The sequence below is a fragment of the Neobacillus niacini genome, assembly GCF_030817695.1.
Lineage (GTDB): Bacteria > Bacillota > Bacilli > Bacillales > Cytobacillaceae > Neobacillus > Neobacillus niacini_F.
This window is the reverse complement of sequence record NZ_JAUSZQ010000003.1, coordinates 531,544-589,214: the sequence shown is the minus strand read 5'-3', so window position 1 is coordinate 589,214 and position 57,671 is coordinate 531,544. Positions and strand designations below refer to the sequence as shown.

Here is a 57,671-nt window from a genome sequence, read left to right as displayed (position 1 = left end):
GCTTTTTCTTTTTAATAGCCTTAAACCTTTTTTAATGAAGATTTTGGTTGGCGGTCTCTCACCCCATGCGATAAAGCGGTAGAAAAATCCTCCGATAAAAACAATCGTTCCTACCATATATCCATACAAATTTAAATCAACATGGGTGAACATTCTCGTTGCAATAAAAGATAGAATAACGATAGCAGATACTGTTAAAAATACTGATTTAGCAAATTTGGACGCAAACGCATGATCGATCGAGCGGCCTGTTTTTTTATTAGTTGACGTATTAGTCTGCATTCTGAGCTCCTCCTAAAAAAAATAACACTAACGAGTTTTCTTACTCTTATTGTAAGAAATTCGTTAGTGTTATCTATATAGGGGAACTCCCCCATCTGTCGGGGAAAAAACCCTTAGAATTTTAATTTTAGACAAAGTCTTGTCACATATTAGTTCTGGATGTACTTTTTACGCCAAGAATAAAGAAGTAAGAAAATAAAAATACTGACCTGCAATGAGAAAACGAGTGCATCCCAGAATAGCAAGCTTGTTGGCGGTTGTTGAAATCCAGGTAGCAGCTTTTTAGCTGCATAGATGACTTCTGGAATATAATACATAAAATATAGGACAACCGTTAATATAACCCCAAGAAAATAGAAGAGAGAATAAATAAAAACAATCTTACTTTCACCCGAAAAGACAACTTCTTCCGATGATTTTGATTTAAAAAGTAAAAACTTCTGTCTAAAGGTTTGCTTAGCATTTTCCATTAGGTTGTAACAGCCAGATACATTTTCAAAAACAAAATATAGATCCGTTTTCATGTAGATACAACATTGAAACAACATCCTTAATACGACATCAAAAACAGCAAGGTGCATTAACCCAATTAAAACCCAGTGACCGTTAGGAAACAACAATTGTAAAATAAGAGAAACAAAGAGGAGGATCGAATCAAAACTAAGTCCACCTAGAAAAAGTATATTCCGTTCTTTAGATGTTAGTTTCCATACAGAAGACATATCCGTTGTTAGGACAATAAAAAACATCCGGTGAGAAACCTCCAATTTCGTGGGGAGGTTTTGTGCTCTTAGAGCCAAAATGTGGCCAAGCTCATGGAATAGGACAAAAAGGAATGCAAAAGATAACCATAAAAATACATTACCTACCATTATGTCAAAAACAAATATGTCCTCACGATGTGGAAATAAAGAAGGATTCATAATAAAAATGACAATATTTAAAATAAATATTGCACCATATAATGGGAGTGTAAACTTATTAAAAAAAAATTTCCCTACTTTTGGCGAAATCCATAAAAATCCCATTTTATCTTTTTGATTTTGCTGTTTTTCAACTTTCATATCGTCAATACTGTCTATTAAATCTAGCTCTAGAAGCTGTTCTGCAAAATCAAGTAAATTTACTTCTTCCTCTTTGAACTTCTCCTTAAGTACCCTTTCAATCTCTTCTAGCCTTTCACTCTGATTAATCAAGTTAATGGCATCTATACATACCTCTGGCATTTCATAAAACTCACTCGATAGCTTATCTTCAACTATATAATGTTTCTTATCCTTGCGAATTTTGATAGGAACTAATTTAATTCGCGAGTGAAGTGTTATGTTCATTTATACACCGATCCTACTAGGATTTATTATAAAAGAAGGATGCATAGCTTTCGCTTGCACCCTTCACTTTAATTTAAATTCCCCAGAAATGACACCACCAGCAAGTTGTTTTGACCTTCTTTAGCTTGCGGATTAGCATTATTCCACCCCCCTAGGTACTTGTTGTTTTTTTTTCCAAGGATATTCTTTATGAATGGTAACCCATGTTGGGTATATTCTTTTGAAAGCTTCTACTAACGTAGGGTCAAACTGAGAACCTTTCCCTTCAAGAATACGTCGGTATGCTTCGTCAACAGGCATAGCTTTACGATAAGATCTTGATGAAGTCATAGCGTCAAAAGCATCTGCAACAGAGGAAACTCTAGCAAGTAAAGGTATTTCTTCTCCCTTTAATTGATCGGGATATCCTTTTCCATCCCAGCGTTCATGATGATATCTAATAACGTCAATATTATCACTTATACCTTCCACATTCTTAACAGCTTCCGCACCAACAACAGGGTGAGATTTAATAATGTCAAATTCTTCATTTGTTAGTTTTCCTGGTTTCATAAGGATCTGATCCGGAATATTCACTTTTCCTATATCATGAAGCAAACATGCATAATAAAAAGATTTTTGTTCTTCCTTTGTAAATTTCCCTATTTCAGTCGCTAATTCTAATGCATATTTCGCCACACGTTCACTGTGTCCTCTTGTATATGGATCCTTCAGTTCAATTGTTGCAATTACTCCTTTTACAATTCCTTCTAATTGATTATCATAGGAATTGCTAAGGGACCGAACATACCCTTGAAAACGAGCTAACAAAAAGAAGGACATTACTGATAAGATAGCAATTAGAATTATTGGCATGATAACAAGGGATGTAGTTAAAATAGCACCTGTTAGGATATATTTGATAGTTACTCCTAAACTAACTAACCAAAAGTATTTTGTGTTTAAGAATAGAGGCAATGTTAAAATTAAAAATACCTCCACTACATTCCCACTTTTAAAGAGTGCTTCATTATGAAAAAAGGACAAAATATCAGCAAGAAATGATGCGCATAAGTAGCTAATGATAAATACATATTTAATAAGATCTTGCTTATGAACCTTACTTAAGTATAGAGCTACTGGAATAAGAACAATCAATACTACATATGTGAGATACCAAAAATGGCTTGGAAATCCCCTTTCTTTATCCACAATAATAGCAGGTGCAATGTAATAGTAAAAAACATCATAGCCTATTAATAAAATATAGGATATTAATAAGTACCATTTAAGAGTTTGTTTTTCTTCATACGGTATCATAAAATCCTCCCGGTTCCTAACACAAGTGCATAAAAAAGTCATCTATATAGGGATGATTATACTAGCCCTTTTTCCCCTAAAAAAAAACATATTTTTACAAATTACATTCGACTTTCTATATTCCTCTACATTATATCCTATTGATATAAACGTTGTAACATAATATTTTAATGACTTTTGTATAATTATAGAACTATTTTAGTCCATTTGGATGAGATAAAGGAAATGTTAAACTAACTAATGTGCCTTTTTCAAGAATGCTTTCAATAGCAATTTCTCCATGGTGATCTTGAATAATTTGGTTTGAGACCATTAAACCAAGACCTGTTCCTTCAGTTTTAGTAGTATAGAAAGGTTCTCCTATATTAGGAATGCTTTTCTCATCTATTCCGCAACCCTCATCTTGGATTGAAATATTCATCTTTTTACCCTTTAATACCTTCACATCTATTGTTATTCTTCCACCATTTGGCATTGATTCAATCGCATTTTTAATTAAGTTAATAAATACTTGCTTCAACTGAAAAGAATCACAATCTAATGGAGGTAATGGTCCTGCGATTTTTGTCTCTACCGTTACGCCTTGTCTTTCCGCTTGTTGTTGAGTGATCGATAACGTATAAGCAATGATTTCTTCAATGTTAGCTTTATTGAATTTAATTTCCTTTGGCTTTCCAAGATACATCAAATCGTTAACAATAGAATTAATTCGATCAATTTCTTGTATCATGATTGGATAAAAATCATTCGTATTTGGATATCTTTCCTGTTGCAGCTGCGTAAACCCTTTTAGTGAAGAAAGAGGGTTGCGTATTTCATGACCAATACCTGCTGCCATTTGGCCAATTACGGCAAGCTTTTCTTTCCGTCTAAGTTCTTCATGCACTTCAATAAGAGAACCGATATACGAATAAAACCGTATTAAAATAATGAAAGCTATAACACAAATAATAATATAAATAATCATAGGAAAAATTATTCGTGTATCCTGTAACACTATTAAGAATATGATGTATTTCAATACCATTCCTAAAGACACAGTCCAGAAATACCTTTTATTAATGAAAATGGGGGAGAAAAGAATAAATAACACTTCAACAATATGACCTGCAGAAAATGGTTTGTTCGTTCCCAAATAAATAATTATATTATGAAATAAATCTAAAAACAAAAAGCTATATATATAGAAATATTTAATAATATAGGGATTCCCTTTTTTAATAAAAAAAACAGATATAGGAATCAAACCAAAAATAATCAAATAAACCCATAGGCCCAACCCCTCATTCGGTTTATTGGCTATAACACTGCCGCCAGAAGGATTAGGAAATAAATAGAAATAGATAAATTCATATATGATATAAAATGTATAAAATAAGCCCAAAAACAAAATTATCGCTTTTTTCTCTTCTAATATTAATCTAGGGCTCGTGGTACTTACTTTCATTTCTGTTACTCCTTTAGGTATACGTGTAGAATAAAATTCAAATTATCTCTACCATTTTACCATCTTTCCAAGAAAAATCCTTTTATTTTTTTTGGAAATTCGATGAAATTCGACAAAATTCTTCCCAAATATATAAAAAGGACTTGAATTAATCCAAGTCCTTTTTACACATTTAGCAGTATTGAGTTAGCTTACTTTCTTGATGATTTCTTCCTTTTCATTTAACCTCGAATGTCTACGTCCATATCCAAAATACACCAACAAACCAATTACAAGCCATACACCAAAGCTTTTCCATGTAGTGGCTGGAAGCTGGAGTGCTAAATATCCACAGAATAAGAATGCTAAAATTGGAATCAATGGAACAAAAGGTACACGGAAGCCTGTAGTAGGTGCCTGCTTATTTCTACGTAGATATAAAATCCCAATAGAAACTGTCATAAAAGCAAATAGTGTTCCGATGTTCACTAGTTCCGCAAGTTTATTTAACGGTAAGACACCTGCAAAAAATGCTACTAACACACAGGTAATCCACTGATTGACAATCGGTGTTTGTTTCTTTTTATCTACCTTTGAAAACACCTTTGGCAATAAACCATCACGAGAGATTGCATAAAACAGCCTGGATTGTCCATAAACCATTACAAGTAACACGGTTGTAATTCCTGTGATTGCTCCTAATGAAATAAAGCCAGCCACCCAATCCTGGTTAATGTAATTAAGTGCAAATGCCACTGGATTTTTTACTCCAAGTTCTGTATAAGGAACTATTCCTGTTAAGATTGCAGATACAGTAATATACAAAATCGTACAAACGATTAACGAAGCAATAATTCCAATTGGCATGTTCTTTTGTGGATTTTTCACTTCTTCTGCCGCTGTTGCAACTGCATCAAAGCCAATATAGGCAAAGAAAACTGTTGCGGCGCCTGTTACAACTCCTGAGAAACCAAAAGGCATAAACGGAGTCCAATTCGCTGGTTCTACATACCAAACACCAACTGCAATAAATAATAATACTACAGCAATTTTAATAACAACCATGATCGTGTTAAGACGAGCAGACTTTTTAACTCCTTGTGTCAAAAGCATTGTGATAAAAAAGATTATCGCAATAGCTGAAACGTCAACATAGGTTCCATTTGCCGGATCATAAGCACTCGAAATAGCTTTTGGAAGATGAATTCCAAACCCTGAAAGAAGCCCTTGAAAATAACCAGACCAACCGCTAGCAACTGCAGATGATGCAAGCCCATATTCAAGGATTAAAACCCAGCCTAACATCCAAGCAATTAGTTCCCCAAAGGTAGCGTAACTGTAGGTATAGGCACTGCCGGATACCGGTACGGCTGAAGCAAATTCCGCATAGCACAGGGCTGCAAATACGCAGGCAAGTCCTGACAATATGAATGAAATGATTAGCGCTGGCCCTGCATGCTCGGCCGCTGCAACTCCAGTTAGAACAAATATTCCTGTTCCAATAATCGCACCGATCCCCAACATGGTTAAATCAAATGCACCTAATTCTTTCTTCAGGGTTATATCTTTTTGTCCAACTTCCTTAATTAAAGTTGAAATTGATTTTTTCCTAAATAAACTCATGTTTATTACCTCCACTACCAAAAATCAAAATGTTCTGAAAATGTTGTTCTATAAAATGTATATCGGTATAATATAATTAATTTATTAACAAAGCAATATATTTTGAAAAATTAATCATTTTCCTAATAATGCCAATGATTAATTACACCTATAGTTATTTTTAACTTTTTACGTAACTATATTAATAAAACATTTAGGTATATTGAGTTTAGTCCCTTCCTACAACAAAAAAAGCTAACCCCCTTTAAAGTTGGCTAGCTTCGCTTAACTTATATCAAATATTGACTCCTTCAATCATTAACAAATTTCTTGTAATTTTTTATCGATTTTTACCAGAAAATGTTCCATAAAAAACGTAACATCTTCGATCCTCGTCAATCTCCCTTGAATCAAGTTCAAACTCCATAAACTTTCCGTTCTTTTGAAGGTAGATGAAGTCGGAATGCAGCGTTGCCAATATCTCCTCATGTTCCCAAACATCTTTTCCTTCAAGTAATGTAGATGTTGTACCCTTCAATTCCCTGATTTCAAAACCAATGTGGGAATAGATTTTATCGGAGGAATCATTGGTATAGCTTTCTCTTGTTATATACAAAACTGCCGTTCCATCCGGGTCCATTGCGGTAGCCTTAACTGCATATGTCTCTCCTTCTTTTACGAAGAATTCGCAGGTCATTCTTGCCACCGCTTCAACAGGAGAAATATTTTGATAATTCCACAAGGCAGGATATTGTTTAATCTCATCATCAAGTCGATACTCCAACCTCATTTTCCATCCCTCATTTCCTTTTCTTTTTATCTTACCATTGTTTTCCTGAAATTTACTTTTATAATGTAATTATAACTAAAAAAGGAGTTGGGAAGGTGAAGAAAACCCAATGGTTAATCACTGGCGTTCTTACTTCTCTTGTTGCTGGTACCACCCTTGCCGGTTGTTCACAGGCACAGGACTTACCCCCAGTACCAGAAGACACGGACTGTTCTGATTGGGAATGGGATGATGACGAAGGAGTTTGGCAATGTGATGATACTCGGTCAAGTTACTATGGCCATTTCTTTTATGGGGGGTTGTTTTACAGTAGTAGATCAGCACTATTAAATTCGTCTGCTTACAAGTCATATAAGTCTTCCTCTAGCTTTAAGGGAGGATTTGGGAGCGGTTCTAAAGGTGGATTTGGAGGTTAATCACACATGTCCACGTACACAAAGGCACGCATGCAATTTTACTCAAAATTCCCTGAATTTTGGTCGAACTTATATGGAGGCGAATACAGTCTTTATCATGTTTATAGCATTTCAGAACAGACACATTCACTTTTGAAGGAAGCCACGGAGCGGATGGGCAGGGTATTTTTTAAAACAGCAGTTCTCCTGCGCAGTCTTAAAGACGAACAGCTTCTTGAACTTGGTTACCCTGCCGCAAGTCTTCCATTTCTTCGGATGAAAAGTCTTTTTCCTGAAACCGTCATTTCTCGATTTGATTTTGTTTTAACAAGCAATGGGGTTAAGATGCTTGAGTTTAATGCTGACACCCCTACCTTTATCGTAGAATGCTTCCAAATCAACGGGGAAGTGTGCTCGGAATTCGGCTGCCGTAATCCAAATGAAAACCAAGAACGACTTCTTGCTTCAGGTATTACTAAGGCTGTCCTTGAATCTGCAAAGGGCCATGAGTCGCCTAATGTGGTGTTCACAGCCCACCGTGACCATATGGAGGATTGGAATACCACGCTGTATTTAAGTCAATTATGTAAAGTTCCTAATCAAATCCTTCCCATTTCAGACCTACGGATTACAGACGATGCACTTTTAGATTCTAATGGTGTACCAATTGATGTTTTATACCGCCAGACCTATCCTCTAGAACATTTAGTTGAGGATCGAGATCCAACTACAGGAGATCTTGTAGGAGTTGAATTATTACAGCTTGTTAAGGACCGAAAACTATCGATTGTTAATCCTGTTTCAGCATTTCTACTTCAGCCCAAATCCATTCAATGTCTGATATGGGGATTGGCAGAAAATGATGGAATTTATACGAAGGAAGAACGAGATTGGATAAAAAAATATATGCTTCCTACCTATCTTGAAGCGGAAACTTTTGCAGGTACTGCTGCCTATGTCCAAAAACCATCATTTGGCAGGGAAGGCGATACTATTACCATTTGGGATTCATCCAGCAAAGCAGACTCTCAAAATCCCTTCCAGACGTACCGTAACGAACTGCCTGTCTATCAATCATATGTACCTCTTCCTGTTGTTATACTCGAAACAGAAAAAGGGATCGAAGAACTATCTATGGTGTTTGGTTCTTTCCTAATCGCCGGAAAACCAAGCAGTATTGGAATACGTGCGGGCGGAAAAATCACAGGTAATGAATCTTATTACTTACCTGTGGGAATAAAAAAGGAGGAATTTAATTGTTAAATTTCTTAATCTATTTGGCTGTTTCATTAGCTTTATTACTCGTTGGACTCTTTTTAATGGAAATAACCACAAAGGTGAAGGAATTCGCCTTAATGGCGAAAGGAAATAAAGCAGCAAGCTATGTTCTTGGCGGAAGGCTTCTAGGGCTGGCCATTGTTTTATATTCTGCACTTGCTAACTCCATCTCGCTAGTAGATATGGTCATTTGGGGTGCAGTTGGAATCGCAGCACAGATTATTGTCTTTTATCTTACAGAATGGCTCACACCTCGTCGTTTTAACGTATCCCAGAGCATTGAAGAAAATAACACTGCCGTTGGTCTTTTTTTACTATTATTGTCCGTATCGATTGGAATAGTTATTGCAGGTTGTTTGACATATTGAAAAAACGCATCTTCTTAGATGCGTTTTTTCACAGCTTTAAGTATGTATTCTTATCACATATGACAAATAATCTAGCTTCTTTTGGTATAGGTTCATTCCATTTCTTGAGTATGTTCAAATCATTCCTGTCGGCTATTAGCTGTGCCCCTTTTTCCTTAAGTAGTTCATATGCCGCACCATAGGTTTTCCATTCTGTACTTACGCGGACTTCCCAAAGATCACTGCCGCCGTCTCCATCCTGCCTGCTTAGTAATTGAGTAAAAAGATGGCTGGCTCCTTTCATTTGCGCGGATTTCGCCATCAAATTAGAAACGGACCCATTCGATAAAATGAACTCATCAATCTTAACATGCTTAAAATTATCGACATGCTTTTCGTTTACGATTTCTGCAATCGTATAAATACTTTTTTCCGTTCCATCATCATAACGTTCAATAGATGAAGCGACTAAAAGTGTCTTTCCGTCCACTAAGTCAGGATTGGCAATACCTTCTGCTGCAAACAGTAAAACAGCTTGCGAATTTTCAATTCTAGCCTTCCTTAATGTCTCTACATCTGTTGGACTTCCTTGAATATAATGAAACCGTTCATGCTCATAAGGGGTCTTTTCAAATTCATCAATCAATACAATCTCGGTTCTTTCATCACATAATAATAATTCCTTAATTGTACTTTTACTTTTAGCAGTCCAGCCGATAATGACAAAATGATTTTCAGCTTTATAAAACAATTTCCCTTCCTCCTTTCGCTTTTTATACTGCGAGATACCATCTACAATTACTCCAATGACGGTACCAAACAGCCCAATACCTAATGTATAGACGACAATCATCGCCCAAGTTCTTCCTGCTTCAGTGATTGGGTACACATCTCCATAGCCTACCGTAGTCATCGTAGTAAGAATCCACCATACTGCATGTAAGCTGTTTTCAAACGTCTTTGGTTCAAGCAATCTAATTATTTCTGCATTTACAATAATAAAAAGCAAGGTAAACAGAATGACTGTTCGGTATCGATAGCGCGAGGCTGTAAGGAACAGTTTTCGAAAAAAGAGCATTTTTACCCCTCATTTCCTTTTCTATTACTATAATTTCTACTTACGTTCCCCTATTTCCTTTTTTTGAAAAAAAAGCGCCTAGATAAATTATTATATTGACATTTATATAGCCTGGGTGTAATATTATTAATTGTGCTTTATATTTTATGTAACTTGTAATAGATAGATAACGCAATGTAAGAATTTTTTTCTGGCATTCTGCTTATGTTTTAAAAGTAAAACTTATTCACACTGGATCGGCTTCGGAGCCGTTAGGATGTAAGAGAGGTAGGGCTTACGTCGTTTAGGTATAAAACCATCAGGTGGAAGAGTAACCGCGGCAAATTGGTCTTTTAATACCATTTATTATATATAAATACTTACCTTGCGATTGCAGATAATTGGAAACAACCAATCACAAGTTACAATAGTGATCCCTTTTGGATCAAAGCAAAAGAAGGCAGAGGATATTCCTCTGCCTTCGCCCAAATTACTAAAGCATTTTTTGAATCTCAAATCCTAACACCCTTAATTTTTCGTACCAATTGATTGATAACTTCCGAAAAAACAAGACCAAATGCGATCGAGCCTGAAAGTAACGTTACTTTTGCACCTAACGCAATGGCTTGAAAATAATCGTCCTCGACAAAATTCCTCATCGTATCATATGCCAAACCACCAGGAACTAAAGGTATGATTCCGGCAACGCTAAAAATAATAACAGGTGTTTTATAGAACTTAGCTAACTCCTGACTGACTATCCCTACAAAAAGAGTAGCTCCAAGTGTGGCTAAAACAGAATCTCCCGAGTACTTTTCAGCTATATAATAGATTATCCATCCACCCATTCCGACAAGTCCGCATTTTACTAACGTCTCCTTTGGTGCATTAAAAATAACTCCAAAAGCCGCCGTCGCAATAAAACTTGTAATTAATTGTCCAATGATATCCACATTAAGCCTCCATTTACAAAAAGGATAACACTACTGCAATTCCTGATCCGATAGCAAAAGCTGTTAACAATGCTTCGGCACCTTTAGATAACCCCGAAACTAAATGTCCCGCCATTAAATCTCTTACTGCATTCGTGACTAAAAGTCCTGGAACTAACGTCATGACGGACCCGATAATGATTTTATCTAACTGCTGACCTGCTCCTATTTTTACAAGGAAAAAGGATAGTAAGCCAATAATAAATGAAGCCAAAAATTCCGAGAAAAACTTTACTGGTATGAAGCGGTGAAAGTATAAAAACCCGAAATAACCTACTCCCCCCGATAACATGGCAGGGATAAAATCAATCCATTCACCCATAAACATAATCATAAAACAGCCGCTGGCAATGGAGGCTGCTGCAACCTGAACCATAAATGGGAAGGTTACATCCAAAGCATCAAGCTCTTTTAGAAGGGTTAAAGCTGATTCTAGATTTAATTCGCCGCTAGTAATCCTTCTTGAAATACTATTTACCATTGCTACCTTTTTCAAGTCAGTAGACCTTGTTGATATTCGAATCAACTTCGTTTTTGTTGGCTCGGCTCCTTCTGCTGAAAAAATAATCCCGGTTGGAGTTACATAACTGTGCGAATTTTCAATTCCAAAAGCAGCGGCGATTCTCATCATCGTATCCTCAACCCGATAGGTTTCTCCACCACTTTGGAGCATAATTTTTCCCGCAAGCAAACAGACTTCCATTATTTCATAAGTACGTGTTTTTTCGTTTTCCATCTAAACATCACCGCAATTACACTTTCTTTTTATGATTTCCTAAGTTTAATCAAAAACGTTCGGTTTATCAATAAAATAGACGCTATTCCCGCCAAACCTTGTAAAACATGCTGCATAGAAAAAAGCAGGAGCTCCTGCTTTATTATTTGCTTATATTGTTTTGGAGATTTAAAAAATCCAAATCCTGATAATAACTATTTTTAACTAAAATATTGGGGCCTAGACAAGACACCGCAGGACAATGACAACTCAATTCCTTTGAGATTGCCGAGGATTGCCAGTTTTCATACGCATCGGTCAACTTGGTATTAACTACATTCCCTAATGGCGGGGTATCACCAAAATCCGTAACGATAATATCTCCATTAAAAATGTTAACATTTAATCGGGAACGGCCATCAGGATCATTTCTTACCGTTACATTTCTACTTTGGAAAAGTCTAGTTAACAGTTCTAAATCCTCAGGTTTATGACTGCATGCATAAAACGGAAGGGTCCCAAAGAGCATCCATACATTTTCATCACGAACATCTAATAAATGATGAATAGCTTCCCTTATTTCATTCAGGGTTAATGTTTCTAGATTACTAGCAAAATCACTTGGATACATAGGGTGAATCTCATGCCGCTGACAGAGCATCTCATCGACAATTTGGCGATGTATTTTCTCCAGATGAGGCAATGTTCGTTTGTTAAGCATTGTTTCAGCAGATACCATAACACCAGCTTTCACTAATTCCCGGCTATTTTCTATCATTCTAGTAAAATACTTTTCACGTTGCCTGTAATCAGGCTTGTTTGCCATCCTAGCAAATCCACCCTCAACAAAATCATCTACCGTTCCCCAATTATGCGAGATATGTAAAACATCTAAATAAGGAATAATTAATTCATAGCGTGCTAAATCGAGTGTTAAATTCGAATTGATTTGCGTCCGAACACCGTTTTCATGAGCGTATTTTAAGATTGGCAAGACGTAATTTTTTATAGAAGACAGGGAAAGCATCGGCTCCCCGCCTGTGATACTAAGCGACCGGAGGGTTGGAATTTCGTCTAACCTACGTAAAAGCAAATCCAGCGGGAGTGCTGCGGGGTCTTTTGTTTGGAGGGTGTACCCTACTGCGCAATGCTCACAGCGCATATTACATAAGGTTGTTGTCGTGAATTCAATATTGGTTAGCTGAGGCTTTCCATATTCCTTAATATCATTATATGCTTCCCACGGATCATATGCAGGGGTTATTTTTTTAAAATCGATCATAGTAAACTCCTTAAAATAAGTATTAGAAAAACCACTTCATTATAGCTGAAATATTGTTTTTATGGTTAATATTAAGCTTTAATAAAAAACTTATGTTTTTATTTAATCTATTATTCTATACATGCATATTTTATAGCCCATCGATTGAAACTAAAAAGATGGAATGGTTAAACAGTGGATGGTGATGCACAAAATGGAGATGCCTCTCTTAAGTGAGGTTGAAAATCTGGCGTTAAAGAAAGTAAAAATCTTTCGTCAAAGTCTGTTACGGTATATTTTACGATCGATGCTTGCAAGTATGTTTATCGGTTTTGGTGTAATTGTTGCTTTTAAGACTGGTAACTACTTTTATTTAGAACATTCCCCTTTTGCCTACCCTTTGGCCGCTCTTACCTTTGGGTCAGCAATTATTTTAATTGCCTACGGTGGTGGAGATTTGTTTACTGGTAATACTTTTTATTACACCTATGCGGCACTAAGAGGGAAAATGGCATGGTTAGAGGTTACCCAGCTCTGGGTTAGCAGTTACATAGGAAATATTTTAGGTGCAGCAGTTTTCGCGCTTTTAATTTTTACAACAGGTCTTTTTGAAGAATCATCGGTTAATGGCTTTTTATTGAGTGTTGTGGAGAAGAAAATGCAAGTTCCAACAATGGAACTGTTCTTCCGAGCTATTCTATGTAATTGGCTCGTCTGTCTAGCCTTTTTTATCCCAATGGGTCTAAAAGGCGACGGACCAAAAATGTTTTCAATGATGCTTTTTGTGTTCTGCTTTTTTATTTCCGGCTACGAGCACAGCATTGCCAATATGTGTACATTTGCCATTGCGTTAGTCTTAAATCATCCAGGCACTATCTCTTGGGGCGGTGTTGTCCACAACTTAGTCCCTGTAACCGTTGGTAACTTGATTGGCGGAGGCATATTAATGGCATGGATGTATCATTTTGTGAATAAACCTTTTTTGGATGAGTATAAGGAATAAATAATAGCCGTATGATCTGCATACGGCTATTTCTTTATCGACAAATTCCCGGGAAATATCAACAAATTACCTGTGCAGACGACAATTTATATAACTATTTCCTTTTACTTAAAAAATATAGATAACCCTTAATCATAAAGTAACTTACTTCTTCAGGTAATTGCTCTTTAATTGGTTTTAAGCGATCTCTGCCAACGTCTTCAATTGCTTTTTGCAGAAGTGGAATATATTCCTCAGGAATAAGACGGGTGAAATCTACTTCCAACCCTTGTTGGGCACATTGAATTAAATGGTTCTCAACCGTGCTTTGCGCCAACTCACGTTTTTCTACTATTTCCTCGATGGATAAGTTTTGTTGGTGTAACTGAAAAGTCTCTAAGTGAGAATCGCCAACAGCTTTTTTAGCGGCCTTTTTGGGAGCCGAAGTTTGTGACTGTTCGGGCTGGCGCTCTGGATGTGCTTCACAAAACAAACGGATCGTTTGAATAAATTCAAGGCCATACTTCTTTAACTTATGTTCCCCGACTCCACTTACCGTTAAAAATTCTTCGTTAGTTTTCGGCAATTTGGCACACATGTCCTTAAGCGCAGCATCAGAAAAAATCACAAAAGGCGGTACATTTTCCGTTTCCGCGATTGCCCTTCTTACCTCTCGTAAGGCTTCAAATAATGGGTCATCCTTTGAGATTTCTTTGACTTTAACCGTTTCTCTACGATGAACAGTATCCTTACCCAGCAAAACGTCTTTCCCTTTAGGAGAAACATATAAGGTTGGGAATTGTCCTTGTTCAATGGCGATTAGTTCTTGTGAGATTAAGAACTCAATAAAATCACTGACTTCTTTCGTACTTTTTTCCTTCATGATTCCATATGTGGTTAGCCTATCAAAGCCCATTTCGGTAACTTTTTTATTTTTTGAACCGGTTAGTACTTGGGCTGTAAGTGTTTTACCAAATCGCTGCCCCATCCGGATTAGACAAGACATTACCATTTGCGCTTCCTTCGTTACGTCAACGCTAGAGCGAGAATCAAGGCAATTACCGCATCGTCCACATGACTCTGTTTCTAGTTCACCAAAATATTTTAAGATAAACTCTTGTAAACAGTTTTCTGTATGGCAATAATCAACCATCTGCTGCAGCTTTTCCAATTCCGCATGAATGCGTGACCGGTCGCTGGATTGATCAATTAAGAAGCGCTGAACCTGGACATCCTGGGAGGAATAAAGCAGGATACATTCACTTTCTAGTCCATCTCGTCCTGCACGACCTGCCTCTTGATAATAGCTCTCCATATTTTTGGGAAGTTGAAAATGGAGGACATATCGAATGTTAGACTTATCAATTCCCATCCCAAAAGCGGATGTTGCAACCATAACGGAGGCTTCATCTTTCAAGAATCGGTCCTGTTCACGGATGCGCTCGGCGTCCCCCATTCCTGCATGATAACGGGCGACGTTGATATTTTCTTTTTTGAGTCTTTCATAAAGCTGGTCAACGTTCTTCCGGGTCGCGGCATAGATAATGCCTGCTTCTTTTTCGTTCTTTTTTAAATAATCTTTTATAAAGTGAAGCCTGTCCTGACCTTTAATCACAGCAAATGTAAGATTCTCCCGCTCGAAACCGGTAATGATTGAATTCTCTTCATCGATATCAAGTGTTTCGCAGATATCCTCTCGAACCCGTGGTGTTGCCGTTGCTGTTAGCGCTAATACATTTGGTTTTTGTGGTAGAGTATCAACCATATGCTGGATATGGCGATAGCTTGGACGAAAATCATGTCCCCATTGTGAAATACAATGGGCCTCATCGACTGCAACCAATGGAATGTCCATTTGTTTTAAATCCTCGATAAATTCACGGGATTCTAATCTCTCGGGGGCTATGTAAAGGAGCTTGTACATTCCTTGTTTTGCTTCCCAAATTCGTTGATTTGCTTCGCTGTAACTTAGTGAGCTATTAATAAAAGCTGCTGGAATTCCTACCTGTACGAGGGCATCGACTTGATCCTTCATAAGTGAGATTAACGGGGATATTACAATCGTGGTACCTGGTAAAACAAGTGCAGGAATTTGATAACATATTGATTTTCCTCCGCCAGTTGGCATAACACAAATTGTATTTTCTCCAGCTAAAACGGATTGGATGGCACGCTCCTGCCCATTTCGAAAGGATGAATAACCAAAATGAGATTCTAATAATCTATGAGCTTTTTCAAACAACAAATACGTCTCCCCCTTCTACCATATAATCTTCTATCATTATACCTTAGATTTTAATTAAGTGGATTCGTTGGAAGTAAAAGTTCTACGGTTAGGTCGACAGTAAATATTGGTTTCTGGGAGTATTTTCGGCCATCCGCAAGTATTTTCGGCCATCCGCAACTAAATCCCTGCCACCCGCAACTAATTCCTGCTATCCGCAACTAATTCCTGCTATCCGCAACTAAACCCAACCCATCCGCAACTAAACGTTAAAAAAGGCCGCCAAGACCAATCCGGCGGCGACCTTTTCTTTCATCATCCCTGTGTAAACAACTCTTCTAACTGCTTCCGCAATACGAATTTTTGGATTTTGCCACTTGCATTACGCGGCAACGCCTCACAGAATACATATTTACGAGGGCGTTTGTAATTAGCGAGACTATCACTGTTTTTACAGTAGTTTTCTAAGTCCTGTTCAGTCAAATTAGGGTCTTTTTTCACCACAAAAGCGGTAACACTTTCTCCCCAGCGGTCATCTGGCTGCCCGACAATCGCAACATCCAATACACCCTCATGAGCATGTAAAACATCCTCGACCTCACGTGGATAAATATTTTCACCGCCGCTGATGATCATGTCATCCACACGATCATTCACATAGAGAAAGCCATCTCTGTCTAGATAACCAATATCACCTGAATGATACCAGCCTTTGTACATTGATTTTTCTGTAGCTTCGTCACGATTAAAGTAGCCAATCATCATACAAGGACCTTTCACAATAATCTCCCCTGTTTCCCCAACTGGAACTACATCATCAGGATCTGATGGACCATCCTCTCTAGTTCGGACGACGCGAATATCATGATTATATGCCGCTTGCCCAGCTGACCCTGCCTTTCTAAGCTGATCCTTTTCGGATAAGAAGGTGATAGCGGGGCCCATTTCTGTCATCCCATAAGCTTGAACTAACCCGATACCGAATCGGTCGTGGAGAGCATGAACGAGGGACGGCGCCATGGGAGCCGCACCATATAAACCAAGCTTGAGACTCTCCGTATTATACTGGCTTAAATCTTCTTGAAGCAGCATGTTCCACATGGTTGGCGCCGCAAAAAACTTCGTGATTTTCTCTTGCTGAATCAATTGTAAGATCACTTTCGGATTGAATTGATGAAGAATGACATTTCGTGCTCCAGCCTGAATTCTTGGCAAAAAGGCACAATGAAGCTCAGCACAATGGAACATTGGAGCGGTAACAAGTCCTACATCCTCAGAATCTAGCTTTTGGGCCGCAATACATAGCATACTTTGGTCTACCATATTTCGATGACTATGCATGACTCCTTTCGGTCTTCCCGTTGTCCCGCTTGTATAAATAAATGCATAAATATCATTTTCATTAACATCTGCCTGAATCTCTTTAGTTGATGAGCCCGCAAGTTTATCATGATAACCTGCTGCATAAGGTGGCGTTTCTTCATCAATAAACCAAAAAGCAGTTGAATCAAAACGATTTTCTATAGCAGAAATGACAGATTCCAACGCTTTTTCAAAAAGAACAACCTTAGGAGCTGCATCTGATAGAATAAAAGCCACTTCCTCAGGCGTTAAGCGGAAGTTTATTGGATTGAAGATGGCACCTATTTTAGCACAGGCAAAGAACGCTGTTCCTAATTCTTCCGTATTAAACATGAAAGTAGAAACACGGTCGCCTTTTTTGACACCTTCCTTCACCAACGCATTTGCAAGGCGATTTACCTGGTCATTCCACTCTTTGTACGTATAGCGGACGTTTTTTCTAACATCATAAATAGCATCCTTGTTTGGATATCTTTTTACCGTTAATTCGAAAATTTTTCCGATAGTGGTAGTCATCAAATCTCCTCCATTTACAATCCTAGATTTTTAGCTATAATTGTTTTCATAATTTCATTTGTACCTGCGTAAATACTTGAAACTTGAATATCGCGGAATCTTCTCGCAATCTCGTATTCTTCCATATATCCATAGCCGCCATGAAGCTGCAGGCATTCTCCTGCAATTTTCTTTGCAGTATCCGTAAGCCTCCATTTCGCCATCGAAACCTTCGTTACCACATTTTGACCATCCATATGTTCAGCTATTAATTGATCTAAAAAAGCTCTCCCCATCTCGACCTCGGTAGCCATTTCAGCAATCTTAAACTGTGTATTTTGAAATTGGCTGACAGGCTTTCCGAAGGCTTCACGACTTTTCACATAGTCAATCGTACCTTGAAGCATGACCTCTGCTGCTATTTGTGCCGCAATCGCAACCACCAGGCGTTCCTGCTGAAGTTTATCCATCATATACAAGAAACCTTTGCCTTCTTCGCCAAGGAGATTCTCCTTAGGCACTCTGCAGTCCTCAAAGATTAACTCAGCTGTATCCTGACTATGAAGACCGACTTTGTTCAATTTTCTTCCTCTTGAAAAACCGTGAGTATCACGTTCAACGAGGAGCAGACTCACCCCTTTATGTTTTGGCGCCGCATTGGGATTAGTTTTACAAGCCACTAGAATTAGATCAGATTGAATTCCATTGGTAATAAAAGTTTTTTGCCCATTTAATATATAGTGATCTCCATCCAGCTTTGCTGTGGTTTTAATATTAGCAAGGTCAGAACCAGTGCCAGGCTCAGTCATAGCAATAGCAGTAATTAATTCACCTGTTACACATCGAGGGAGCCAGCGCTGTTTTTGCTCCTTTGAGCCGAAAGAATTGATATAAGGGACAACAATGTCATTATGCAGACCCATTCCTACTAGACCGGAACCTACTCTCTCTAATTCTTCATTAATAACAACAGAGAACCCCCAATCAACACCACTGCCGCCATATTCCTCATCTAAATCCGGACATAGAAAACCTTGTTCTCCCATCTTTCTCCACAAGGAGCGGGGAATCATTCTCTCCTCCTCCCATTTCTCATAATGAGGTACAGCCTCTTTCTCCAAGAACTTTTTTAATGACTTGCGAAATATTTCATGGTCATCCGTCAAATATGGATGTTTTTTCATTTTCAACTCCTCACTTTCTTTCGGTTGCCCTGTGTCCCGGAGATATATAAGATTTCTAAATCATCTTCTTCAGAAAATTCAAATCTAGGTTCCATTCCTATCAATATATAAAGCGCTTTCATAAAAATAGTAGCCTAATGTTCGAGAGTTCGCGGTTCCAACATCACTCTATCTTCTGTGTCTTCCACCTTCAGAAAAATCACCCCAACTAATTGTAACAAAAATAGGGAAAATTTAGAATATTTTTACGAAAATTATTTACTTCTTTCATTTATAAAAAGATCAGTCCCTCTCATTTCTAGAGGAACTGACCTTTTGTTTATGATATAATTCTTTCCTTCGGAGTGACTCTCTTTTTCCTAACTTCCAATACAGTTAAAACGATGGCAATAATTAAAAATAGACTGCTTATTCGAAAGAGATTAGCCGTATCAGTGAATTGTGCTATTGTCCCAAAGATAATACCACTTAAACCGATTCCTAAATCAATCGATGAAAAGAACATTCCATTGGCCACACCTCTTCGATTTTCGGGCGTCATGGATAAGGTCCAAGATTGTAAGGTTGGTAATGCACAGCCAAAACCGAGGCCAAACAATCCACCTGCTAAGGCAAGCATGAAATTGGTTTGTGCATAGGAAAGGACCCACAACCCAACAAAGGTAGCCGCAATACAGAAATACACCATGGCGATTGGGCCCTTGTCATCAAACCACTTTCCTGCAAAAGGTCTAGCCGCCGTTGCAACAATTGCATTAAGAATATAGAATAAAAAGATTTGGTCGATGCCTCTTTCTTCCCCATAGATAACGATAAAGGTTGAAACTGACCCATAACCAAGACAAATAATGATGGTAATAAAAGACGGGTACCAGCTCGATTTCTCCACCAGTGAACCCAAGTAGGAGAATTTAAGATTTTCCTTTTTTGTTTTTAAAACAGCTTCAGGAGTTTTGTAATGTACAAGTGCAAGCAGGACAACAGAAATAAACCCTAGAATACCTGAAATAATAATAAGATTGGTAAAGGAGGTAACGTTATATAAAAAGATTCCTAGACTAGGAGCAATAATGAATCCAATCGTGGTTGAAAGCCCAAAATAGCCCATTCCTTCACCCAGCCGTGAAAATGGAATTACATCTACTGCAGCGGTTCCATTCACCGTTGTTGACCAGCCCCACGCAAGACCATGAATAAAACGGATTAACAAGAATATCACGACAATTCTTGAAATTGGATATAAGACGGTAATGACTAATAAAATGACTGCCCCTATTAATACAAGCGCCCTCCTTTGTTTGTATTCGAGCATGTATCCAATAAAGGGTCTTATGAGTACAGCACCAATCGAAAACAACGCGGTAACGAGGCCAATTTCCACGCCTGAAGCACCGATGGATTTTATGTAAGGCGGCAACGTTGGAATAAGCATTTGGAAGGACATAAAAACAAAAAGATTCCCAACCATTAACATAATAAAGGATTTAGTCCACAAACGTTCTTTCAAAAAAAACACCTCCATTATCAATCCTCAGTATAGAAGATTGAGGAAAAATTCGGTTTATTTCGTATCACTAAATAATAGCACAGTATCTGCAAAATAAAAATAGAACTCATCTATTTTCTCTAGTATAATCGTTATCCTTTTTCAGTAAATTCAGGTATCATGAAAATAGGTAATTGAGAACATTTGGAGGAAAATTATGCAAAAGAGGAAAATCGTTATTACGAATACTTTAAATCAAAATTTAATCGATCAAATAGGAGAAATAATCCCTGATTGGACGATCATTGTTGGGAAAGATAGGGATATTTGGCAGGAGCATTTACATGACGCTGAAATTATTGCAGGCTGGAAAAAGGGGATAGAAAAAGAGTGTCTTGCTCCCAAATCAAAGTTGAAATGGCTCCAAACCTGGAGTGCAGGTGTTGATAGTTTGCCGCTTGAAATCCTAGAATCTAGGAATATTATTGTTACTAGTGCCAATGGCGTGCATACTTATCCTATATCCGAAAGTATCTTTGCATTAATGCTAGGCTTAACAAGAAATATCCATACATATGTAAAAAATCAACAAGAAAAGAAATGGCACCATTCAGGCATTAAGCTGGAAATGCATGAAAAAACGATTGGAATTATAGGTGTTGGAGCAATAGGCAAAGAAACTGCAAAGATTGCTAAAGCCTTTGGTATGAGAGTCCTCGGCGTGCGCCATTCTGGAAGGCAACAGGAATATGTCGATGAAATGTACACCACCGATCAATTAGACATGGTGCTGCCAAACTGTGATTATGTAGTCGTCACACTTCCACTAACCAAAGACACCAAACACTTATTTGATTCTAAAAAATTTGACCTTATGAAACCTTCCGCGTTCTTTATCAATATCGGGCGTGGTGAAATCGCAGTTGAAGATGACTTGGTTACCGCTTTACAGAAAGGACTCATTGCTGGTGCAGGTTTAGATGTATTTGAACAAGAACCATTAAGTGATGATAGTCCATTATGGGAAATGGAAAATGTGATAATTACCCCGCACATTGCAGGTTCAACTGAACATTATAATCAAAGGGTAATTGAAAATATTCTGCTGCCTAACCTAAATAACTATATTTCTGGCACTCTCCCTTCGGTTAATCATGTTGATTTTTCTAAAGGCTATTAGTAGAGGAGCACTATTATGCAACACGCCACAGTAGTGAAAACGAGGAGAAAGAAGAGAAGAGGTTAAAAACTATATAAGAGTTTTGTTTTAATAGAAATATCTTGATATAATTCACCAAAAAAACAAGAAAACAAAAGGGGTAATTGGATGGATTTCACAAGTATAAGTTTATTAGCCATCATTCTAGCCGTTGCAGCTAATATGGTGATTGGAGCACTCTGGTATTCTCCTATTCTTTTCTCTAACATTTGGGTGAAAGCTCTAGGTAAGAAAATGGAGGATATTGACCCAAAACGGGCCTATGTGGGATACGGATTAACCACACTCGGAGGATTTTTCACTGCAGTTGTTCTTTCCCTTTTTATTCAGTTATTAGATACTGTGACCATTTTAGATGGAGCTTTATTCGGGTTTCTGATTGGTTTAATTGCTGCATTTAGAGAATTATCCCCTACTTTCTTTGAAAGTCGTAACTACACTTTATTCTTTATTAGTGCAGGCTATCATGTGGTGGCATTGACGATTATGGGAATCATTATTGCTGCCTTCATTTAATAGGAAAGGGTGCCTCATCTGTCGAGGCACCCTTCATTTATTAATAAATCGTGTGTACACCCTTGCCTGCTATTGTGGCCCATTCAAATTGACGTAGTCTCACTTCAAATAGTGTCAATGGGTCGCGGAACATTTCTGGGTTCGTATTCATTTTTTTCAAGATATCTTGATTGATTGCTATTTGAGACAGTGATTCTTCAATTGCCTCACTAAGTGTCTTCAATGGCTGTCTAAAGAACAATGTTATGTCTCTTTCCAATGATTTCTCAAACAGCTCAAACTGTTGGAAAAAGCGTTCAATCACAATCTCAGTTGGTTCAGAATAGCTATCATTTTTCACAAAGGCTTTGTATTTGTTATACAGCATTGCTTTATTTTGAGATAATGCCCCAAAAAGCTTCCCAGCACTTTTTAATAAGAATTGTGAAGCTGTGTTGCGAAGTAAGACATTTACCTTTTCTAATTGGAATCGGCTCGTCATTCGATCCGTATCCCTATGCCAATCATCAAGTACTTTAAAGTCACATTCAGTTTTAATTCGTTCTTCGCCATATAAGCTATTTAAGCCTTCAGCCATTTCATCTAAAAATTCCTGTCCTTGCTCAAATTCCTCTTTACTTCTGCTAATCCATTCCTGGAGTGATGTATAATATTTCGGCATTACCTCTTGCTCAAGGTAATTTTGCAATCTATTATTCATCACCTCATTTAGCTCGATATGAATCGTACTAAGGTTGCTGTCTTCTTTGATTAACTCCGAGCATTCCTGAAGTATTTTTGGTACTGTGTTAGAAATTTCATTTTGGATGCTTTCCTTTATGGCACGGTAAGATCTTGTGATGGCCTTTATTTTTTGAGCCTCAGCATCCTTTAATTGATTAAGGGCTCCATTTAGCTTCATTACTACTTCTTCATTCCACCGCACCGACTCAATTAATTGATTCTCAACGTCAATTCTTTTTTGCAACAGTCTGGAAATAGTCGTCCTAATGAAGAATAAAAGCTTAGCCAAGCGTTTGTCTGCTATGTTTCTAGTATCTTTGATTGATTCGATAAAGCCCTTTAATTCGACTAATTGCTGTCCTCTTTCGTATTGGGAGGAGTAGGCAAATACCTGTGACTCAGGTAAAAAAGACTGAATCTTAGACTTTGTTTCATCGAAAATCCTTATTGCTTCCTGCTCATTAACAATCGTATCCATCTTATTTAAAAGAAAATGGATAGGAATATCAGGTGCAAGCTCAATAATTTGTGATAGAACACCCTTCTCCATCTCCGTAAACGGTGCATTTGCATCTAAGACAAACAATAATGTATCTGCCATTTGAACATACTGCAGTACTTCATAACGATCTTGGTAGCTGCGGTTTAATCCTGGCGTTTCAATTAATGCGAGCTTCTGCTCATACAAAAATGGAAATGGCTGCTGGAATTCGATAATCGACTCGAGCGCATTCCGGCGTCGATCCATACGCTCTTGGAAATGGGTAAAATCCGCGAGTTGAACATTTTCCTGGTCAGTTATTTCATAGATATTTAGGTCTTCACAGTCTTTAAACATTACGAGTGATGACGTTGGGCTATCCTGAATTTCTTCACCCAGGATGGAATTTACGAAAGCTGACTTTCCACTTCCGCTTAAGCCTGTAATGAATAGGTGATGGGTGTCAAAATCATTCAATTGCTGAACCATCCATTTTAAGTGGTTATTTTCACCCATATCATTTGCTTTTGCCCAGTAAATGATTGCCTCGAAGAGACTTAAACACTCCTCTAATTCGTCGATATTACTTACCGTTTCACTGATAAGATTTTCGGCATCACTGACAATAGACATACTAATACTTGTTGGAAACAGCTCATTCCATGACAATACCGCTGCTGATACTAGGACTGTATGCTTTGGTACAGTTAACCTCAGCCAATTTGTTAAAAGGTCTGGTACTAGATTTTCCAGAGCTTTAATAGAATAGTCTCCATTGATTAAACTAAAATAGGTTTGATAATGAAACTCTGAAAGGGATTCAAAATGATCATTTCGGCTAATTTCAAGATTGAATAGTAGATGATTTACCTCTCTTAGCCATGTAAAATATGACTCTTCATCTTTGTAACTTTTCCAAAGAGAAGTTGTAAGCTCTTCAAACTTACTTTTGTCTAAACTATACAATTCAAAGATTGCTTGTATGAAGTAATTTGGATTCAAGCTTTTTGTAAGGTTTTTCTTTACATAGGTATTTACAGTCTCAAACCAATCGATTGAACCTGTCCTTTTGGCTTCATTTACTGCCAGCTCAATCGCATGATCCCAATCCTGCTGATCCTCAAAATAGGAACGAGCGATTTCAGTGACATTTGGATAATCAGGGTTTAAATCAATCGTTCTTTTGATTATCTCAACTGCTTCGTCACGCTTCCCCCGATCAATGTAGAGTGAAAAAAGCTGCAGCGCAACTTCTGTCTTCAATGTAAGATTATTGGTTTCAATCGATAGATATAGATCCTCTGCGTTTGAAAGCAGACCTGATTCATAATACGCATCGGCAATATTTTTTCTAGCCCATAATTCGAGTTCCCCAGTAATATTTTCCCATTTGAAAATCGCTGCTTCAAAGTCCCGGTTATGAAAATAAATTTCACCTTGTGCAAAGCGAATAGATGTTAAATTTGGCAGGTCTTTCTGGAGTTCTTCCTGATATGCGTCACCTAATACACGAATTGGCTGCACGTTCTCATGTTCATTTATATACATTTGATAATACGATTTATTAATTAACTGACCCTCTATTGTCATAACTGTCCCCCCAATTACCACCACTTCTTTTGTATTCATATGGAAAAGAGGCAGAATTATTCCTTTATATAATACGAACTGCGTACTCATTTTTAGTCCCAATTATATCAATTCTATCAAACGATTTTTTAATTCAGATTTCAGATATATTTCAATTTGGATACAATCCATTTAAATTAGTTGATACTTTTATAGAATTTTACAGTATGCCCAGTGTTTGATTTTGGGAGGTGTAAAAAAAAACGGGAGGCACCAGCCTTCCGATTTTATAAAACCTTACTCAAGAAGGCTTTTGTTCTCTCTTCTTTTGGATGATCAAATAATTCATTTGGAATGTTCTCCTCGACAATTAATCCACCATCCATAAATATTACGCGGTCCCCTACTTCCTTTGCAAAACCCATTTCATGGGTGACAACTACCATCGTCATGCCTTCTTTAGCGAGCTGCTTCATAACCTCTAAAACCTCTCCAACCATTTCCGGATCAAGGGCTGAGGTTGGCTCATCAAATAGCATAATCTTCGGTTCCATGGCAAGTGCTCTAGCAATCGCGACACGCTGCTTTTGCCCGCCTGATAAGGAGTCAGGATACGCATCTGCTTTATCCTCTAATCCTACTTTTCTTAAAAGCTCTAAACCTTTTTTTCTTGCCTGCTCAGCTGAAATATTTCTCACCTTCATTGGTGCGAGCATGATATTTTCAATTACTTTTTTGTGCGGGAATAAATTAAATTGTTGAAAAACCATCCCCACTTCCATCCGGACTTTATTAATATCAGTCTTTTTGTCAGTGATATCTAATCCTTCTATATAAACATGTCCGTGAGTAATCGTTTCTAAGAGATTAATACAACGAAGGAACGTAGATTTACCAGAACCAGATGGGCCAATCACTACCACCACCTCTTGTGGCTTAACACTTACAGTAATATCCTTAAGGACCACGTTCGTTCCAAATGATTTTTTTAAATTTTTCACTTCAATCATTCTGTTGCAAGTCTCCTTTCAAGACGACTTAAGATGAAGCTTAATGAAAGCGTTAATAGAAGGTAAATAAGTGCTGCCGTAATATATGGCTCCCATACACGGAAATATTGTCCTTGCATGGCTCGTCCCCAATACATGAGTTCTGGGGCTGCGACTAATGATGCAAGTGAGGACTCTTTAATTAAGACGATAAATTCATTACCTAAAGGAGGAATCATTCGCTTAAATGCTTGTGGAAGAATTACATAACGCATAGCTTGTACATGATTCATTCCAAGAGAACGGGCCGCTTCCATCTGCCCTTTGTCAATCGATTGAATTCCTGCACGAAAAATTTCCGCTATGTATGCCGCAGAGTTTAATGACAGAGTTAGAATCGCGGCAGCAATACCATTCGTACCGCCGGTAAACATAGGTACTACCGCAAAATGAATTAACATAATTTGTACAAGCATTGGTGTACCACGGAACAAAGTGATATACAAGCCAAAAGGAAATGATAGGTATTTATTTCTCATCATTTTTCCTAACCCGATAAACAAACCAAGTATTGTCCCTATTAAAATACCAGCTAACGATAGTCCAATTGTCAGCAGCGTCCCTTTAAGAAAAAAGGGTGCGTATTCCGCTAAAATATTCCATTGAATATCCATAAATAATCCCCCTATAAATACGTTGACCCTCTGTTAAATTATGTAAGACTATAAATGAAACTAAAAATTGCGTAACTTCTAGTTTTCAAGAGTTACGCAATTTCGTAATTATAATTATTGTTGGTCTTTTAGTAACTGTACATCTGGATCTACCTTAAACCATTCATTGTAAATTTTTGCATATGTTCCATTATCAAATACTTCGTTTAGGGCTTTATCAAAATCCGCTTTTAACTTACTTCCCTTTGGAAACATTATTCCGTAAAACTCTTGAGCGAATGCATCCTTATCTTCAATGATGACAAACTTATCATTAGGATTATTTTTTGCATATTCTTCAATTACTGTATTATCCGCAACAACCGCATCTGCTCCTCCAGCCTTAAGCTCAAGAATGGCTAAGTTATTGTTTTCAAACTTTTTAATTTGATCGCTGTTTTTACCAAGAAGACCTTCAACCGCTTCCTGCCCAGTTGTTGCATTTTGAACAGCCACTGTTTTGTCCTTCAAATCTTCAGCACTTTTGATGTCACTGCCTTCTGGAACCATAATCTTATTGGTAGATAAGAAATATGGTACAGAAAAATCATATGTTTTCTTTCTATCATCATTAATGGTAATGGAGGAAATACCAATATCAGCAATTTTCTTCTCTAATTCTACGAATATTGGATCCCAGCCTGTGTGCGCAATATCTATTTCATATCCTGCTTCTTTCGCTACCGCTTTAATTAAATCAATATCAAAGCCTACAATTTCACCCTTATCCTGGTATTCAAATGGTGCATATGCTGCGTCTGTTACTACGCGGAGAGTCTTCTTTCCATCACCTGAATCATCCCCATTACCACTTGTCTCACTTGAACCACAAGCAGTAAGAATTAACATAAAAGCTACGACCAGGAATGTTGAAAATAATTTAATATTCTTCCTCATTAGTATCCCCCTAATATTTTTATAAATAATCTTTGTAACATTTATAATTTTTAGAATATAGCCAATATAACTTTTTTTAGGTATTTATTCAATATATTATTAATAAAACTCTGCTATTTTAAAAGGCTAAAAAAGTAATATGAAAATAGCATTTTAAATAGATATTTGTCCCTCTTGGCTTAATTATTTATGTTGGTTTTTATACTTTGTTAGGCATTTGCCCACACTCTCCGCTTACACCTACATAATCTATAGGGTATTCAATCAAAAAGGAGAGTTGCCCAATGTATCCTTATGGCTATTATCAAGTACCGCAAGTGCAGTACGATTACAATTCATATGACCAGTTAGATCCATATGCCCAACAAGACCAATATGACCCGTATGATCCAGACAGACAACCACAACAACTGGAGCGCAGAGTCACTCGACTAGAAAGAGAAAATGAGCGTCAGCAAAGAGAAATCAATCAACTTCAACGAAGACTTCAACGAGTTAATCAACGCCTGCGTCAAGTGGAAAGACGTTTCAACTTCCCATTCACACCATTCGACGGCGATTATTAAAAAGTATGTATGAACCAGGCAGCTAACGCCTGGTTCTTTTTGAATTTGTGAGATTTCCTCATACAAACACAAAAATCTTGTCAGTATTTCTGACACAAATCCTGACAAATTCAAATTATTTCGTTAACTTTTAGAATACATACTGTTTAGATAAGGGGAGATTGCGATGTATAGGACGATTGATATTGAATTAGCTGAAAAGATTCTTCAGCTAGATAAACAAAGGGATGAATTGTATGAAGAGCTTATGCTAAAACTAGGCTCACGTGCACATGAGCTGATTAGAGCACTTCAAAATCGATAATCAGGGAGTGAAGGAGCATGACAAATCGATTGCGTAAAGGAGTCGAAACACTTAAACTATTTTACATTAATAGATTAATTGAATCTGGTCTTTATAACGCTTCTGACGATGATCTACATTCCCTCACTTTAAGTGAATTACAAAATATTTTCAAAAAACATTCCCCAAAAATAATAAACTAAACAATTGAATTACCAATTACTGAAATCCAATCAAGTAAGGAAAGTTAACATAAATTATGGTATAGAACTTAATCACAGTAGAGCGTGGTGAGATAAAAATGGCGAATGATTCTTCTTATAAAGATAAAAAGGTGATTACGATTGGGATTGTAAGAGACCTAACCGGTCTTTCAGAGCGGCAAATACGCTATTACGAGGAACGAAAATTAATTTTTCCAGAAAGATCCCCTGGCGGGAGCAGAAAATATTCCTTTGCAGACGTTGAGTTATTAGTGGAAATTGCCAACAAAATTGAAGATGGTGTTCAAACTCATGAAATTAGAAAAGAAATGCTTCGAGCTCAGAAAAAGCAAAATCAGACTGATGTTACACGAAAGATGATACAAGGACAATTAAATGCACAATTTGGTTTACGGAAAGGTCCATCTTCTAAATAGAGAGGATGGTTTTCTTTTTGCTAAGAATTGAAAAACTAACCTACTTCCCCCTTATTTTCAAAAACCACGTAAGAAAACCTCACACATTTGTAGAATAGATATTAAATCCATGTAAAAATACAAATACATCAAATGTTAAGAAAATTAACATGAACTTAAGGGGGAGAAATAATGGATACTTTATTCTTAATGAACAGTTTATGGGTAATGGTTAGCGCAGTTCTAGTCATCTTAATGATCGGAGGATTCATCCTGCTGGAAACTGGATCAACTCGCATGAAAAATGCAGGCCATATTGCAGGAAAAACAATACTTACTTTTGGAATCTCTTCTATCGTATTTTGGGCAGTAGGTTATGGTTTAATCTTTGGTGAAGGAAATCCACTTATCGGACTTTCAGACTTCTTCTACTCGGGATACGACATTGAAGGTCTGGCACTTTCCGGTTCCGTATTCTTTTTATTCCAATTAGCTTTTGCTGGAATTTCATTAACCATTGCATTCGGCGGCTTTGCCGAACGAGCAAAACTAGGAGCCTACCTTGTATTCGCAGTACTTTTCTCCGTAATCGTATATCCGCCAATCGCTCACTGGATTTGGGGAGGCGGCTGGTTAGCAGAACATGGTAAACAGGATTTCGCAGGCTCAACTGTTGTTCACTTAACAGGAGCGATGGCCGCATTTGCAGCTACTTTAATCCTAAAGCCTCGTATTGGAAAATATAATAAAGATGGTTCAGCAAATAATCTCGCAGGACACAACCAAGTATTTACTGCACTAAGTGTATTACTCTTATGGGTTGGATGGTTTGGATTTAATGCCGGCAGTACTGTTTCCGTTGACGGTGCATTCTTTGGATTCGTAGCACTTAATACAAACTTAGCAGCTGGTGCCGGAGTCATTGCAGCAATGATTATTTCTTGGATTGTAATGGGCAAAGCAGATGTTCCAATGATGTTAAATGGCGCCTTAGCAGGATTAGTGGCAATTACAGCTTCTTGTGCCTTTGTTGACACATGGGCTGCAGTCCTAATCGGTTTCATTGCAGGATTCCTGGTATTTTATAGCATTCGATTCTTTGAAAGCAAAGGGATTGACGATCCAATCGCCGCCCTATCTGTTCACGGCACTGCAGGTATTTGGGGAACATTATCAACAGGGTTCTTCGCAACACCAGAATTAGCAACAGTTGGAGAGCCAGGGTTGTTTTACGGAGGCGGCTTACACCAACTCGGCGTTCAGGCATTAGGAGTTGTCAGCAGCGGTGCTTTTGCTTTTATCGTCTCTTTTATTCTATTAACCATTATGAAAGCCGTTATGAACGGTCTGCGCGTTACAGAAGAAGAAGAAATTATCGGTCTTGACATGAGTGAGCATGGAAGCTACGGTTACCCTGAAATGGTAAAGACAGAAAAAGCCATAATTAGTTCAAAGCTAAACGCTTAATAAACAGCCTCCATCCCCATTTTAAGGGGATGGAATCTGTTTTTCTTTAAAAAGGAGGTAACTTAATGGATGACCAGCTACTTAGAGATTAGAAGATTTCGTGATGACCAAATCATTTGGGTTTCTCGCAATCATTTACAGTTAAATCAGCTTCATGATGAAATCATCCAGCGCGTCATTTCTGTTTCAATTAAACAAACAGAAACAAAATACGGCTCCCTTCCCTGCCCCTTCACCTTTTTCATGATGGGAAGTGCTGGACGGTTTGAACAATCCGTATGGAGCGATCAGGATCACGGCATTATTTATCAACAGCAAGGAGATTCAATAAACGATTATTTTTTGGCATTAGGAAAAGAAATCTCACAAGGTCTCAAGCTCGCTGGATATGATTATTGCGATGGCGATGTTATGGCAAGTAATCCTTTATGGTGTAAATCATTTTCTGAATGGAGGAAGCAATTAGTAAATTGGTCCAACAATTCCAACTGGGAATGTATTCGCCATTTATTGATTTTTATTGATGGACGTTCCCTTTACGGTGACGCAAGCCTTCTAGAAAACTTAAAAATAGAAGTCTATCAGACTATCCATAAAGAGAACCTTTTTAAAAAAGTGCTTAATAATACGCTATATCTACAAAAAGGAATTGGTGTACTAGGTCAAATACTTGTGGAAACACACGGGCCGCATACAGGTTCCTTAAATATAAAAGAAAAAGCCCTCTTTCCATATGTAAATGCTGTTCGTTTATTGTCTATTAAAGGGAATATCCTTGAAACCTCTACTATTTTAAGGCTGGAGAAGCTGTCACAAGTTGAACTTCCTTCTATTAAGAGAGAATTATATAAACAACAGTTCTTAAAATTACTCAACTTTCGTCTAACACTATCAAAACGAGACAATTACGAAAATAGCCACTATCTGCCTATCTCCACTCTTTCAAAAACGCAAAAGGAAGAAGTTAAAGAAATACTGAAAAATGGGGCTGCACTGTACCGTTATGTAAGAAAATTAATAGAAAAGGAGGATTACTAATGGGAATGAATGATATGATTCATTTTTTTAGGACTATGTCTGGCAGACTTGGTTCCAATATTTATGCGGGTGTTCAAGGTCAAACCAATATGCAAAATATCTCTTTCATTCGTCAGCTGCAAAAAGAAATGAAAGAAAACAACTGCCTAGACACACCACTAAAGGAATTACAGGTTGTTGTATTTGATTTAGAAACTACTGGTTTCCATCCTGAAAAAGGAGATCGAGTCATCTCAATCGGCGCCATCAAAATGAACGGCCACCAACTATTGAAAACGGAAACTTTTTATTCCCTGGTACATTCTCCACAAACGATTTCAGAAGAAATATCCACCTTGACCAACATTACCAATGAGGAATTGCAAAGTGCACCTATAGCCTCCGAAGTGTTATTGAAATTTTATAAATTTGTTAAGAATCATACACTTGTGGCCCACCACGCCAAGCATGAACAGTCTTTTATGCAAAAACTAACATGGGATTTATTAAAAACTAGATTTGAACATAGAATTATTGATACCTCCTTCCTGCTGCGATTATCCAACCCCCTGATTAAATCTATTCCACTAGAAGAGGCTTGCGAGCAATGCGGAATTGAAGTAATCAATCGGCACCATGCCCTAGAGGATGCGAAACTGACAGCACATCTTTGGAGCCATTATTTAATACTAGCCGAGTCCATGGGTTACAAAAATCTTCGTGAAATATACGAATATCTCGCAAGAATTAGATAGTAGTAAAAGCGAAAAACAACTATAGTGAAAAACTAATGTCCGTTCTTTTAACATGAATGGACCTCTAAAAACCAATCTGTTTTTCAGTTGACTATAGTATAATCCCCGTGTGAAATGACTCTTTTTCTCTCTTCTTTTTTGACCTCAAAAAAAATTTTTTTACTATTTTAATTTCTCGCCAACCTTAATCTAACAATGATGTAAACGCTAACAACATTTTTGATTTATTTGAATTGTCAGATTTTTGTGTTGACCAAGATTTAGATTGGGTGTAAGATTACTGAAAATATATTTTGTATTAAATATTCTAATAACTGAGTATGCCTACGAATTCCCTCACAAATAGGAGATAAGGCATAGGAATTTTTTTACAACAGGTTTTAATTTTCTAAAGCGTTGTATGACTAAAAGGAGTGGTTAGGTTGGGAAGTCAATGGATTTTCCTTGGCGGAGAGTTCGTCAAGAAAGAGGATGCTGTAGTTTCAGTTTTTGACCATGGATTTTTATATGGAGATGGAGTTTTTGAAGGCATTCGTGTTTATAGCGGAAACGTCTTTAGACTCGACGCCCACCTAAAAAGACTGTTCGAATCAGCACAATCCATTATGCTGAAAATTCCTTATACACAGGAAGAAATGACACAATTAATTGTGGATACAATTAGAAAAAATCAATTAGACAGCGCCTATATTCGTGTTGTTGTTTCACGAGGTAAAGGAAATCTCGGACTGGACCCTTCCTCCTGCCCAACGCCAAGCGTAATTATTATCGCTGAGCAATTAGCTTTATACCCAAAGGAATTTTATGAGCAAGGAATTAAAATTGCATCTGTTCCGAGCAGACGAAATCGCCCAGACGTACTAAGTCCACAAGTTAAATCACTTAACTATTTAAATAATATTCTAGTTAAATTAGAAGCCAATCAGGCTGGTGTACAAGAGGCTTTAATGCTCAATGATCAAGGATATGTAACAGAAGGTTCCGCTGACAATATCTTCATTGTAAAAAATGGAGTTATTTACACCCCTCCTGTTTACTTGGGGGCATTAGAAGGAATTACCCGAAACGCGATTATTGATGTGGCAAGAGCAAAAGGTTATGAGGTAAGAGAATCCCCATTCACCCGGCACGATGTTTATGTGGCTGATGAGGTGTTCCTAACTGGTACTGCTGTAGAAGTCATTGCTGTTATATCAGTCGATGGCCGCGAAATAAGCGGCGGTAAACCAGGAAACGTTACAAACGACCTCTTAGAAGAATTTAGAAAAATCGTAACAACAGACGGAGTGGCTTGTTACCCTGAATCAGCAAACCACGCTATTGTCAGTTAGGAGAATAAAAATGCGAAGCGATATGATTAAAAAGGGAATTGATCGTGCTCCCCACCGCAGCCTATTATACGCAACTGGGGTAACTGTGAAGGACCTAGATAAACCGTTTATCGGTGTCTGTAACTCATTTATTGAAATTATTCCTGGACACAAACATCTTAATCATTTCGGTGAGATTGTTAAAGAAGCGATACGTGAAGCTGGCGGAATACCTTTTGAATTTAATACTATCGGCGTTGATGATGGAATTGCAATGGGTCATATTGGAATGCGTTACTCGCTTCCAAGCCGTGAAATTATCGCTGATAGTGCAGAAACTGTCATTAATGCTCATTGGTTCGATGGCGTCTTCTATATTCCGAACTGTGACAAAATCACACCTGGAATGTTAATGGCAGCAGTCCGAACCAACGTTCCTTCTGTTTTTGTCTCAGGCGGTCCAATGGAAGCTGGTGTTTCCTCTACCGGGAAAAATCTTTCTCTCACTTCTGTTTTCGAGGGAGTTGGAGCCTACCATAGTGGAAAAATGACTCAGCAGGAGCTGCTTGATATTGAAACTGCAGCATGCCCTACTTGCGGATCTTGTTCCGGGATGTTTACTGCAAACTCGATGAACTGTCTGATGGAAGTGTTAGGAATGACGGTTCCGGGTAACGGAACCATTGTAGCAACTTCTGAAAAAAGACATGAGCTAATTCGACAAGCAGCGAAACACTTAGTTGAATTAGTGAAAAAGGATATTAAACCACGAGATATTATCACTAGGGAAGCAATAGACAATGCATTTGCTTTAGATATGGCTATGGGAGGTTCGACGAACACCGTTCTACATACCTTAGCTATTGCTCATGAAGCAGGTATTGACTATGATTTAAGTGAAATTAATAAGATTGCTGAAAGAGTCCCATATTTAGCCAAAATCATGCCTGCATCTGATTACTCTATGGATGATGTACATCGCGCAGGAGGAGTTAGTGCCATTCTAAATGAGTTATGTAAAATTGAAGGTGCACTTCATCAAGATTGCTTAAGTATTACGGGTAAAACTCTTGCTGAAAATGTGAAGGATGCAACAATAACGAATGAAAATGTCATTCGGACCAAGGATAATCCATATAGCCCTGTTGGCGGCCTATCCATCTTATATGGAAACATTGCTCCAGATGGCGGTGTTATCAAAGTTGGTGCCGTGGATCCATCTATTAAAACCTTCCTTGGTGAAGCCATTGTTTTCGAGTCCCAAGATGAGGCACAGGAAAACATTAATAATGGAACTGTTAAGGCTGGTCATGTTGTCGTCATTCGTTATGAAGGACCTAAAGGCGGACCAGGAATGCCTGAAATGCTTGCTCCAACATCCGCAATTGCTGGACGTGGTTTAGGCAAAGAAGTTGCACTCATTACTGATGGTCGTTTCTCAGGCGCCAGCCGAGGAATCTCAATTGGGCATATTTCACCAGAAGCTGCTGAAGGTGGTCCTATCGGACTCGTTGAAAATGGAGACAAGATACGAATTGATCTTCAGGCACGAACCATTGAATTACTTGTTGATGACGAGGTACTGGCAGAAAGACGCCGTCTATGGCAAAAGCCAGAGCCAAAAATCAAAACCGGCTACCTTGCCAAATACGCAAAGTTAGTTACATCTGCCAACACTGGCGGAGTTATGAAAATATAAAATGAAGATTTAGAAACTGTAACTTTAACCTACACAGGGTTTAGGCTCCCTTTTAATAGCCGAGGTTAAAGACATTTCAGTTGATTTGAAAAATTTATAGACAAAATCGATGACGGGAATAAAGGAATAAGAAAATGTATTTTCAGAGAGCTGGGGTTGCTGGAAGCCCAGTAATACACCTTATTCCGACATCATCCCTGAGTATTGAGCTGAACAGTCTTAACTTATTAGGCTCAATCGGGTGTCCATCTTTGGCACCTGTTACAAAAAGAAGCGGTTAAGAATCTTTTTATCGCTTCAAGAGGCAGTATTCGTAAGGATGCTGTAAAACCGGGTGGTACCGAGAAATGGAAGGTCCTTTCTCCCCGATATATTCTGCTTTTGTTTTTTTCTGCAGTTTATTCGGAGAGATTAGGGCCTTCTTTTACTTTTATTAGATATCTAGGTTTTTGGTTTATATCACCAATTTCAATTATTCTGTCAATTTTCTTTATATTTCAGGTATAATCTTAGATATATTTTCAAAAGATTAAAACATTAACAAGGAGGGATTACAAGGTGAAAGTAGAAGCAAAGCCGGACTTCCAAACGAGTACGGCACCTAAAACGGGTGCAGACCTGCTCATTGACTTATTAATTAAGGAAGGTGTTGATACGCTTTTTGGGTATCCGGGTGGTGCCGTACTGCCAATATATGACGCGATTTATCGTGCGAGAGGCACCATTAAACACGTCCTCTTCCGTCACGAGCAAGGAAGCATTCATGCTGCTGAAGGTTATGCACGTATAACGGGAAAACCTGGGGTTGTAATAGCGACTTCTGGTCCTGGTGCTACCAATCTGGTGACTGGAATTACTGACGCAATGATGGATTCTTTACCTCTAGTCATTTTCACTGGACAGGTAGCAAGAGGTGTAATCGGAACCGACGCATTTCAAGAAGCCGATGTCATGGCCATAACCACACCGATCACAAAACATAATTATCAGGTACAAGACATTGCCGACTTACCGCGGATTGTAAAAGAAGCCTTTCATATTGCTTCAACTGGCCGTCCAGGTCCGGTATTAATCGATATTCCAAAAGATATATCGGCAGGAGAATTATTCGAAACACCTGTGGAAGGAGTGATCCACCTCCCTGGATACCAGCCAACAACAAAGCCAAATCCGCTGCAAATCAAAAAACTTGCTGACGCGATTGCAAAGTCAAAAAAACCTGTTATTCTCGCAGGTGCTGGTATTCTACATGGTAAAGCTTCTGCAGAGTTAACAGCTTTTGCTGAAAAGCACAAGATTCCAGTTGTAACCACCCTTCTTGGTCTTGGTACTTTCCCAGCAAACAATCTTCTCTCTTTAGGGATGGGTGGTATGCACGGAACATATGCAGCGAACATGGCACTGTATGAATCAGACTTACTCATCAATATAGGTGCCCGCTTTGATGACCGTCTTACAGGGAACCTTAAGCATTTTGCTCCAACTGCGAAAGTGGCACATATTGATATTGATCCAGCGGAAATTGGAAAAAATGTTCCAACAAACATTCCAATTGTTTCTGATTCGAAGGAAGCTTTGGTTGAGTTAATTAATGAAACAACAAAGTCTCCTGAAAATGAAGAATGGTTAGAAACACTAACCAAGTATAAAGAAGAATTCCCATTATGGTATAAGCATGATCCAAACGGAATGTCTCCTCAATGGCTGATTGAAGCTATTCATAAAGTAACAAATGGAGACGCTGTTGTTACGACAGACGTTGGTCAACACCAAATGTGGGCCGCTCAGTATTACAACTTTGAAAAACCACATCGCTGGGTAACATCCGGTGGACTTGGAACGATGGGCTTCGGCTTCCCTGCTGCAATTGGGGCGCAAATGGCTTCACCAGGAAGTACAGTAGTAGCAATAGTTGGTGACGCTGGATTCCAGATGACGCTGCAAGAGTTATCCGTAATCTATGAACAGAATCTTCCTGTCAAGATCATCATTGTTAATAACGGTGCCCTAGGAATGGTTAGACAATGGCAGGAATTATTACATGGAAACCGAATTTCAGAGTCCATTCTTCAGACTCAGCCAGATTTTGTAAAGCTTGCTGAAAGCTACCATATCAGAGGGCTAAAGATTGAAAGCCAAGAAGAATTGATCACCAAGCTTCCTGAAATATTTGCTTATGATGGTCCTGTTTTAATGGACTGCCGAGTATTGCAGCAGGAAAAGGTCTTCCCAATGATTGCTCCTGGCAAAGGATTACATGAAATGATTGGGGTGAAACCATCATGAAAAGGATAATATCCTTAACTGTTCAAGACCGAAGTGGTGTTTTAAATCGAGTCACTGGTTTATTGCAAAGGCGACAATTTAATATTTCAAGCATTTCAGTCGGTCCAACTGAAACCGAAGGCATTTCAAAAATGACCTTGGTAGTGGAAGTCGAAGATGAGCAGCGCCTTGAACAAGTTACAAAACAACTAAACAAGCAAATTGATGTTTTAAAAGTCTCAGATATTACAGATAAGGCGATTGTCGCACGTGAACTGGCTTTAATTAAAGTAGCAGGCAGCTCTCAGCTCCGCAGTGAAATTAACGGAATTATAGACCCATTCCGTGCCTTGATCATTGACGTTAGTAAAGACAGCTTAACGATACAGATCACAGGCCGGCCAGACAAAATTGATGCTTTAATTGACTTACTTCGCCCATATGGAATTAAAGAGATTGCTAGAACAGGACTAACCGCATTCTTACGCGGACATCAACCACAGGTTAACGAGTTAACTACCTACTCTCAAATAAAATAAACATTTTCGAAGGGATGATTATAATGGCAAAAGTATTATATAACGGAGATATTCAAGAGGCAGTTTTACAAGGAAAGAAGATCGCAGTAATCGGATATGGCTCACAAGGTCATGCTCATGCATTAAACCTAAAGGAAAGCGGTTTTGATGTTGTTGTTGGTCTAAGAGAAGGAAAGTCTTGGGATAAGGCAGTTGAAGATGGTGTTGAAGTAACTTCAGTTGCAGAAGCAACTCGTCAAGCAGAAGTTGTAATGGTTTTACTTCCAGATGAAATGCAGCCAAAAGTATACGAAGAAAGCATTAAACCAAACCTTGAAGCTGGTAACTCTCTAGTATTCGCACATGGTTTCAACGTTCATTTTACACAAATCGTTCCTCCTGCTGACGTAGACGTATTCCTTGTTGCTCCTAAAGGTCCAGGACACTTAGTTCGTCGTACTTATACAGAAGGTGCCGGCGTTCCAGCATTATATGCAGTTTATCAAGACTACACAGGTAAAGCGCGTGACTTAGCTTTAGCTTATGCAAAAGGAATCGGTTCTGCTCGTGCGGGTGTATTGGAAACTTCTTTCCAAGAAGAAACAGAAACAGATTTATTCGGAGAACAGGCGGTTCTTTGCGGCGGTACTACTGCCCTAATCAAAGCTGGTTTCGAAACTCTAGTAGAAGCTGGTTATCAGCCTGAAGTTGCTTACTTTGAGTGTTTACACGAATTAAAATTAATCGTTGACCTTCTATATGAAGGAGGATTAGAAAACATGCGTTATTCTATCTCTGATACAGCACAATGGGGAGATTTCGTTTCTGGACCACGTGTTGTTAATGAAGATACAAAAGCACGCATGAAAGATGTATTAACAGATATCCAAACTGGTGCATTTGCAAAGGGCTGGATCTTGGAGAACCAAGCAAACCGTCCACAATTTAACGCAATTAACCGCAGTGAAAACAATCACCCAATTGAGGTTGTCGGCCGTGAGCTTCGTGAATTAATGCCATTTATTAAAAAGCCTGTAAACCAAAAGAAAGAAGCTGTGGTAAATGGTTCACGTTAACATCTTTGATACGACACTGCGCGATGGTGAACAGTCCCCTGGTGTAAACTTAAACCAACTCGAAAAACTTGAGATTGCCAGACAATTAGAAAGGTTTGGCGTTGATATTATGGAGGCCGGTTTTCCGGCTTCCTCCCAAGGGGATTTCGAGGCAGTAAGAGCAATTGCCCGGAGTATTAAAAACAGTTCCGTCACAGGCCTGGCAAGAGCAACCAAATCGGACATTGACATTGCGTGGGACGCATTAAAGGATGCTGCAGAACCAAGGTTGCATGTTTTCCTTGCTACCTCCCCTATTCACATGAAATATAAATTATTTAAAACACCTGAGGAAGTCATTCAAACCTCTGTCGATATGGTGGCTTATGCAAAACAACGCTTCCCTCATATCGAATGGTCTGCTGAAGACGCTTCTCGTTCAGACCTTGATTTTCTTGTCAAAATCATTACAAAGGTTATCGATGCAGGGGCAACAGTCATTAATCTCCCTGACACGGTAGGTTATGCAACGCCAGCCGAATATGGTTATATGTTCCGTTATATTCGAGAAAACGTTCCAAATATTCATAAGGCTTCACTATCCTGCCACTGTCATGATGATTTAGGAATGGCTGTAGCTAATACACTAGCAGCGATTGAGAACGGTGTTACCCAGGTCGAGGGAACAATTAATGGTATTGGGGAACGCGCCGGAAATGCCTCACTAGAGGAAATCGCTGTAGCACTAAATATTAGAAAAGATAAATACCCTTTTACTACGAATCTTGTCTTAAAAGAAATTAAGCGCACAAGTGACCTTGTCAGCCGTTTTACAGGAATGATCGTTCCCGGAAATAAGGCTGTAGTAGGAAAAAATGCTTTTGCTCATGAGTCTGGTATTCATCAGGATGGTGTATTAAAAAATACCTTAACCTATGAAATTATTACACCAGAAATGGTCGGTATCCAATCAAATGATTTAGTTCTTGGTAAGCATTCCGGACGTCATGCCTTTAAAGATAAAATTGAAAATATGGGCTTTACATTATCAGCTGAAAAGCTTCAAGAAGCATTTACAGCTTTTAAACAGCTCACCGACCGTAAAAAAGAAGTGACCGATGAAGATTTATTTACGATTTTAACAGACATCCAAACAGCGGTTGCAGATGTTAAAAAATATGAGCTTGTGGCTTTCCAAGTTCATTATGGTTCAGCAAACCTCCCTACTGCAACAGTTGCACTGAACACGCCAGAAGGTGTTCGAGTAGAAACTGCCCGTACGGGTTCAGGAAGTGTTGAAGCCTTAATGAACACATTAGAAGCTCTAATTAAAGAAGAAATTCATCTAACTGATTATAAATTAAATTCTGTTGGTCAAGGGCGTGATGCCTTGGCTGAAGTACATGTAAAAATGACGGTTGATGGTGCACAAGTAAGTGGCCGCGGATCGGCTCAGGACGTATTAGAAGCTTCTGCTAAAGCGTTCTTGAATACCGTAAATCGTGTATTATTCAACACTAAAGCTGTTGCTCAAGCTCAAGCTGAACTAGCTCAAGCATAAAAACCTTTCCTGAGGCGATTTAAAAAAATGATGAGGAGGTTGCTTCGAATGAAAAAACGTATTGTATTACTACCTGGTGATGGGATCGGCAAGGAGGTTATTAATTCTGCAAAAGATGTACTCAATGCTGTTGCAGAAGAATTTAACCACAGTTTTAACTTCGAAACCCATGAAATCGGAGGGGCAGCCATTGACCTTTACGGAACTCCGCTGCCGGAATCAACAGTGGACGCCTGTAAGCAGGCAGATGCGGTATTATTAGGTGCGGTTGGCGGCCCAAAATGGGATAACAACCCCTCCCATTTACGCCCTGAAAGAGGATTACTCGGTATTCGTAAGGCATTAGATTTATATGCAAATTTAAGACCAATTAAAGGCTTTAAAAATTTGCTTCATGCTTCTCCTTTGAAAGAAGAAGTGGTTGCAGGCAGTGACTTATTGATTGTCCGTGAACTAACTGGCGGTATTTACTTTGGTACTCCAAGCGAACGCCGCGATAACGGTCAAACGGTGGTTGATACACTTGCTTATACCCGTAAAGAAATTGAAAGAATCGTAGACAAAGCCTTTCAAGCAGCACAAGGACGGCGTGGGCACCTTACTTCAGTTGATAAAGCAAACGTATTGGAATCTAGCAAAATGTGGCGCGAAGTTGTTGAAGAGAAAAAAGCTCAGTATCCAGACGTAGTGGTTGAGCATGTATTAGTTGATGCGGCTGCAATGAAATTGATTACAAATCCATCCAAGTTCGATGTTATTGTTACCGAGAACATGTTCGGTGACATTCTTAGTGATGAAGCCTCTGTCCTAACAGGTTCACTAGGAATGCTTGCTTCAGCGTCCTTGAGTGAGGATGGAGTTGGTTTATATGAACCAGTTCATGGTTCTGCACCAGATATTGCAGGTAAAGGTATCGCCAATCCATCAGCAATGATTTTATCAACTGCATTAATGCTACGTTACTCTTTCCAACTGAATGATGAGGCAACATTAATTGAGGATGCGGTACAGTCTGTGTTAGATAGCGGATTCCATACAGCAGACCTTCACATTCCTGAAGGAAGACGAGTGGGCACAGAGGAAATGACTCGTCTAATTGTTGATTATATTAAGTCCCAAAATGCATCAAAATGTATCATGAGCTGTTACGTTTAAATTTTTCGCAGCTGGGCTCATAGTCCAGCTGCTTCTCCTTATCAAGAATCTTATTATCCGGGGCAAACTACCCCCTCTCTACTAAATCTATTAACGTGAGGAAGGACATTATGCAAAAACCAAAAAATATTATTGAAAAAGTTTGGGAGCAGCATGTTGTACATCAAGAAGCAGGAAAACCTGATTTACTATATATTGATTTGCACCTGGTTCATGAAGTAACCTCTCCTCAGGCATTCGAAGGATTACGAATGAACGGACGAAAGGTGCGCCGTCCGGATCTTACTTATGCGACAATGGATCACAACGTTTCCACACGTGATCGAAATGTAATCAAAGATCCAATCTCAAAGAAACAAATTGATACGTTAAAAGAAAACTGTCAAGAATTTGGTGTTGAACTTTCAGACCGTCAGCACCCTGACAATGGGATTGTGCATGTAATTGGTCCAGAGCTTGGTCTTACACAGCCGGGAAAGACAATTGTTTGTGGTGATAGTCATACTTCTACACATGGTGCATTTGGTGCTTTAGCGTTCGGAATTGGGACAAGTGAAGTGGAACATGTCTTAGCTTCACAAACACTTTGGCAAGCACCTCCAAAAACTATGAATGTAAAAGTAAATGGAAAGCTTGGAACAGGTGTAACAGCAAAGGATTTAATCCTAGCGATTATCGGTAAGTTTGGGGTCCAGTTCGGAACCGGGTATGTCATGGAATATACAGGTGAAGCGATCCGTTCCCTAACAATGGAAGAACGTATGACTGTTTGTAATATGTCGATTGAAGCGGGTGCACGTGCAGGCTTGATTTCTCCTGATGAAACAACTTTTGAATACCTAAAAGGACGCAGACATGTTCCAAAGGGTGAAGCTTTCGAGGAAGCAGTAGCAAATTGGCGTGCCCTTGCCACTGATGAAGGTGCACAGTATGACGCAGTGGTTGAAATCGAGGCATCTGAGGTTGAACCACAGGTTACATGGGGTACTAACCCAGGGATGTGTATCCCGATTACGGCTTCTGTTCCAAATCCAGATAATGAAGAAAAGGCTAATAAAAAGGATGAAATTTCTCGCGCCCTTCAGTATATGGGACTTGAAGCGGGTCAGCCGATTTCAAGTGTTGAGATTGACCATGTCTTTATCGGTTCTTGTACCAATTCACGATTAAGTGATTTGCGGAAAGCGGCTGATGTCGTACGCGGGCACAAGGTTAATCCTAAGGTAAAAGCAATTGTTGTTCCAGGCTCTTTCAGTGTTAAATTGGCTGCTGAAAAAGAAGGCATTGATCAAATTTTTAAAGATGCAGGCTTTGAATGGCGTGAAGCTGGTTGCAGTATGTGCCTGGCAATGAATGATGACATTGTTCCTCCAGGTGGACGCTGTGCCTCTACTTCCAACCGTAATTTTGAAGGCCGTCAAGGAAATGGGTCTCGTACACACCTTGTAAGTCCTGAAATGGCTGCTGCTGCTGCTGTTGCAGGTCACTTCGTCGATGTTCGTAAGTTCACAGCACAGGAGGTATCATAATGGAACCACTACGCATCCATACAGGAATCGTTTGTCCTTTAAACCGGAGTAATGTAGATACAGACCAGATTATTCCAAAACAATTTCTAAAAAGAATTGAGCGAAGCGGTTTTGGACAATATTTATTTTATCACTGGCGCTTTGATGATGATGGTAACCTCCGGAAGGATTTTTCAATGAATCATCCTAAGTATCAGGGAGCTTCTATTTTAGTAACAGGCGAAAACTTTGGCTGTGGATCTTCTCGTGAACATGCTCCATGGGCAATTCAGGACTATGGCTTTAAAGTCGTTATTGCCCAAAGCTATGCAGATATTTTTAAAAATAACTGTGTAAAAAATGGTATCCTCACCATTCAAGCCACTGAAGAACAGGTTCAAAGTATCATGCGTAATGCTGAGAATGAGGAGTACTCACTTACTGTGAATCTAGAAGATCAAGTGGTTACCGATAATCAGGGGTTGGAGTTTACATTCGATATTGCACCCTATCCTAAAGAAATGCTGCTTAACGGCTGGGACGAAATTGGTGTAACTCTGAACTATGAAGATAAAATTTCGCAATATGAACTTGCACATAAATAATTAAAATGAGCTTGGACATCCAAGCTCATTTTTTAATGCTCTTTTCTTAAACTTTGTTGTTTTTGGCACAAAATTAATGATTGCACTAAGTTTCCGCAGAAAACAGAAAAAATTTATTAAGAAAAGAGCTTGCAAACTAAATTCTAAAGCGCAAAATAGGTGTTTCCACGTTAAAATCGGCTTTAAGATTTTAACAACTATTTTTACAAAAACAGCCTTTTTTATTGTCTTGGTGCTAATAATATAACTAAAACACCTATTAAACATATTCCGCCGCCAATCCAGTCATATAAATCAGGAGTCTTTTTATCAATTCCCCACCCCCATAATAGTGAAAGTACAATGAAAACTCCCCCGTATGCAGCATAAACTCGTCCGAATGATGGAAATGCCTGAAAAGTAGCTATCACGCCGTATAAAGCTAAAACTACTCCCCCAATTAGTCCCAAGTAGGATGGCTTTCCTTCCCTCAGCCATTGCCAGATAAGATAACCACCTCCTATCTCTGCAATTCCTGCAAGGATAAATAATATTGTTGCTTGAATCATCCATTCCACTTCCTTGTTTTGTTTGAAAAATTAGCTCTTATAACAATGGCAGGAGCACTCTATTTATTCATTGCCTAAATACTAATTAAAATAGAAAAAAATCCTGAATCGATTCTGGCTCAAAGTATCAATTCAGGATTTTATTTGTTTAATTTTACAGCATTTTCTCAATGACTGCATTCGCAGTGCTCTCTTTATTAAGAATCGACTCCTTGTTGGTTCTTTTAAAATATTCAACATAAAGAAGATCTAATAAGTACAATTGTGATATCTTAGCTGATAAACTTCCACCTTGAAGGGGCCCTTCATTTGCACCACAAAGCAATGTAATATCAGAATAACTCGTTAACGGTGATTTAGCAAAGCGGGTAATGGAGATAATTTTTGCTCCCCTTTCTTTTGCCACCTTCGCAACTTCAATCGTATCTTTCGTTGAGCCTGAGTAAGAGATGAGGACAGCAACATCTTTCTCAGTCATCAAGGCAGCTGACATGATTTGAAGATGAGTATCTATTGAGCATTCTGTTTTATTTGTAATCCTCATAAACTTATTTTTTGCTTCCATTGCGGTCATTAATGATGCGCCTACTCCAAAAAAATGAACTCTGTCTGCTGCAATCATACTATCGATTGCATTTGAAATATCCTTCTCATTTATGAGGTTAAAAGTTTCTGTCAGAGCACTGATATTGGTAGATAAAATCTTAGAAGACAATTCTCCAATTGTATCCTGCATCGTGATCTTTCCAGTAAGCTGCGGGGTCTCTTCTTCTTGTGAAATACTATGAGCTAAAACAATCTTAAACTCTTGATAGCCTTTAAGATTCATCGTTTTACAAAATCTAAAAACGCTCGACTCCCCTACATTACACGCATCGGCCAGGTCCGTTATTGACATGTAGATTACATCCTTTGTATTTTCAAGAATGTAATCCGCAACCTTTTTTTCCGTATTTGTAAAAGAATTATATCTGGAGTGAATAAGTGAAAAAATATCGATATTTGTCATAACGCACCTCTTTGATTATCCCCTTTTAAATGAAGAGAAACTGCACCCAAGACTCCCGCTTTATTTCCAAGAGAAGCCTTCACTATTTTTACGTCGGAAAAGCTCGGCATAATTAAATCTTTTACTTTTCTTGAAACCATCCCAACAAGTTTTTCTTGTTCCATTACTCCCCCGCCAATAATAATCGCGGGAGGGTTAAAAATGTGGATTAAGGAAATGAGACCTATTACTACTTCATTTACCCACTGATCAACCAGCCTTTCTAATCTTACATCACCTTGATTGATTCTTTCAAAGATTACCCTGCCATTGATAAAAGTTGGATCTATGTTTTTTGCTTTTTTAACTAAAGCTGTTGTCGATGCATAGGTTTCATAACAGCCTTTGTAACTACAATTACAACTATTCCCGAAAGGATGTGTGATGATATGTCCAAATTCAGCTGCAACACCATTGTGCCCCTTAAAGACTTGGGAATTGATGATAATCGCACCACCAATACCTGTTCCATAGGTTAAACAAAGGAAATTCTTAAATTCCTTCGCTGCACCAAAATACTTTTCTCCCAATGCAGCAGCATTTACGTCATTCTCTACTTTTACTGGAACCCCAAATTGACTCTCTAATATCAATTTTAATTCAGTACCTGTATAATCTGGGATATTTTCATTGGCATAAATAATTGATCCTTTATCACTATCAACCTGGCCAGCCGTACTAACACCAATAGCCTCAAAGCCATCGTACTCTTTTATTATGTTTATTAGTTTTTCAACTAAAAACTTTCCACCTTTTTTACTCTCTGTATCATATTCCTTAAATAGCTCTATTTTTCCTTTTTCATCAGAGATACAAAGCTTAATAGATGTTCCACCAATATCGGCTGCTAATATTTTCACTAGTTAACACCCTTAGTTAAATTTTTACTAACTAATTATTGCATTCGCAAATCTCTTTGTAATTTCCATCGGCCTTGTAATGGCAGTTCCAACGACTGCTGTATATACTCCCAGGTCAAATACGCACTTAAGTTCCTCTGGAGTCCAAATACCACCTTCAGCAATGACTGGAATGGGTAGATTCTTAACCAATCTCTCAATTAAATCTAGATCAGGTAATTCTTTACCTTTCGTATAATCCGTATAACCACTTAATGTTGTTCCTACACAATCAAACCCTAATTCATATGCTTCTTGTGCCTCTTCATAGGTAGAGCAGTCTGCCATAAAGAGTTGATCTTTATACCTTTCTCTTATAGCAGGAAAGATTTCACTTATGGTCTTTCCATCTGGTCTAATCCTTTTCGTGGCATCTAGTGCAATAATATCGACGCCTTCATTATAAAGAAGTTCTATTTCTTTAAGAGTTGGAGTGATAAAGACATCAGAGCCCTCATACACTCTTTTGATGATCCCAATAATAGGCAGGTTAACCTTTTTTTTAATTTCCTTAATATCCTCTACACTATTTGCTCGAATGCCACTCGCTCCTCCAAGCATGGCTGCATAAGCCATCTTGCCCATAATTAATGGGCAATGGAGCGGTTCATCAGGAAGAGCTTGACAAGAAACAATCAATTTTCTCTTAATTTGTTCAAAAACCTTATCTTTGGTATTCATTCTTTCCATCTCCAAGTTGAAATTTATTCCTTTACTGCTCCAATTGAGATTCCACTAGTAAAATATCGTTGGAAGAAAATAAAAATAAGGAGCATTGGAACTGCAGCTACTGTTGCACCAGCCATCTTGTAAGCAAAATTTGGATTCAAGTCCTGCATTAACGTTGCAATACCAACCATCAATGTTTTCGAATTCTCATCCTGTCCCACAACAAGCTGCCATAAATAGTCATTCCAAACCTGAACGAAATTTAGGATAAATAAAGCACCTATACCCGGTTTCACCATTGGAAGCATAATTCTATAAAAAACAGTAAACTCACTAGCTCCGTCAATTTTTGCTGATTCCCTTAATGAATCTGGAATGCTGTCAAAAAAACCTTTTAGCATAAATACTCCAAACGCTGTAGCCACATTCGGCCATATCATGCCATTAAGACTATTTACCATGCCTAAATCTTGGATGATTCTAAATAAAGGAACAATCATAACTTCTTTTGGAACCATTAGACTTGAAATGAAAATAATGAAAATAACATTCCTCCCTTTAAACTTAAGCTTTGAAAAAGCATAAGCAGCAAGGCAGCTTACAATGATAAGTGCAATAGTAGAGACAAGCGAAACATAAATACTATTAAACGCCCATCTAAATGCAGGCTGATTATTAAAAACATCCACATAATTGCTAAAGGTAATGGTCTTTGGAAACCAATCCGGCGGCATTTTCACAACATCCGAGCTGTTCTTTAAGGAACTTGAAAACAGCCAGTAAAGAGGGAATAGGTTAAGTACAGCAAAGAAGATCACTAGAACATTAAATATGATGTCAACTTTTTCTTTCTTTTTCTTATTTTTATTTACCTTTCCAAACATCCCCATCATCCCCTAATCCTTCTTAAACATAGCTCTTAACTGTGGAATAGATAATACTAATGCAATTAAGAACATGATTACACCAACAGCTGAAGCAGTACCAAGCTGATTGTATTTAAAGGCGTTATTATATAGAAAATACATAAGTGTTGTAGACGCATTGTTCGGTCCGCCGCCTGTTAATAGCTGGATGACAACAAATATCTTCAACACAGCAATAATGTTCATGATTATAATGTAGATTGTGGTGGGCTTAACCATTGGAATAAGGATTTTAAAAATGATTTCGAGCCTGCTTGCGCCATCGATCTCAGCTGCTTCAAAAACGTCCTTCGGTACACCAATCATTGAAGCTACGTATAGAATGATTGCGGAGCCGACGTTGGTTGCAAAAGTAACAAAAATAATAACTGGCAGTACAAGATTGGTATCACCTAAAAAATTAACCGTTGATAATTCCAACTGCCTTGCTGCATACGGGATAAGTCCATTTGCTGGATTTAGAAGAAAGCTCCATACCATACTCATTACAACCATAGAAACCATGACCGGAATATAATAACTGCCCCTAATAAAGGACACGTATTTTGCATTTTTATCAAAAATAGCTGATGAAACGAAAAGAGCAAAGATTACTGTTAAGGCAACAATAAATACGACAAAAATAACTGTGTTAATAGTTGATTTAACAAATACAGGATCTGCAAATAATCTGTTATAGTTTTCAAAGCCAATAAAAGTTTCTGTTTGGTAATTAATTCGATATAAACTTAGCCTGATACCTTCAATAATTGGATACACAACAAATACTAGAAAAAGCAATAGCTGCGGCGCTATAAACAAATATCCGGTTAAATTTTCTTTAATTGATTCCCTATTGATTCTCATTGTTTATCCCTTACCTTTCTATGGCTTTCTAAAACCCCATTTTTAAAGGCTTTAGAAAGCCATACGTCATTCACATGCAGGGTTATTTAGTAAAAATTACTGAATTTGCTTTTGACTCTTCGATTACTTTATTACCATTTGTTTGATAATCCTTAACAGCCTCTGCTGCTGACTTTTGTCCAGTATAAAGGGCTTGAAGTTCTGGGTATAAAACCTGTCTTAATTGGCTGTATCCAGGGACATTTCCTGTAAAGTTAAACATATACTTAGCATTTTTATCGTATGCTTCGAATAAAGGCTTTTCTGCTTTGAATTCTTCCGCTACAGATGTTCTAACGGGAACACCATTTTTCGAAGATTTTACCAATTCAGGATCAGTCGAGAAGAATTTAACAAAATCCTTACTAACCTTCATTCTAGTTTCATCTTGAGTATTAAACACTGCTGCACCCGTTACATAAGTGAAAGTCAAAGGGTCTCCACTTTCAGATGGGATATTAGCTAGTCTTAAATCGAATTTTGGTGTCTTACCGCTTTCCATATCAGCTTTTGCATTGTTAAATAAAACTGAGTTTGTAAAGCTGATTGCAAGCTGCTGATTCTGGAACATTGCATTTACATCGTTTGAAGATACTGATTCAACACCAGGATTCGTTAATCCATCTTTATAGATCTTCTTTAGCCATTCTGCAGCCTTTTCACCTTTTTCATCATCAATGACAAGATTACCTTTTTCATCAAAAAACTCACTGCCAAACATTCTTAAATAAGCAAGGTTCCAAGTATCTGCCTGATTATTGAGGGCGTACAATGCCATTGGAAATGCATTCGAATATTTATCTTTAGGCAGATCTGTCTTTAGGGTCTTTAGAATCTTTTCGTAGTCTGCAAGATTCCAAGTTTTTATTTCATTTTCGCCGCCAATATACTCCTCAAGACCTGCAGCCTTGAACATATCCGCATTGTAGGCTAAAGTACCTGGCATATGTGAGAATGGATAGAAATAGACATCGTCACCGAAAGTTACATTTTCCCAGTAATTTTGTGCAATATCTTTCTTAGCTTCATCATCCACAATATCATTTAGAGGTACGAGTGCTCCTCTATGTGCGTAGTCTCCCATTGCGAAAACGCTTTCGAAGAAAATATCAGGAGGAGTGCCTCCATTCAGGTTAACGTTTAACAGTTCATCCCTTTGATCTCCGGCAACAACTTGTACGTTTACCTTTACATCATGATCCTTATATTGCTTAGAAAATTTCTCAGCGGCATATTTAAAGAAACTGTCATAGTCCGCACCTTCTTCTGCAGGGTCCATAACCCCTTTCCACTGAGGAGTCAGCCAAACTGAAATTTCAACCTGATCTTTTGATTTTGAATCACCATTTGAGTTTGCAGGGTCTTTTCCTGTACATCCAGCTAGAATGGAAAGTACCAGTACGACAGCAGCTGTCAAAGCTAAAAAACGTTTTTTTAACATTCTTTTCTCCCCTTATAAAATAGTTTTTATTTTATTGAAGACAAACTCGGCTAAAAGCCTGTGTCCTTCTTTATCCAAATGCATGTAGTCAATGGTATTCATCGGAACAGATTCCCTTGTGTGAAGAAATTCAGTTCCTTGGAGTTCAACTAATTCCTGTAAATACTTTGGCATTTCCTCTGACTTACGATCACACTCTTTCCCCATTGATTTTCCCACATCAGTGTTAATGTACTCTTTACCGATTGGAGGCGGCGCAATGACTAACACCTTTGGAAAACTGCCTTTTATCCCAGCTGGTGTATTTTTCGCTTTAAGTGAAAGTCTGGCTATCCCTTGTGCGATATTATAAGCAGTCAGATGAAATCTTTCTTTTGTGTCATTGGTTCCAAGCATGATGATAACAAGCTCTAACGGTGCATGACTCATTAAACAGGGATGGATATAGTTGTATGCATTTAAACCTTCAAATAGTGGATCTTCTATTACACTTGTTCTGCCCGAAAGCCCTTCTTCCACTACTTGGAACTCATCTCCTAATAGTTCTCCCAGGATACTAGCCCATCTTACTCCCTCTGGAAACCTTTCCATGGTTTTAGCATCGTATCCCCACGTATTGGAATCCCCGAAGCACACAATCCTTCTTTTCATCCTATTACCTGCCATATTTCAGAATGGCATTATCAATCATTTCTTTAATGCCTTTAATTTTAGTTAAGTCTTCGCCTGTCACTGGCTCTAGTGGTTCCCTTACACTGCCGATGTTTACTCCTTTTAATTTCAAAACCTCTTTAATAACAGAGTACATCGACCCATTTAGAGAACATAAGGCGATAATGATGTCATTAATATCTCGTTGAATACTTCTTGCTTTATTAAAATTACCTGTTGAAACATACTCTTCTGCCAGTAAGAATAACTCTGGCATCGCCCCATATGTTCCACCAATTCCACTATCTGCGCCTATTAATCTACCGGAAACATACTGTTCATCTGGACCATTAAAAACAATAAAATTTTCTCCGCCTTCAGCTTTAAATCTTTCAATGTCTAAGACGGGCATAGAAGAATTTTTCACACCGATAACCTTTGGATTTTCCAAAAGTTTCTTAAATAGATTTATGGAAAGGCTGTATCCAGTTGTTTGCGGAATGTTGTATATTATAAATGGTAATTCGGCTGCTTCCATAATGTCTGTCCAATACTTATAAATGGAACTCTCCGGCAGTTTAAAATAAATGGGTGGAATCGCAGATAGTGCGTCATATCCGAGTTCTGCAGCATATTTTGCTAAGGTGATACTATCTCTTGTTGAGGGTGCACCAACATGGGCGATTAACGTAAGTTTTCCTTTAAGATTATCGGAAACATATTTTAAGGTAGCTTTTCTTTCCTCAAGAGTTTGATAGATACATTCTCCTGAGCTTCCTCCTACATATAGGCCATGTACTTTCTTTTCAAAAAGGTGCTGACACAAGTCTTTTGTTCTTTCTTCTGAAATTTCTCCAAGCTCGTCGTAACAAGCATAAAAAGCAGGAAAAATACCTTTAAATTTTTCTAATACCATATTCTCTTCCCCACCAAAATTAGTTTTTTGTTATCGCTTACACATGAAATATATCATACTTATAATATATTGTAAATTATTTTCTTTATAATTATTATTTTTGAAAAAAATTTTCACCATTTCTCTATTTTAAAAGCAAAAGGCAATCAAAAAACTTCAAAGACTCTCCCTTTTTAAAAAATAAAGAATGAATAAATAGTTTAAGTTTGATACTAATTACTAAAAAGGAGGGATTGAAATGGATGGAAAATATAATACAAGCGATGACGCGAATGTAGAAATGAAGAAGGCCCTTAGTAAAACTACACCTAGAAAGAATCCAAATATGAGCGAAGCTGAGTTCAAGATGAAATACCAGGGTAAGAAACAAATCTAATCAAACAGGACAGAATGTAAATGAAAAATAAACGGAAAAATTCCGCCTAAATTGGGAAATACCGATATTTCCTTAAAAATAAGGGGAGTTTTTCCGCTTATATGATCAAAATCTTTAAATTTTGTCTTATTTAGAGCAGTTAACCGGAATATCTCCGCTTATATTTGCTTCTTAAGCTTCCTCTATATACATTAACCGGAAATTCTCCGCCTATTAATTCTCATACCTTAAAACTTTATAGCATCTAAGATTAGAGATGTTCAACGCGGCTGTTCCTGATTTCTTGATTTCCTTTTCACTTACCACCAGTTTTCCCCTTTCAACCTCCAGTAAATTATATTTCTATCCAAAACCTTTTTATGATTTTTCCATCTTCTTCAATAAAGTCTGAATCGAGTATACCTCCATTATTTATAATCAGAATTTCGTTTAAGCGGTGTCTAATATTAACAGCACCCAGTATTCTTTTGTCTTGGTTTATTAGCCAGAATGTTGAATCTGGCACCCAGCCTTCAGGTAGGTTATGTCCTTGCTCATTATCATTTAAAAATTGAACCATTGCCTCAAAGTTAGTTGGATCTTTTTTAACAACCCAAGGTACCATATCCTCTTTGCTATCTAACCATTCCTTTAATATTGCACACGACAAGGATAAGGAGATTGATCCAACATATATCTATCACCTTTTATTTTTATCTAAAACTATATTATGATTTATCTAGTTATTCATGAAAGGAAGAATCAAATGCTAAAGAAATTCACTATAAAAACAAATTACCGTGATCAAATGATAGAAGTTACACAGCAGGTTCAAGATTTTATCAAGGAACATAATATGCAGGAAGGTTCTATAGTGGTTTATTGTCCCCATACAACCGCTGGCATTACAATTAACGAAAACGCTGACCCTGATGTGAAACGTGATATGATTCGGCGCTTTGACGAGGTATATCCATGGCACCACCAACTGGATCGTCATATGGAAGGCAATACTGCTGCCCATATGAAAGCAAGTACAGTTGGAACATCTCAATATGTTATCGTAACAAACGGACAATTATTACTAGGCACCTGGCAGGGAATATACTTTTGCGAATTTGACGGCCCGCGGAATCGAACCTTTTATGTAAAAATGAATTGAGATCATTCGGACTTTGATAGAAACAAAAAATAAAGCCAAAATTGTTAATTCTTTATGGGAAGGCTTTTTCCTTCTTTTGCAGTCATAGTTATTTGGTTTAAATCTACTTCTATTCGGTAATATAAAAATAAGTATGTGAAATGCAAATAGTGCAGTTATGCAAAGAAAGGGATATTCGGAAATGATTATACTGGAACGGGAACAAAGCTATCTTATGGTAACTCAGAATGACCACGCACACATTGCTGGCGATATCGCCCGGAATTGCAAAGAGGAATACTTTTTTGATGATACCCGTACTCAAGAAGTGATGCTGGCAATCAATGAACATGACCGAGGCTGGATCGAGTTGGACTCGTCTCCGGTATGGAATGATAAAACGGAGAAGCCCTACTCTTTTATTGATTATCCACTATCACTCAAAATTACTTTTTATAAAAAGGGTTTAGATGAAGTAGAAAAAATGAGCAAATATGCAGGACTATTATGCAGTTTGCACTATTCCTCGTTCATTCAGGATTCAAGCGAGCCGGCTGTCAGGGAATTTTGGAAAGAAGAAAAGCAAAGACAGGAACGGGTTTCAAGGGAATTGGAAATAGAGGGTATTGAGAATCAACAAGAAACCCTAATGTACCACTTAGACTTATTAAAATTTTGTGATTATCTCTCCCTGTATATTTGTCTAAATGAACCTGGCGATAATAAAGGGAGCCACCCCTTTTTTCGCAATGGATTTCCACAATTATTTTCCTTTGTTACAGACAAGCCCATCGTAGCCCATTGGAGAAATCAGCAAACTGTTACTCTTTCCTTCTCCCCTCTGAAAGGCGAAATGCAAGTAGAACTGCCCTATAGAGCTGTAATGAAAGAACATATAGCGGAGTACGGCGTGTTACAAGCATACAAAGACACCCCTGTTTCTATTAGGAAGATAGTGTTTCATTAAATTCTAAAAATGCTTTACTCCTTTTCGGAGTAAAGCATTTCATTCATCATAGGTCATCTAATATATTTTGACTTTGTGCAGCTTCATTAAAGGTTAATACCTCTTCAACCGGTTGGTAGGACTCTCCATAAAAGTGTTGATCCTTGTAGGTATGTATCTTATTATACGTCTTTCTCATGGCTTCAAATATTATTTCTTCTGACTCTTTATTTGGAGCCCAATAAAGAATTTCCATTTTATTAATCTCATTTGTTGCTAATGACCTTCTCTCATAGCCGATGGAATTAGCGTGTTCAAATCCTTCACGTTTATAAAAATGAAGCCTTTTTCCTGAATCACTGTCTTGATAGTTAACGGGTTCAACTTCAAGAATAATAGGCTTTCCTTTTTGTTTCATTTTTTCGATAAGCTTATGACCAAGTCCCTGCCCGCGTGCGTCTTTTGAAACAAAAAGATAATCAATAAAAACAAAATCCTCTAATTCAGCATACATCAAAACATGATTCGGACCTTCATCTTTATGATAAATTTTAGAACGCTCCTTCAACAAAGTTTCCATATGCTCTCTAGACTTCATCTCTTCAATCGGAAAATATTGATTTAATTTCTCATACCAATGCATGATAATCCCCCTCTGCTAAAGTGTCTTAATGAGGAAAGTATGTGTGATTTTTCCATATTTAATACTGGGATGAACCTGCTTATTTTAAAATGAGAAGTTCTAAAAATTCCTGCTCTGGTTTCATCACTTTTGTACCTTTATCAGATTGAAGAAAAATTTCTTTTTCATCCTCATAAAAAACGTTTATTTTAATATCAGCAAAATCTATTATCAATGTTTCATTGCGGGAATCTACTTCTTTATTCCAATCCATAGCTTCGTTAATGAACCTTGTGATTTGTTCTATCTTGGATTTATCGTTAATTTCTGTACAGTTTTGAGAAGTTGGACTTTGATAGATACAAATACTATCTGGAACATTCTCAATCCAGCTTGTTGATTGTAAAATTTCCGTTTTATCAAACATGACCTCTGTTTGGTCCTCATTTTGATTGTAATGAGAAGAAATCCATAATTCACCATCAAAATCATCTTTTCTCCAACGAGACATAAATCCGCCCCAATCATTTTCAGCCTCATTATCGTCAAGTGCAGATTTTATATAGTCCATTTGCCAACCCAGCCCAGGAAGTTCGTTCTTGTAGAAATGATAAATTTCCTCCCAGTGATTCCCCTTCATAATATATTGGTGTTCAGTAGGTTCTAACCCTTTGAATAAAGGGATATCTTTGTGTTCTTCGGGAATAATCGACATCCCTTTATAGGTGTCGTCTGTTATTTTTTGATAAGAAAACCAACTAATAATAAATAGCAGCAGTAAAATCACTCCAAAAATGATCTGTTTCTTTGTCATATATCTCCCTTTGCCTCCAGTACTATTTTCATCTTTTCAGCTCTAGAAATGTTTTGTAGAATTTTATGAGACACTCAAGTAAACCAATTAACATTCTATAATCTTGCACACTAATTCCTTCTATAATGATAAAAGTAGAATAAACAGGGTTACCACAAAAGGCAATCCATCTTTCCACTCTTTGATATGAAACAATCGTTGTTAACAACTTAAATATCGTGATAAGGAGAAATTGGATATGAAAACTGAAAAAGAGAAAATGTTGAGTGGTGAACTTTATAATGCTGCTGATTTGGAATTGCTGCAAGAACGTTTAAATACCAGGAGACTTACCAGGTTATACAATCAAACAATCGAAACCGATGATGAGATACGGACTGTGCTTTTAAAAGAATTATTCGGCTCAACTAAAAAGAATATATACATAGAACCAACCTTCCGGTGCGATTATGGCTATAACATCCACGTTGGAGAGAATTTCTATGCCAACTTTGATTGTGTCTTTTTAGATGTATGTGAAATTCGCATTGGAGATAATTGCTTTATTGCCCCTGGAGTACACATCTATACTGCGACACATCCTCTTAATCCTATTGAAAGAATATCGGGTAAAGAGTATGGAAAGTCAGTGACTATTGGTGACAATGTATGGATTGGTGGTAGAGCCGTTATTAATCCCGGGGTCACCATCGGAAATAATGTCGTAATTGCTTCAGGCGCAGTCGTGACAAAAGATGTACCAGATAATGTTGTGGTTGGCGGAAATCCTGCAAAAATCATAAAATCAATCGAAGGATAAAGGCAGATACCTGCTCGATTACACCTTTGATTCGGACTTGCGTCAATGATTTCTTGCTTCGCCTGTCTGAATAGACCCTTCATTCGGACAACGTACCTGCATTTTCCTGCTTCGCTGTCCGAATAGACCCTTCATTCAGATAACGCACCAGCTTCTATATAAAATTTGGAGTTTCCAAGTGAGTGATGTCTCCTTCTAACACAAGTTTAAAACCATTTTCATTCATTTCTACAATTGTAAGGCTCGTATCATGAATATAAGGAGGATCCCATAAGATTTCAATTGGTGTATTTTTAAAAAATGAATACAAACATTTGATTACAACTGAATGAGTAACAATTAATATATTCCCCGATTTATATTCACTTTTTATTCTATTTAAAACCTGAATCGCTCTTGCTCGCGTTTGTTCAAACGTTTCTCCTCCAACAGTCTTAAATAGATGTGGTGCATTCCAGAATGACTCATACTCTGGTTGATACATTTCTTTAATGGATGAATGGGTTTTTCCTTCCCATTGCCCTAGTTTAATCTCCCTCAAATTGTCATCATAAATGACAGGAATATCTCTTTCTCCCCTAATCAAGCTAGTAGTGGCCTTCGTCCTCCCGCTTGGACTTGAATAAATGGCTGTTAACTCTGTTTCTTTCAATCTTTCACCTAACAAACCGCATTTTTTATACCGTTTTCTGTTAGATTTGAATCCAGCCAGCCTTGCATTCTTTTTTCAATATTCCACTCTGTTTCACCGTGCCGTGTTATGTATAGAGTAATCATTCGTAGTCTCCCTTTATTTTTTTCACTAATTACCTTAATTAGTTTTCTCTTTGTCTCTTTTCACTTCATTTCATCTAACATTTAATTTTTAATAATTCTGCTTTAGCAAAAAAAAGGCCGATACTCTCGAGCCTTTTATAAAATATTTTGAAATACTTCTAAAATGTTTAAAAGGAACTGGTAAATCAGTGTGATCAGCTGAGATAAGAATTCAAATAAAGAATCAAACATACAAC

56 protein-coding genes and 1 pseudogene (1 of these 57 running past the window's edge) are annotated in these 57,671 nt (G+C 37.8%); 26 read left to right on the top strand and 31 right to left on the bottom strand.

The features are described 5' to 3' along the window. From QFZ28_RS26370 to QFZ28_RS26345, 6 genes are all read right to left on the bottom strand, one after another. Positions 1-282, bottom strand: the 5' end (the start) of a protein-coding gene (locus QFZ28_RS26370; protein WP_307197593.1) for a hypothetical protein. Its footprint begins 801 nt before the window's first position; 282 of the gene's 1,083 nt are visible here — the first part of the coding sequence; it begins with the start codon at positions 280-282; the stop codon falls past the left edge of the window. Between the two features lie 149 nt (positions 283-431). After that, positions 432-1,613, bottom strand: a complete 1,182-nt coding sequence (locus tag QFZ28_RS26365) for a hypothetical protein (RefSeq protein ID WP_307197592.1) — start codon at positions 1,611-1,613, stop codon at positions 432-434. Between the two features lie 138 nt (positions 1,614-1,751). Next, on the bottom strand, positions 1,752-2,912 hold the full coding sequence (locus tag QFZ28_RS26360; RefSeq protein ID WP_307197591.1) for an HD-GYP domain-containing protein: 1,161 nt from the start codon (positions 2,910-2,912) through the stop codon (positions 1,752-1,754). Between the two features lie 193 nt (positions 2,913-3,105). Further along, positions 3,106-4,359 (bottom strand): ATP-binding protein, encoded by a 1,254-nt coding sequence (locus tag QFZ28_RS26355; protein ID WP_307197590.1) that lies wholly within the window; start codon positions 4,357-4,359, stop codon positions 3,106-3,108. A gap of 186 nt (positions 4,360-4,545) precedes the next feature. Continuing rightward, positions 4,546-5,961, bottom strand: a complete 1,416-nt coding sequence (locus QFZ28_RS26350; protein WP_307197589.1) for an amino acid permease — start codon at positions 5,959-5,961, stop codon at positions 4,546-4,548. A 319-nt stretch (positions 5,962-6,280) separates the two neighbouring features. Next, complete coding sequence (locus QFZ28_RS26345; protein WP_307197588.1) at positions 6,281-6,730, bottom strand: hypothetical protein; 450 nt, start codon at positions 6,728-6,730, stop codon at positions 6,281-6,283. A 95-nt stretch (positions 6,731-6,825) separates the two neighbouring features. Here QFZ28_RS26345 and QFZ28_RS26340 point away from each other — a divergent pair, with 95 nt between their 5' ends. From QFZ28_RS26340 to QFZ28_RS26330, 3 genes are read left to right on the top strand one after another with little or no spacing between them, the layout of a single operon-like run. Continuing rightward, the gene (locus QFZ28_RS26340; RefSeq protein WP_307197587.1) at positions 6,826-7,146 is read left to right on the top strand and encodes a hypothetical protein; all 321 of its coding nucleotides are present in this window, start codon (positions 6,826-6,828) and stop codon (positions 7,144-7,146) included. A 6-nt stretch (positions 7,147-7,152) separates the two neighbouring features. Further along, positions 7,153-8,388 (top strand): glutathionylspermidine synthase family protein, encoded by a 1,236-nt coding sequence (locus tag QFZ28_RS26335; protein ID WP_307197586.1) that lies wholly within the window; start codon positions 7,153-7,155, stop codon positions 8,386-8,388. Then, positions 8,382-8,771 (top strand): DUF350 domain-containing protein, encoded by a 390-nt coding sequence (locus QFZ28_RS26330; protein WP_307197585.1) that lies wholly within the window; start codon positions 8,382-8,384, stop codon positions 8,769-8,771. The genes QFZ28_RS26335 and QFZ28_RS26330 overlap by 7 nt, the downstream gene beginning before the upstream one ends. A gap of 28 nt (positions 8,772-8,799) precedes the next feature. Here the strand turns inward: QFZ28_RS26330 and QFZ28_RS26325 are convergent, their stop codons facing one another. The 4 genes from QFZ28_RS26325 to yfkAB form a co-directional block, all read right to left on the bottom strand. Next, positions 8,800-9,828 (bottom strand): potassium channel family protein, encoded by a 1,029-nt coding sequence (locus QFZ28_RS26325; RefSeq protein ID WP_307197584.1) that lies wholly within the window; start codon positions 9,826-9,828, stop codon positions 8,800-8,802. A 491-nt stretch (positions 9,829-10,319) separates the two neighbouring features. Beyond that, on the bottom strand, positions 10,320-10,760 hold the full coding sequence (locus tag QFZ28_RS26320) for a threonine/serine exporter family protein (protein ID WP_307197583.1): 441 nt from the start codon (positions 10,758-10,760) through the stop codon (positions 10,320-10,322). 13 nt (positions 10,761-10,773) lie between these two features. Beyond that, positions 10,774-11,535 carry a threonine/serine exporter family protein gene (locus tag QFZ28_RS26315; protein WP_307197582.1) on the bottom strand — a complete coding sequence of 254 codons (762 nt, stop codon included), beginning with the start codon at positions 11,533-11,535 and terminating at the stop codon, positions 10,774-10,776. Between the two features lie 142 nt (positions 11,536-11,677). Then, positions 11,678-12,796, bottom strand: a complete 1,119-nt coding sequence (gene yfkAB, locus QFZ28_RS26310; protein ID WP_307197581.1) for a radical SAM/CxCxxxxC motif protein YfkAB — start codon at positions 12,794-12,796, stop codon at positions 11,678-11,680. Positions 12,797-12,989: 193 nt separating this feature from the next. On the opposite strand from yfkAB, the gene QFZ28_RS26305 reads away from it, so the two are divergent. After that, complete coding sequence (locus tag QFZ28_RS26305; RefSeq protein ID WP_307197767.1) at positions 12,990-13,778, top strand: formate/nitrite transporter family protein; 789 nt, start codon at positions 12,990-12,992, stop codon at positions 13,776-13,778. Between the two features lie 94 nt (positions 13,779-13,872). Here the strand turns inward: QFZ28_RS26305 and recQ are convergent, their stop codons facing one another. From recQ to QFZ28_RS26285, 4 genes are all read right to left on the bottom strand, one after another. After that, on the bottom strand, positions 13,873-15,999 hold the full coding sequence (recQ, locus tag QFZ28_RS26300; RefSeq protein ID WP_307197766.1) for a DNA helicase RecQ: 2,127 nt from the start codon (positions 15,997-15,999) through the stop codon (positions 13,873-13,875). Between the two features lie 297 nt (positions 16,000-16,296). Further along, positions 16,297-17,859 carry a fatty acid--CoA ligase gene (locus QFZ28_RS26295; RefSeq protein ID WP_307197580.1) on the bottom strand — a complete coding sequence of 521 codons (1,563 nt, stop codon included), beginning with the start codon at positions 17,857-17,859 and terminating at the stop codon, positions 16,297-16,299. Between the two features lie 14 nt (positions 17,860-17,873). Then, the gene (locus QFZ28_RS26290; protein ID WP_307197579.1) at positions 17,874-19,022 is read right to left on the bottom strand and encodes an acyl-CoA dehydrogenase family protein; all 1,149 of its coding nucleotides are present in this window, start codon (positions 19,020-19,022) and stop codon (positions 17,874-17,876) included. 319 nt (positions 19,023-19,341) lie between these two features. Continuing rightward, the gene (locus tag QFZ28_RS26285; RefSeq protein ID WP_307197578.1) at positions 19,342-20,529 is read right to left on the bottom strand and encodes an MFS transporter; all 1,188 of its coding nucleotides are present in this window, start codon (positions 20,527-20,529) and stop codon (positions 19,342-19,344) included. Between the two features lie 196 nt (positions 20,530-20,725). Here QFZ28_RS26285 and QFZ28_RS26280 point away from each other — a divergent pair, with 196 nt between their 5' ends. Then, the gene (locus tag QFZ28_RS26280) at positions 20,726-21,688 is read left to right on the top strand and encodes a D-2-hydroxyacid dehydrogenase (protein ID WP_307197577.1); all 963 of its coding nucleotides are present in this window, start codon (positions 20,726-20,728) and stop codon (positions 21,686-21,688) included. A gap of 147 nt (positions 21,689-21,835) precedes the next feature. After that, positions 21,836-22,243 (top strand): DUF1761 domain-containing protein, encoded by a 408-nt coding sequence (locus tag QFZ28_RS26275; protein ID WP_307197576.1) that lies wholly within the window; start codon positions 21,836-21,838, stop codon positions 22,241-22,243. 40 nt (positions 22,244-22,283) lie between these two features. On the opposite strand, the gene QFZ28_RS26270 is transcribed toward QFZ28_RS26275, so the two are convergent. The 4 genes from QFZ28_RS26270 to QFZ28_RS26255 all read right to left on the bottom strand — a co-directional run bounded on the left by QFZ28_RS26270 (position 22,284) and on the right by QFZ28_RS26255 (position 27,615). Beyond that, positions 22,284-25,076: a dynamin family protein gene (locus QFZ28_RS26270; protein WP_307197575.1), complete on the bottom strand. Its 2,793-nt coding sequence runs from the start codon at positions 25,074-25,076 to the stop codon at positions 22,284-22,286. Positions 25,077-25,303: 227 nt separating this feature from the next. Then, on the bottom strand, positions 25,304-26,026 hold the full coding sequence (locus QFZ28_RS26265) for an amino acid ABC transporter ATP-binding protein (protein WP_307197574.1): 723 nt from the start codon (positions 26,024-26,026) through the stop codon (positions 25,304-25,306). After that, positions 26,023-26,679, bottom strand: coding sequence for an amino acid ABC transporter permease (locus tag QFZ28_RS26260; RefSeq protein ID WP_307197573.1), 657 nt, complete (start codon positions 26,677-26,679; stop codon positions 26,023-26,025). The genes QFZ28_RS26265 and QFZ28_RS26260 overlap by 4 nt, the downstream gene beginning before the upstream one ends. A gap of 114 nt (positions 26,680-26,793) precedes the next feature. Continuing rightward, positions 26,794-27,615, bottom strand: coding sequence for a basic amino acid ABC transporter substrate-binding protein (locus QFZ28_RS26255; protein ID WP_307197572.1), 822 nt, complete (start codon positions 27,613-27,615; stop codon positions 26,794-26,796). Positions 27,616-27,899: 284 nt separating this feature from the next. Between QFZ28_RS26255 and QFZ28_RS26250 the strand changes: the two genes are divergently transcribed. The 16 genes from QFZ28_RS26250 (at position 27,900) to leuD (ending at position 43,998) form a co-directional block, all read left to right on the top strand. Continuing rightward, positions 27,900-28,181 (top strand): hypothetical protein, encoded by a 282-nt coding sequence (locus QFZ28_RS26250; RefSeq protein ID WP_307197571.1) that lies wholly within the window; start codon positions 27,900-27,902, stop codon positions 28,179-28,181. Between the two features lie 166 nt (positions 28,182-28,347). Beyond that, positions 28,348-28,485 carry a hypothetical protein gene (locus QFZ28_RS26245; RefSeq protein WP_307197570.1) on the top strand — a complete coding sequence of 46 codons (138 nt, stop codon included), beginning with the start codon at positions 28,348-28,350 and terminating at the stop codon, positions 28,483-28,485. Between the two features lie 17 nt (positions 28,486-28,502). Continuing rightward, positions 28,503-28,667, top strand: a complete 165-nt coding sequence (locus tag QFZ28_RS26240) for a Fur-regulated basic protein FbpA (RefSeq protein WP_307197569.1) — start codon at positions 28,503-28,505, stop codon at positions 28,665-28,667. Between the two features lie 98 nt (positions 28,668-28,765). Beyond that, entirely contained in the window at positions 28,766-29,104 is a 339-nt protein-coding gene (locus QFZ28_RS26235) for a MerR family transcriptional regulator (protein WP_307197568.1), read from the top strand. Between the two features lie 171 nt (positions 29,105-29,275). After that, positions 29,276-30,550, top strand: a complete 1,275-nt coding sequence (locus QFZ28_RS26230) for an ammonium transporter (RefSeq protein WP_307197567.1) — start codon at positions 29,276-29,278, stop codon at positions 30,548-30,550. Between the two features lie 69 nt (positions 30,551-30,619). After that, on the top strand, positions 30,620-31,588 hold the full coding sequence (locus tag QFZ28_RS26225) for a DUF294 nucleotidyltransferase-like domain-containing protein (RefSeq protein WP_307197566.1): 969 nt from the start codon (positions 30,620-30,622) through the stop codon (positions 31,586-31,588). Next, positions 31,588-32,322, top strand: a complete 735-nt coding sequence (locus tag QFZ28_RS26220) for an exonuclease domain-containing protein (protein WP_307197565.1) — start codon at positions 31,588-31,590, stop codon at positions 32,320-32,322. The genes QFZ28_RS26225 and QFZ28_RS26220 overlap by 1 nt, the downstream gene beginning before the upstream one ends. A gap of 422 nt (positions 32,323-32,744) precedes the next feature. Beyond that, positions 32,745-33,653, top strand: coding sequence for a branched-chain-amino-acid transaminase (gene ilvE, locus QFZ28_RS26215; RefSeq protein WP_307197564.1), 909 nt, complete (start codon positions 32,745-32,747; stop codon positions 33,651-33,653). Positions 33,654-33,663: 10 nt separating this feature from the next. Beyond that, positions 33,664-35,331 (top strand): dihydroxy-acid dehydratase, encoded by a 1,668-nt coding sequence (gene ilvD, locus QFZ28_RS26210; protein WP_307197563.1) that lies wholly within the window; start codon positions 33,664-33,666, stop codon positions 35,329-35,331. A gap of 558 nt (positions 35,332-35,889) precedes the next feature. Further along, positions 35,890-37,617: an acetolactate synthase large subunit gene (gene ilvB / locus QFZ28_RS26205; protein WP_307197562.1), complete on the top strand. Its 1,728-nt coding sequence runs from the start codon at positions 35,890-35,892 to the stop codon at positions 37,615-37,617. Continuing rightward, positions 37,614-38,135, top strand: coding sequence for an acetolactate synthase small subunit (gene ilvN / locus QFZ28_RS26200; RefSeq protein ID WP_034677413.1), 522 nt, complete (start codon positions 37,614-37,616; stop codon positions 38,133-38,135). The genes ilvB and ilvN overlap by 4 nt, the downstream gene beginning before the upstream one ends. A gap of 23 nt (positions 38,136-38,158) precedes the next feature. Then, positions 38,159-39,190, top strand: a complete 1,032-nt coding sequence (gene ilvC, locus QFZ28_RS26195; protein ID WP_307197561.1) for a ketol-acid reductoisomerase — start codon at positions 38,159-38,161, stop codon at positions 39,188-39,190. After that, on the top strand, positions 39,177-40,730 hold the full coding sequence (locus QFZ28_RS26190; protein WP_307197560.1) for a 2-isopropylmalate synthase: 1,554 nt from the start codon (positions 39,177-39,179) through the stop codon (positions 40,728-40,730). The genes ilvC and QFZ28_RS26190 overlap by 14 nt, the downstream gene beginning before the upstream one ends. 48 nt (positions 40,731-40,778) lie before the next feature. Further along, entirely contained in the window at positions 40,779-41,885 is a 1,107-nt protein-coding gene (gene leuB / locus QFZ28_RS26185) for a 3-isopropylmalate dehydrogenase (RefSeq protein WP_307197559.1), read from the top strand. A gap of 110 nt (positions 41,886-41,995) precedes the next feature. Next, positions 41,996-43,414, top strand: a complete 1,419-nt coding sequence (gene leuC, locus QFZ28_RS26180) for a 3-isopropylmalate dehydratase large subunit (RefSeq protein WP_307197558.1) — start codon at positions 41,996-41,998, stop codon at positions 43,412-43,414. After that, complete coding sequence (gene leuD / locus QFZ28_RS26175; RefSeq protein WP_307197557.1) at positions 43,414-43,998, top strand: 3-isopropylmalate dehydratase small subunit; 585 nt, start codon at positions 43,414-43,416, stop codon at positions 43,996-43,998. Before leuC ends, leuD begins: the two co-directional genes overlap by 1 nt. A gap of 221 nt (positions 43,999-44,219) precedes the next feature. Here leuD and QFZ28_RS26170 read toward each other — a convergent pair whose 3' ends face one another. The 9 genes from QFZ28_RS26170 to QFZ28_RS26130 all read right to left on the bottom strand — a co-directional run bounded on the left by QFZ28_RS26170 (position 44,220) and on the right by QFZ28_RS26130 (position 51,981). Then, positions 44,220-44,546, bottom strand: coding sequence for a YnfA family protein (locus QFZ28_RS26170; RefSeq protein ID WP_307197556.1), 327 nt, complete (start codon positions 44,544-44,546; stop codon positions 44,220-44,222). Positions 44,547-44,700: 154 nt separating this feature from the next. Further along, positions 44,701-45,555 (bottom strand): MurR/RpiR family transcriptional regulator, encoded by an 855-nt coding sequence (locus QFZ28_RS26165; protein ID WP_307197555.1) that lies wholly within the window; start codon positions 45,553-45,555, stop codon positions 44,701-44,703. Then, positions 45,552-46,454: an ROK family protein gene (locus QFZ28_RS26160; RefSeq protein ID WP_307197554.1), complete on the bottom strand. Its 903-nt coding sequence runs from the start codon at positions 46,452-46,454 to the stop codon at positions 45,552-45,554. Before QFZ28_RS26160 ends, QFZ28_RS26165 begins: the two co-directional genes overlap by 4 nt. Positions 46,455-46,481: 27 nt before the next feature. Continuing rightward, positions 46,482-47,174 (bottom strand): N-acetylmannosamine-6-phosphate 2-epimerase, encoded by a 693-nt coding sequence (locus QFZ28_RS26155; protein WP_307197553.1) that lies wholly within the window; start codon positions 47,172-47,174, stop codon positions 46,482-46,484. 23 nt (positions 47,175-47,197) lie between these two features. After that, positions 47,198-48,046 carry a carbohydrate ABC transporter permease gene (locus QFZ28_RS26150; RefSeq protein WP_307197552.1) on the bottom strand — a complete coding sequence of 283 codons (849 nt, stop codon included), beginning with the start codon at positions 48,044-48,046 and terminating at the stop codon, positions 47,198-47,200. 12 nt (positions 48,047-48,058) lie between these two features. After that, on the bottom strand, positions 48,059-48,934 hold the full coding sequence (locus tag QFZ28_RS26145; protein WP_307197551.1) for a carbohydrate ABC transporter permease: 876 nt from the start codon (positions 48,932-48,934) through the stop codon (positions 48,059-48,061). An 82-nt stretch (positions 48,935-49,016) separates the two neighbouring features. Continuing rightward, entirely contained in the window at positions 49,017-50,414 is a 1,398-nt protein-coding gene (locus QFZ28_RS26140; RefSeq protein ID WP_307197550.1) for an ABC transporter substrate-binding protein, read from the bottom strand. A 12-nt stretch (positions 50,415-50,426) separates the two neighbouring features. After that, a complete protein-coding gene (locus QFZ28_RS26135; protein WP_307197549.1) occupies positions 50,427-51,065 on the bottom strand; it encodes a GDSL-type esterase/lipase family protein in 639 nt (212 codons plus the stop codon). 4 nt (positions 51,066-51,069) lie between these two features. Continuing rightward, positions 51,070-51,981 carry a dihydrodipicolinate synthase family protein gene (locus QFZ28_RS26130; RefSeq protein ID WP_307197548.1) on the bottom strand — a complete coding sequence of 304 codons (912 nt, stop codon included), beginning with the start codon at positions 51,979-51,981 and terminating at the stop codon, positions 51,070-51,072. A 238-nt stretch (positions 51,982-52,219) separates the two neighbouring features. Between QFZ28_RS26130 and QFZ28_RS26125 the strand changes: the two genes are divergently transcribed. After that, on the top strand, positions 52,220-52,357 hold the full coding sequence (locus QFZ28_RS26125) for a hypothetical protein (RefSeq protein ID WP_307197547.1): 138 nt from the start codon (positions 52,220-52,222) through the stop codon (positions 52,355-52,357). A gap of 334 nt (positions 52,358-52,691) precedes the next feature. Here QFZ28_RS26125 and QFZ28_RS26120 read toward each other — a convergent pair whose 3' ends face one another. Further along, a complete protein-coding gene (locus tag QFZ28_RS26120) occupies positions 52,692-53,006 on the bottom strand; it encodes a GNAT family N-acetyltransferase (protein WP_373428162.1) in 315 nt (104 codons plus the stop codon). A gap of 96 nt (positions 53,007-53,102) precedes the next feature. On the opposite strand from QFZ28_RS26120, the gene QFZ28_RS26115 reads away from it, so the two are divergent. Beyond that, complete coding sequence (locus tag QFZ28_RS26115) at positions 53,103-53,498, top strand: secondary thiamine-phosphate synthase enzyme YjbQ (RefSeq protein ID WP_307197546.1); 396 nt, start codon at positions 53,103-53,105, stop codon at positions 53,496-53,498. A gap of 181 nt (positions 53,499-53,679) precedes the next feature. Then, positions 53,680-54,444, top strand: a complete 765-nt coding sequence (locus QFZ28_RS26110) for a DUF3891 family protein (RefSeq protein WP_307197545.1) — start codon at positions 53,680-53,682, stop codon at positions 54,442-54,444. A 46-nt stretch (positions 54,445-54,490) separates the two neighbouring features. Here the strand turns inward: QFZ28_RS26110 and QFZ28_RS26105 are convergent, their stop codons facing one another. Further along, on the bottom strand, positions 54,491-55,066 hold the full coding sequence (locus QFZ28_RS26105) for a GNAT family N-acetyltransferase (protein ID WP_307197544.1): 576 nt from the start codon (positions 55,064-55,066) through the stop codon (positions 54,491-54,493). Between the two features lie 79 nt (positions 55,067-55,145). Continuing rightward, positions 55,146-55,859 carry a hypothetical protein gene (locus QFZ28_RS26100; RefSeq protein WP_307197543.1) on the bottom strand — a complete coding sequence of 238 codons (714 nt, stop codon included), beginning with the start codon at positions 55,857-55,859 and terminating at the stop codon, positions 55,146-55,148. A gap of 238 nt (positions 55,860-56,097) precedes the next feature. On the opposite strand from QFZ28_RS26100, the gene QFZ28_RS26095 reads away from it, so the two are divergent. After that, the gene (locus QFZ28_RS26095; protein ID WP_307197542.1) at positions 56,098-56,658 is read left to right on the top strand and encodes a maltose acetyltransferase domain-containing protein; all 561 of its coding nucleotides are present in this window, start codon (positions 56,098-56,100) and stop codon (positions 56,656-56,658) included. Positions 56,659-56,812: 154 nt separating this feature from the next. On the opposite strand, the pseudogene QFZ28_RS26090 reads toward QFZ28_RS26095, so the two are convergent. Further along, positions 56,813-57,378 (bottom strand): annotated as a pseudogene (locus QFZ28_RS26090) (histidine phosphatase family protein). Positions 57,379-57,671: the final 293 nt, after the last annotated feature.

Excerpts from the sequence above, each read along its gene's own strand:
- QFZ28_RS26365 (WP_307197592.1), bottom strand. The coding sequence starts at position 1,613 with ATGAACATAACACTTCACTCGCGAATTAAATTAGTTCCTATCAAAATT.
- QFZ28_RS26360 (WP_307197591.1), bottom strand. The coding sequence starts at position 2,912 with ATGATACCGTATGAAGAAAAACAAACTCTTAAATGGTACTTATTAATA.
- QFZ28_RS26355 (WP_307197590.1), bottom strand. The coding sequence starts at position 4,359 with ATGAAAGTAAGTACCACGAGCCCTAGATTAATATTAGAAGAGAAAAAA.
- QFZ28_RS26350 (WP_307197589.1), bottom strand. The coding sequence starts at position 5,961 with ATGAGTTTATTTAGGAAAAAATCAATTTCAACTTTAATTAAGGAAGTT.
- QFZ28_RS26345 (WP_307197588.1), bottom strand. The coding sequence starts at position 6,730 with ATGAGGTTGGAGTATCGACTTGATGATGAGATTAAACAATATCCTGCC.
- QFZ28_RS26335 (WP_307197586.1), top strand. The coding sequence starts at position 7,153 with ATGTCCACGTACACAAAGGCACGCATGCAATTTTACTCAAAATTCCCT.
- QFZ28_RS26325 (WP_307197584.1), bottom strand. The coding sequence starts at position 9,828 with ATGCTCTTTTTTCGAAAACTGTTCCTTACAGCCTCGCGCTATCGATAC.
- QFZ28_RS26315 (WP_307197582.1), bottom strand. The coding sequence starts at position 11,535 with ATGGAAAACGAAAAAACACGTACTTATGAAATAATGGAAGTCTGTTTG.
- yfkAB (WP_307197581.1), bottom strand. The coding sequence starts at position 12,796 with ATGATCGATTTTAAAAAAATAACCCCTGCATATGATCCGTGGGAAGCA.
- QFZ28_RS26305 (WP_307197767.1), top strand. The coding sequence starts at position 12,990 with ATGGAGATGCCTCTCTTAAGTGAGGTTGAAAATCTGGCGTTAAAGAAA.
- QFZ28_RS26295 (WP_307197580.1), bottom strand. The coding sequence starts at position 17,859 with ATGACTACCACTATCGGAAAAATTTTCGAATTAACGGTAAAAAGATAT.
- QFZ28_RS26290 (WP_307197579.1), bottom strand. The coding sequence starts at position 19,022 with ATGAAAAAACATCCATATTTGACGGATGACCATGAAATATTTCGCAAG.
- QFZ28_RS26280 (WP_307197577.1), top strand. The coding sequence starts at position 20,726 with ATGCAAAAGAGGAAAATCGTTATTACGAATACTTTAAATCAAAATTTA.
- QFZ28_RS26275 (WP_307197576.1), top strand. The coding sequence starts at position 21,836 with ATGGATTTCACAAGTATAAGTTTATTAGCCATCATTCTAGCCGTTGCA.
- QFZ28_RS26270 (WP_307197575.1), bottom strand. The coding sequence starts at position 25,076 with ATGAATACAAAAGAAGTGGTGGTAATTGGGGGGACAGTTATGACAATA.
- QFZ28_RS26265 (WP_307197574.1), bottom strand. The coding sequence starts at position 26,026 with ATGATTGAAGTGAAAAATTTAAAAAAATCATTTGGAACGAACGTGGTC.
- QFZ28_RS26260 (WP_307197573.1), bottom strand. The coding sequence starts at position 26,679 with ATGGATATTCAATGGAATATTTTAGCGGAATACGCACCCTTTTTTCTT.
- QFZ28_RS26255 (WP_307197572.1), bottom strand. The coding sequence starts at position 27,615 with ATGAGGAAGAATATTAAATTATTTTCAACATTCCTGGTCGTAGCTTTT.
- QFZ28_RS26250 (WP_307197571.1), top strand. The coding sequence starts at position 27,900 with ATGTATCCTTATGGCTATTATCAAGTACCGCAAGTGCAGTACGATTAC.
- QFZ28_RS26245 (WP_307197570.1), top strand. The coding sequence starts at position 28,348 with ATGTATAGGACGATTGATATTGAATTAGCTGAAAAGATTCTTCAGCTA.
- QFZ28_RS26240 (WP_307197569.1), top strand. The coding sequence starts at position 28,503 with ATGACAAATCGATTGCGTAAAGGAGTCGAAACACTTAAACTATTTTAC.
- QFZ28_RS26235 (WP_307197568.1), top strand. The coding sequence starts at position 28,766 with ATGGCGAATGATTCTTCTTATAAAGATAAAAAGGTGATTACGATTGGG.
- QFZ28_RS26230 (WP_307197567.1), top strand. The coding sequence starts at position 29,276 with ATGGATACTTTATTCTTAATGAACAGTTTATGGGTAATGGTTAGCGCA.
- QFZ28_RS26225 (WP_307197566.1), top strand. The coding sequence starts at position 30,620 with ATGACCAGCTACTTAGAGATTAGAAGATTTCGTGATGACCAAATCATT.
- QFZ28_RS26220 (WP_307197565.1), top strand. The coding sequence starts at position 31,588 with ATGGGAATGAATGATATGATTCATTTTTTTAGGACTATGTCTGGCAGA.
- ilvD (WP_307197563.1), top strand. The coding sequence starts at position 33,664 with ATGCGAAGCGATATGATTAAAAAGGGAATTGATCGTGCTCCCCACCGC.
- ilvN (WP_034677413.1), top strand. The coding sequence starts at position 37,614 with ATGAAAAGGATAATATCCTTAACTGTTCAAGACCGAAGTGGTGTTTTA.
- ilvC (WP_307197561.1), top strand. The coding sequence starts at position 38,159 with ATGGCAAAAGTATTATATAACGGAGATATTCAAGAGGCAGTTTTACAA.
- QFZ28_RS26190 (WP_307197560.1), top strand. The coding sequence starts at position 39,177 with ATGGTTCACGTTAACATCTTTGATACGACACTGCGCGATGGTGAACAG.
- leuB (WP_307197559.1), top strand. The coding sequence starts at position 40,779 with ATGAAAAAACGTATTGTATTACTACCTGGTGATGGGATCGGCAAGGAG.
- leuC (WP_307197558.1), top strand. The coding sequence starts at position 41,996 with ATGCAAAAACCAAAAAATATTATTGAAAAAGTTTGGGAGCAGCATGTT.
- leuD (WP_307197557.1), top strand. The coding sequence starts at position 43,414 with ATGGAACCACTACGCATCCATACAGGAATCGTTTGTCCTTTAAACCGG.
- QFZ28_RS26170 (WP_307197556.1), bottom strand. The coding sequence starts at position 44,546 with ATGATTCAAGCAACAATATTATTTATCCTTGCAGGAATTGCAGAGATA.
- QFZ28_RS26165 (WP_307197555.1), bottom strand. The coding sequence starts at position 45,555 with ATGACAAATATCGATATTTTTTCACTTATTCACTCCAGATATAATTCT.
- QFZ28_RS26155 (WP_307197553.1), bottom strand. The coding sequence starts at position 47,174 with ATGAATACCAAAGATAAGGTTTTTGAACAAATTAAGAGAAAATTGATT.
- QFZ28_RS26150 (WP_307197552.1), bottom strand. The coding sequence starts at position 48,046 with ATGTTTGGAAAGGTAAATAAAAATAAGAAAAAGAAAGAAAAAGTTGAC.
- QFZ28_RS26145 (WP_307197551.1), bottom strand. The coding sequence starts at position 48,934 with ATGAGAATCAATAGGGAATCAATTAAAGAAAATTTAACCGGATATTTG.
- QFZ28_RS26140 (WP_307197550.1), bottom strand. The coding sequence starts at position 50,414 with ATGTTAAAAAAACGTTTTTTAGCTTTGACAGCTGCTGTCGTACTGGTA.
- QFZ28_RS26135 (WP_307197549.1), bottom strand. The coding sequence starts at position 51,065 with ATGAAAAGAAGGATTGTGTGCTTCGGGGATTCCAATACGTGGGGATAC.
- QFZ28_RS26130 (WP_307197548.1), bottom strand. The coding sequence starts at position 51,981 with ATGGTATTAGAAAAATTTAAAGGTATTTTTCCTGCTTTTTATGCTTGT.
- QFZ28_RS26125 (WP_307197547.1), top strand. The coding sequence starts at position 52,220 with ATGGATGGAAAATATAATACAAGCGATGACGCGAATGTAGAAATGAAG.
- QFZ28_RS26115 (WP_307197546.1), top strand. The coding sequence starts at position 53,103 with ATGCTAAAGAAATTCACTATAAAAACAAATTACCGTGATCAAATGATA.
- QFZ28_RS26110 (WP_307197545.1), top strand. The coding sequence starts at position 53,680 with ATGATTATACTGGAACGGGAACAAAGCTATCTTATGGTAACTCAGAAT.
- QFZ28_RS26105 (WP_307197544.1), bottom strand. The coding sequence starts at position 55,066 with ATGCATTGGTATGAGAAATTAAATCAATATTTTCCGATTGAAGAGATG.
- QFZ28_RS26100 (WP_307197543.1), bottom strand. The coding sequence starts at position 55,859 with ATGACAAAGAAACAGATCATTTTTGGAGTGATTTTACTGCTGCTATTT.
- QFZ28_RS26095 (WP_307197542.1), top strand. The coding sequence starts at position 56,098 with ATGAAAACTGAAAAAGAGAAAATGTTGAGTGGTGAACTTTATAATGCT.